Genomic DNA, 52,662 nt, shown 5'->3' with positions numbered 1-52,662 from the left:
CCCCAGCGGGCAAGGTCGAGGGCGAAGGCGGTCAGGTCGGCTTCAAGGATCTCCGGACGCTGGTGCGGGACCAGACCGCGGGTCTGTTCCTCGTCCCACAGGCGGTAGCAGACGCCGGCCTGGGTGCGCCCCGCCCGCCCGCGGCGCTGCTCGGCCGAGGAGCGGCTGACGCGGACGGTGGCCAGCCGGGTCAGGCCGCTGGACGGTTCGAACCGGGGCACGCGCGACAGGCCGCCGTCGATGACCACGCGCACGCCCTCGATGGTCAGGCTGGTCTCGGCGACGGAGGTGGCCAACACCACCTTGCGGCGGCCGGTGGCCGCCGGGTCGAGGGCGCGGTCCTGCACCGCCTTGTCGAGCGCGCCGTAGAGGGGAACGACGTCGACGGCGGGGTCGCGCAGGCGTTCGGCCAGCCGCTGGGCGACGCGGTGGATCTCGCCCTGACCCGGCAGAAAGGCCAGCACCGAGCCGGTTTCCTCGCCGAGCGCCTGCAGGACGGCGCGGGCCATGGCGTCCTCGAAACGTTCGGCCGGGTTGCGGCCGAGGTAGCGGGTCTCGACGGGGAACATCCGGCCTTCGGCCTCGATCACCGGCGCCTCGTGCAGCAGCTTCGAGACCCCGGCGATGTCCAGCGTGGCGGACATGACCAGCAGGCGCAGGTCTTCGCGGAGCAGGGACTGGCTTTCGCGCGCCAGGGCCAGGCCGAGGTCGGCGTCGAGGCTGCGTTCGTGAAATTCGTCGAACAGCACCGCGCCGACGCCGTCGAGGCCGGGATCGTCGAGGATCATGCGGGTGAAGACGCCCTCGGTGATCACCTCGATTCGGGTTTTCGGGCCGATACGGCTCTGCAGGCGGGTGCGGTAGCCGACCGTCTCGCCCGTGCTTTCGCCGAGCGTCGCCGCCATCCGCTCGGCCGCCGCCCGCGCGGCCAGCCGGCGCGGCTCCAGCACGAGAATCCGGCCGCCGTCCAGCCACGGCTGGTCCAGCAGGGCCAGCGGGACCACGGTGGTCTTGCCCGCGCCCGGCGGGGCCGCGAGCACGACCGCGGGGGCCGCGGCGAGCGCGGCTTTCAGCGGTTCGAGGACGGCGTCGATGGGCAGCATCCCCTGCGCTCTAGCCGCAACGGACGGGTTCACGAAAGCGTCGTCCGTCCTTCACCCTTCGGAAACCGCGTTGCCAGCGCGGGCATGCGCCGCTAGCGTCCGCGCCAAGCCGCAGAGGGCGGCATGAAGTCGGAGGGGAACTACATGTGGCGCGTTAAGTCGCTCGACGCGATTCTGGCCACGGCCGAGAGAAAATCGCTGCATCGCTCGCTGGGCCCGGTTCAACTGACGCTGCTCGGCGTCGGCGCGATCATCGGCACCGGTATTTTCGTTCTGACCGCCGCCGCCGCCCAGAAGGCCGGCCCCGGCATGATGTGGAGCTTCGTGATCGCCGGCGCCGTCTGCGCCGTCGCCGCGCTCTGCTATTCGGAACTGGCCTCCATGGCCCCGGTGTCGGGCTCCGCCTACACCTACACCTACGCCGTGATGGGCGAACTTCTGGCCTGGATGGTCGGCTGGGCGCTGATCCTCGAATACGCCGTGGCGGCCTCGGCCGTGTCGGTGGGCTGGTCCGGCTATGTGCTCGGCCTGATCGAGAACGCGCTCGGATTCGACTGGCCAGACCTGCTGCAGGCCGGACCGGCATGGACCATGAACGGCTGGATGCCGACGCCTGACTTCTCGGTCGGCATCGTCAACGTGCCCGCCATCATCGTGGCCCTGGCCGTCACCCTGCTGCTGATGATCGGCACCACGGAAAGCGCCCGCGTCAACGCCATCCTGGTGGCCATCAAGGTCGCCGCCCTGACCGCCTTCTGCGTTCTGACCCTGCCGGTGATCCAGGCCTCCAACTTCCAACCGTTCGCACCGAACGGCCTGTTCGGCGAGTCGTCGGGCATGGGCATCATCGGGGCCGCGGCCTCGATCTTCTTCGCCTACGTCGGCTTCGACGCCGTCTCGACGGCGGCGGAAGAGACCAAGAACCCGCAACGCAACGTGCCGATCGGCCTGATCGGCTCGCTGGCCATCTGCACCGTCTTCTACCTGCTCGTCGCCGTCGGCGCGGTCGGCGCCCTTGGGGCCCAGCCGGTCCTCGGCGCCGCCGGGGAAGCCGTCCAGCCCGGTTCGGCCGGCTTCATCGCCGCCTGCGCCCTGCCGGAAAACGCCGCCCAGCTGGTCTGCTCGAACGAGGCCCTCGCCCACGTCCTGCGCCAGATCGACTATCCCGCCGTCGGGAACGCCCTGGGCACCGCCGCCATGCTGGCCCTGCCCTCGGTCATCCTGATGATGATCTACGGCCAGACCCGCATCTTCTTCGTGATGGCGCGCGACGGCCTGCTGCCGGAGGGCCTGGCCAAGGTCCACCCGAAGTGGAAGACTCCGTACATCGTGACGCTGTTCACCGGTGTCGCGGTCGCCATCGCGGGAGCCCTGTTCCCGGTCGGCCAACTGGCGGACATCTCCAACTCGGGCACCCTGTTCGCCTTCTTCATGGTGTCGATCGCCGTGATGATGCTGCGGGTGAAGGAGCCGAACCGCCGCCGTCCGTTCCGGACGCCGCTGGTCTGGATCATCGCGCCGCTCTCGGCGGCGGGCTGCGCCTTCCTGTTCTGGAACCTGCCGCACGACGCCAAGATGGTGCTGCCGATCTGGGGCGGCATCGGCCTGGTGATCTATCTGCTCTACGGCATCCGCAAGAGCCACCTCGGCCGCGGTCTGTTCCAGGTGCCGGAACTGGACCCCGACGCGCCTCCCGGACCGGTTCCGCCGATGCCGGGCGCGCCGTCGCCCACCGACGACCACAGGAACTGATCACCGCATCGGTTCGAGCAGAGGCCCGGGAGCAATCCCGGGCCTTTCGCTTTTGTCCCGCCTCGCCTACAGGCTTGGGCAGAACCTGGGCGGATGTGGCGGAACTGGTAGACGCACTGGATTTAGGTTCCGGTGACGACCTTTGTTTTCTTTCGTCTTTTCTGCGCCTCAGGCGGTTTTGTGCCATAGGTGTGACGCAGAGCCTCGTGCACGTCGTCGTCGTCGGCGTGGGCGTAGCGCATCGTAGAGGCGATGTCCTCGTGCCCGAGGAGCCGCTTCACCGCGGCGAGATTCCCGGTCTGTCGCAGGACGGTTGTAGCCGCATGGTGGCGCAAATCGTGAGCCGGACGAGCTCCGGTGATCCCCGCCCGGTCCAGCGCCTTGCGGGAGGCTGATTGGAACCCCCGCCAGCGGATCGGGGCGAGTCCGCCCTTCGTCTCCTTGAACCATACCGTATCGAGATCGGCGGCCACGGCCCGCCCATAGCGAGCGGTCATGTCGGCGGCATCGTCGGGCAAGAGGCGGATGGCGTGTGGCTTGCCGTTTTTCCGCAGGCGCAGGAACACTGTCCCGGTTGCCGCATCGTAACAGTCGGGCGGAAAGAACGCCTCGCGCAACCGGACACCGTAGCGGGCGGCAAAGTCGAAAACGGCCCGGTGCCATTCAGGAAGGGCCGCGCGCCATGAAGTCAGCTCGGCCTGGGTGAAAGCCCGGTCCCGCTCGGGCGGCTCCTTCAGCCGCAGGGCTTTCCAGGGAATGTCATTGACGGGCGCCTTCATGATCTCCTTGGCGTAGGTCAAAATAGGCCGCAGGGTCGTGTCGATCAGATCCCTGTTGACGGTCGCGTTGGCGGGCGCCCGGCCCTGCCGGGTCGTCTCTACCCGGCGTGTGGCGATTGCCTCCGCGATCTCTGGCGCGTCGATCCGGTTTACCGGCGTGTCAGTCCCGATCAGCCGCAGCATGATATTCAATCGCTGGGCCGTCGTGACCTCGGACCGGCTTCCCGCGCGGTTGGCGGCAAACCACGCGTCCGCCGCCTGTTCTATCGTGGGGATCGGACGATCAGATGATCCCAGGATCGCGGCTTCCCTGGCGCGGTCCTCTGCGATCTGGGCCGCAGCCTTACGATGGAGCTTTGTCGAGGCCCGGTATCGGCGGTCATTGACGGTGAAGTCGTAGTGCCAGAATTCGCCGCGCTTGTAGAGCATAGAGCCTCCAGACAGGCATTCACGTCGTCAGACCGGATGCGCCACTGCCGGCCGATCTTGGCGGCACGGAGCGAACCACTGGCGATGAGGCCGCGCAAGGTGTGTTCCCCGACCTTGAGAAGCGCGGCGGCTTCATCGAATGTCAGAATGTGGTTATCGTTCGCCGCGGTCATCCTCCCCCTCCTGTGTGCGGGAGTGGAGGAGTTCCTGTTCGGCGGGGCTGTCGATCGTCATTGTGTCGCCGCAGCACTTGGGCCAGCCGGAGCGGAGGGCCTGTGAGCTGTCAACGCGGCGTGACGAGCCGCAGGACCGGCACCATACCTGCCCGCGCCGGAGGGAGGGGTGGGAGGCGGCAATGCGGTCGTGAAGCCCCTCTGCCTTCTCCAGACGGTCTATGAGGTCGGGGGAGGTCATTGGCGGGGCTCCTTTGCAGGAGGCGTTGGCACCAAGATCAGGACGGCGGTGTAGGCAAAGAGGCCGACGAACCACTCCCGCAGGCCGGGGCCAGGTATGGCGACCTGCACCGCCGCCATGACGAACGCCGCACCGATCAGCTTCCGGAGGTAGCTCATCCCCTCTCCTCCAGCTTGGCGAGGAAGGCGCGGGCTTCCCGTAGGTCGGCCACGAACACACGGCTCATGGGGTGATCGCCCGCCGCTATCCCGTCGTCATATCCGCTGTGGAGTTTGTCGGACGCCTTTGCGAACGGCCTGAGCAACTTCACCGCCTCGTCTCTCTCCCCACGGAGGCGGTGTATTTCGGCTATGGCGGAGAGGGCGAAGGCAGGGTTGTTGAAGGCGATGTGGCGCGTATCTGCATCTACGTCGCGCTCTGTCGTCGCCGACTGCATGTCGTAGGCGGTCTGCGCGACATAGAGGCCGTCCGCCGTGACGATCTCAGGGTCATCATAGCCGTCATAGGGCAGGCCAACCGGCTCCCAGGGCCCCGGTGTCGCCGCCTTCGCCAGAGATTCCCACTCTGCCAGCTTCTCGTCTGTCAGCTTGTCGGTCATGACTTGGGGTCCGGGGATTTGGTGCACTCCGCGCTGTCGCGCTCCGTACCCACCGAGTGAGCGTCGGCAGGGGTGGTAGCTTGCCAGTATCGGTTCAGCGCGTTCGCCACAGCCAACTGCGTTTTCAGCGCCTCGACAGTCTCCATGAGACACGCTTTGTCAGCCCCACCAGCCACCAACACGCCGTGCGAATACCCCTTGCTGTAGGCGTCAACTGCGTCATCTTCGTGCTGGCGCTCGCACTCGAAGGCGTATTGAATATCGGCCACGTCTTCGGCACTGAGAACCGCGCCCGCCTTGAGCCGGATGACGGTCTGGGTGGCCTCCATCAGCCGATCGAAGTCAATCTCTGTGATACTCACGGACTTCTCCTTCCGGGGTGAAGATCAGGGCCAAAACGGCGTCGGCTTTGGCGAGGGCGGCGTCCACTCCGTCTCGGGACAGCCGCGCAAGATCGGTGAAATACTTGCTGCGGGGTTCCGCCGGGAGGCGCTCGGACGCGTAGGCCAAGCCCTCGAACGAGCGCGGATCAACCACCCGCGCCACCCTCTCCCTAAGCCCCTCAAGGTCGGGGGCGGGGGAAGCTCGCAGCATGGCATACCAAGCAATCCGGGCCTTAAACATTTGCATCTTCGCCGCCGAGTTGCGGGCGGCGTCCTGCATTTCATAGGTCGGCTCCACCGGAACAATCCGCCAAGCCACAGGGGCGGGGGTGGTGGTCATTGGGCTTTCCTTTCGCGGCGTTCGCGAGCGCGGCGGACTTGTCTGCTCTCGGGCTCTCGGGCGGGAGGCGGCGGCGTCTTGCGCTCCTCGTCCGTCATTTCCTCCGCAGACTTTGGCGCGGCGCAAAGGGCCAGACCGGCGACCATTGCGGCTGTGAGGGCGTGGCGGCGCATCACACCCCCTCCTGCTGGGCGGGAGCCTCGGGGAGCGGCATCCAGTGGGTCGGGAACCACTTTCCGACACCGCCATGCCACTTCTCGGCCGGGCGGCTGTAGTGCACCCAGCCGTCCAACCACCACGTCACGTGAGAGACGGGCGAATAGGCCGTGGCGCAGATGGCAAGGACGCCCTGACCGTCCTTTGGAGCCGTCTCAATCGGTTGCCACTCCACCCGCGCTCTCAGTGCTTCGATCTCGGCGGCGGCTTCGGGAGGGCGGGCGTAGAGGGGCGTGACCGTGTAGTGTTCCCGAGCGTAAGCCTCGGGTTCCCTCTCAAATGCGTACCCGGTCGCGCCGGTCGTTTTGTGCGTCATCAGCCACGCCACCGGCTCCAGCCCATCCGCTCCTCCGGGGGAAGGGGGAGCCGTGCAGGACGGGCAGTCCTCGATCTCCGGGCGGCTGGGATAACCCTCGCCTTCGCCGCCTTCATGCTCGACGTAGCCCTTGCCGCCGCACGACAGGCACGCCTCCGACCCTACAGGGGGAGCGAGGGCGGCTTCGACCTTGCCCGTCAAACAGAACACGCCCAACAGGTGCGCCGAGGCACGGGTGACCGACTGATCTTCCTGCGGATAGTCCTCGGCCATCATTTCCCGCGCCCGGCTGACGCGTCGCTTGATTTCCGCGAACGCCTCGCGCGCTGCATCGCCTTCCCCACTCGGCTCTCCGGGGGAGAGGCGGGGGCTGTCGTTCTTCGCTTCATCTGTCATGGGGGGCTCGGTGATGGTGCGGGTCATGCTGCGTCCTTCCGCTGGCGCGCCAGTTCCAGGGCGCGATGCTCGACCTTCGCCATCGTCATCAGAACAGGCTTGATTTCGGGATGCGCGGCATCGAAAGCGAGACGCTTCTTGTGCCGACCGCCATTCAGACGAGCGAGGACGCCACGCGGGATGAGTTCCCAATTCGAGGGGTCGGTGTTGGCCTTGTCGCCGTCGAGGCACTTCAAACAGTAGCCGTCCGGGACAGGGCCGTGCGCCTTCTCCCACAGGTAGCGGTGCTTATGGACCGGGCGCGTCGCGGCACCGGTGTGAGGGTTCGTCTCGGCCACGATCATGATGACGTAGCCGTCTTTCGGGTCGATCATCTCGTGTCCCGGCCCTTTGTATGTGTGAGGCCGCGCGCCCTTCTTGAACTGCGTCCGCTGGGCGTTCGGGTGGCGACCGCCCTTCCCCGGCGGGCACGGCTTGCCCTTGTTCGGCGGCTCCTGGCCCTTGACGAAACAGCCCGTGCGGCCGGTTTTCCAGCCTCGGCGCTTCCGCAGGGCGTGAAGGTTCTGCGCCGACACCTCGCGCCGGAACTCAGCAACGAAAGCCCGGTGATAGTCGCTGATCGGCAAAAGACGGTTGGCTTCCAGCCACGCCATTTCCGCCGCGCTGTATGCGATGGCCCTGCCCTTCATTCTGGTGCCTTCAGCATCGACAGCTGGGGCCGGAACCGCTCGCCGTGGGTGGCGATGATCGTGACGGCCTTGAGCTGGAGGTCCGCGTTGCGAACGATCTGTTCAGCCACGCTCACAATAGCGTCGGTTCGTCCGACCTCTGTCGTGATCTGCTCGGCGGTCAGGTCCTCATCTGACAGCCGCTCAAGCTGGGCGAATAGGTGATCGTTCAGGTCGGTCAGCTTGTTCTTCATGCGTCTCTCCGATCGTCATTGGCGGCGCGGGTCTGGAATGGTCTGGACGCCAGCTTGCGGCCCTTCGGCCACGGGTCCGGGCGCTGGGGGATGGGCTTGCGCTCACGGCGGGTTCCGGTTTCGCGGGCCTCTATCCGTTTGGCCTTGGCGATGGCCGGCAGGTCGGTTCCGTAGGTCTTTGCGTCGGAGCAGGGCTTGCGCCAGATCGAGCGGTTGGCCAGGTCGTTCGTCCCGGTAAGCCCGAGCGGATTCAGATGCTCGTCAACGGTCCCCTCCCCCGCGTGGTCCAGCTTTCCGCCGCAGCCGCACCCGCACCGGCCGCCTTGGGCCAGCGCAAGCTCTGCCCGCTGCTTCGCAGTCAGAGGCTTCCGCGCCTCAGTGGAGCGGTCGGGCTCGGGGATGATCGACAGCTCAGGCCGCACGGGAAGCCCCCTGCCCTGTCGTGTCGTTGGCAGCTTCGTGCTCGGGACCGAAGTGCTGAACCGTCAGGCCCTCCTTGGCGCACCACCACAGGATATATTCGATCAGCTCGGAGAAGCGGGCCTTCGACAGGGCGCTCGTCCGCAGCCCCAGCGGGAAGACGCCGTCGCCTTCCAGTGTCGGCGTGAACCGCACCTCTTCGCCAAGCGCGTGCAGGAAAGTCGCCTTCCACAGCGCCATGTCCATTTTCACCCCGTTCAGGTGCGTGCGCTGTTTCATGATCTGGCCTATCAGGCCGTGCAGGGCCGCGTTCTGCTCGTCCGATCGCTTGGCCTCGCGAAGCTCCATCACCCAGGCTGAACCGGGCTGCCAGAGCGACAGGGCGCGGTCGAGCCACTGATGGGCCTGCTGGCGGGCACCGGGCGTCAGGCGGAGGGTGTGGCGGTCGGTCAATACCGTTCCTCCCGGAAAGCCACGCCCTTGCCCTCGGCCGCACGGCGGTTCTGCCGCGCGTCCGTGTCGGCCAGCGACTGGACCAGTTCGGCGAAGGCTTCCCGGTTCTCGGCCCAATAGAAGCGCACGGCGTCGTTCAGATCGGTGATCTCGGCCACGACGCGGGTGCGGAGACCCTGTGCCCGTCCCCCGCCATGAGCGTGGGCCTTCTCCTTCTCGGCGGCCCTAGCGGCAGCAGCGGCGGCCTCTGCCCGCTCGATCATGATCTCCACTTCCTCGCGGGCGCCGAGATCGTTGGCGGCGGCCTTTTGTGCGGCCTCGGCGGCAGCGAGCGCGGCGGCTTCGGCTTCTTCCCGCGCCTTCTGGCGGGCCGCCTCAAGCTCCGCCTCTCGCGCCAACAGGAAGGGCCGCTTGGCCGCGTTCAGGGCGTCGAGAGCGGTCGGAACCTTGCCCGGCTTCTTGTTCTTGAGCGGCGCGAGATAGACGTTGTAGCGGTCCTGAATGGCCGCGATCTGGTCGTCCAGCGGCCTCTTCTCCCGGACCCGTTCATCCTCCAGAGCCGCCGCGCTGGCCTTGAGGGCGTCGATCAGGCGGGCGATCTCATCGACCTGCTCCTGGGTCTCGGCCGCCTCGCCGTCGCACCAGTTCTTGGCCTCGAGCAGCAGGTCGCCCAGATCTTCCACGATCAGATCGAAGGGCGTAGCGTTGGGGATGGGCGGCGGGTCCGCCGGCATGGTGATGGGCTGCGTGGTCATGCCGCTTCATCCATCGGAATGTCGCCGGGGAAGCCGTCGTCGGCGGGCGTCAGCCGGGCCTTCTCGTCGTCCTTGGCCTTCTCGACCCGAGCGAAGTCAGCGGCGCTCAGGTCGGCCTTCAGCCCCTTGGCATTCTTCGCCCAGAACTCGGCCAGTTCGGCGAGGCTGGCGCACGTCCGCAGAGTGCCGATGGCGAAGTCGGCGGCTGCGCTGCCAACATCCTCTTTCGGCTTCTCCGCCTCTGCCTCTTCGGCAGCGTGCAGGTCGCCTTTGTGCCAGAGGTCCAGTGCGGCGCCGAAGCGCATGGCGGCATTCCGCAGGGCGTCCCCGATGACTTCCTTCTCGCGCGCGCCGGGGTCCATCTGCGGCTTGGCGGCGGCATGGCCGTAGCCCAGCCGGGACACACCGCAGACCGTCAGCTTGATCCAGAGGCCGCCGCTGGCGTCGAACGCCGGCAGTCCGTCTCGCAGCGCGGCGGGCTCCCATGACCATTCCGGGTCAACGTCCAGCAGCCGGTCCGTCAGGGCCGCATGGCCGACGTAATCCAGGTGCACCGCGTTCTTGTGGTGCCAGCCGCCGCAGACCTTGCAGGACACGCCAGCGGACCGATTGGCTTTGCGTTCGTCGATCTGCGCCTTGGTCTCCTTCGGGAGCTTGCTGATCTGGTGCGCCGGAAACGGCTGACGCAACAGGGCGAGGCCCGTCACCGGGGCGGCTTCATCGTTGGCAGGAGCTTTGGTCACGGCTCTCTCCGGTTCGTGCTCGAAAGGATGATCAGCAGCGCGATGGCCATGATCAGGATGGCGAAGGCGGGCTCCACGTCAGGCGGCCTGCGGGATGGGCGGGATGGCGAAGTCACGGGCGCGGCTGATCACGCGGGGCCGGTATTCGCGGTGCGCGATGATCTCGACCCGTTCCAGGATCAGGCCGTCGTGACGGCAGGCGTTGTCCCGGACCCACGCCCTGCCCGCATCACGGTCGCCGAACGTGTAGAGGACGGTCCCGGCGGCGTTGACGGCCTGCCAGTCTTGGCGAACGACGCGGGCCATCAGGCGGCCTCCGCGACCGTCTCAGGCGGAAGGTCGAGGCTCTCCGTCAGAGTCTTGATCGCGACGGCGGGGACGTTGGCTGCATACTCGGGGCGAGACCGCCAGCGCTCAGTGATGAATGCCTCGGCTTCGGGCCACCCAGCGAGGAGGTCGTCGAAGGTGCGGAACTCTTTCAGGGTCGCGTCGAGAGTGCGGCGAAGGTGGTTCCGCTCGTCCTTGGCGGTCTCCAGCCGGTTGGCGTGGTCCTCGATTTGCTCGCCCAGCTTGTCGCCGGACTTCATTTCGAGGATGCGCGAGGACCAGCCGCGATCATGCTGGTAGAACACGCGGGCGGCGCCGGAGAAGGTGACGCCGTAGGACTTGCCGCCGACCGCGACAGTGACCTTCCCGGTCGAGGGGAATGCCCCCTCCGGCGCGTTGTCGATGACGGACAGGAAGTCGCCGTAGGCCCGCGCCCGGACCTTGATCGCGAGGGCGTTTTCCTCCCGGTCCAGATCGGCGAAGATCGGCTTGAACTTGTGGTCGATCAGGGCGGCGCGGATGGCCTCACGATCGGCATTGGTCAGGCGCGTTTTCATCGTTCAGTCTCCCGGTTGAAGTGGATCAGCACAGCCATGCCGCCTGCGAACCAGACGCCCGCGATCAGCAGGCCTGTGAGGATGGTGATCAGCGGGGGCATCAGGCGGCCCGCGCGATGTTCGCCGGCGGCGTCGGGTCGTTCCGCTCCGCCGCCCGGATCGCTCTGACGAGGTCCGCCATCCGCAGAATGTCGGAGTCGACCAGATCGTCCTGGTTGGTGGCGAGGATGCCCTCGACCATGAAGAACAGGGCCTCACGGGCCTTGGGAGGAGACTGGCGCCGCCCGGTGTGGACGGTGACGATCTCCCTCCCCTCGGCGCGGTAGCGGGGCTCCCGGTTGTCGTTCTCCACCACGGAGGCCAGACGGGAGACGATGGCCTCCACAGGCTCAGCGACTAGGCGAAGGCTGGTGCAGCTGAAGGGCGGCTCGACCGGTCCGCGGGCGTGGGTCCGGTTCATTGCGCTTGCTCCGAAGGCTTGCGGGCGGCTTTCAGACGGGCGGCAAACTGCCGGTTCGTCTCGCCGGGGAGATTGGTCGGCGCTGGCTCAGGCTTGGGTTCGGGCGGCGCAGGCGTGTCGCGCTTCTTCGATTCCTCTGTGGGGCGCGGCGTGGCGCAGACCGCCAGCGCTGCGGCGAAGGTCGTGGCGATCCTCGCGTTCGGGTGCATCCGCATCACGCGTCTCCTGTGTTCGGGGTGGAGGGGGTGGGGTCTGAGCCGCGTTTCACCGCCCGCCGGATGTGTTCGACGTACGCGCCCGTGGCCTTCCAGTAGGCGGCCATGGGGCCCTTGTTTTTGACCCACGACTGCTGGGCACGGGCGCGCGCGTCGTCCCTCATGCTGGTCAACAGGTCGCATAGGGCGAGACGGTCGGCTTCCGGCAGGGCCAGCACCGCCTTGAGGCCCGGCAGCGCTAACACTGGATTGCGGACTTCCCGCCGATTGGAGCGCAGCTCGTCGCCCATCCCTCAGCCCTCCCCGTTCGAGGTGGGGGATTGGGTGCACTCCGGCTTCGCCTTCGTACCCACCGAGCCGGTTTCGAGGGCTGCTCTCGCCTTCATGGCAAGGCGCGCGTAGGTCAGGTAGGCCCGCCACAGAGGCAGCGCGGGGCAACCGACAATCCGCTCTGGATCATCGTCCGCCGCCACACACAGGGCGCGTGACCACGCCTCCTCGGCCTCCGTCACCGGCTCCGGCACATACGGCTCGAACGCCTCGCCAGCGATCAGGCGTTCTTTCCAGCCCTTCGGCGGCGGCCAGTCGATGCCCCACCCGGCGAGCGTCGCCTTTGTGTAGCCCCCGGCGGGGGTCATCGCGGCCTCGATCTGCTCTGCCGTCAGGACCAGAACCGGCTTTTCCGCCTGCTCGGTGGGTACGGAGACGCCCTCGGCGTCGGAGTGAACCAAGCTTTCCACCTCACCCCTCCTTCTCAATAGAGGGCTGGGTGTCTGCTGCCGTGGCTTTGGCTATGGCGGCGCTCTCACGCTCGATCATGTCTTTGACCCGCAGAATCAGTTCCGCCTTGGGGTCGCCCTCTTCGATAGCCCGCAGGAGAAACCGGAGGTCGCTCAGCTCACACCCGTGCTGGTCCAACAGACACGGGGCGGCGGCTATCAGGCGGGCGCGGGCAGTGTCGTCGTCGCCCTCAGCGCCGATGGCGAATGCGACCGGCAAATACCGACCGTCCTCGTAAATGGTGTAGTAGGAGCCGCTGCGGTCGAACTCGACATGGCAGTCAGACCACTCGTGATCACCCTTGAGTGACCAGCCAGCCGTATGCTTCCCCCCACTCATGCCGCCGCCCTCCGAGGCTTGAGGATGTCCGCGAAGATCGGGTGCAGGGTGTTCGCGGGGGCCATCGCCCGGGCAGCACACCGCCGATACCGCGCGGCGATCTCCCGGTTCTCTTCGGCCTGGTGGGCCTTGCCGTTCGCTTCGTGCTCGGCGGCGATGCGCTCCAGCCAGTCGGCCGTCTTGAGCATCTTTCCCGGGTCGGTTTCCTCGACCTCATCGGCGGCGGCGAGGACCCGGCGCAGTTCAGACTTGCGGGCTTCGGTCCCGACGTCGGTGCAGCCGCGCAGCCAGTTCAGCTGGTCGCGGGCTTCGGTCGGGGTGATGGTCGGTGAAGGCATGGGTGTCTCCCGTTCGTTGGGAGTAGCTTACCGCCAGTAATCCGCATTGCAAGCGAAAACTTACGCACTGTAAGCCGTTCCGCCACTTTTGGACGCGCGCCGGCGCCGGGGACTCGACTCGGCGCGGCCTCGGCGTGCATCTGGCGCTAAGGATTGGAGTGGTTCGCGTGACCGAGTTCTACAGCGTAGAGGCGACATGGCGGCGGGGCGCGCAATCGGTCCTGACCCACGTTCAGCAGTTCGATGATCGAGGTGCGGCCCTACGCGCCGGGCGCCGGTTAGCCGTGCGCAGGCGTCGCGTCAGGGTCGTTCGGGTCGTGGGCGATCAGACCGCTGGATGGGCGCCACACCTGGTCAAGGTGTTCGCGCCGGCCGATCACCAATCGTCGGACGACGGCCCGCTGGAGGTGATGCAGGCCGCCAGCGAGCGGGAGGTTTCCTGAAGCGCAGCCTCGGCCTTCTGCCAGCCGGAACCCCGCCATTTGCCGACCGGCGCCCACGGGGAGGCGCCAAGCACCTGCGCGCCGAACGACTGATCGTCGTGCCGCTCTATCGCCGAGTGGCGAATCCTGAACCGACCGTCGCGGGCCTCTATGGTGATCCGGCTGCGCATCCGCCACGGCAGCAGGCCATCTCGGTATTCGAGGGAGTTGCGGGCCACCACGACACCAGAGGCCGGGTCGCTAGAAAGGATCACGGGCCCCTCGTCAGCGCCAGCGTTCAGTGTCTGCGCCGCGCACGCCTCGGCTCGCGTGGCGATCTCCGCCGTCGTGCCAGTCGTGGTGATCGGCTCTCCGACAACCTCCGTCAGGTAGTCCGGCGCGACAAGCGCCAGAACCAGGACCGCGATCATCATCCGTTAGTACCCGTCCTGAGTAGGGCCTCAACCGCCTTGGCGATCCGCTCCTGTTCTTCCTCGGGCGCGTCCGACATAGCTGTCATGACCCGCTCTTGATAGGTAGTCTGGACCCCGCTGAAGGGCGAGCCGATGCCAAGCAGAAGCCACTCCCAACTCACCTTGAACTTCCGCCCGAACTGGATTGCGCGCTGGTGGTCCAGGCCGGTCACCTTCGACTTCCCCGGCTCGCGCTCATAGGCGGAGTAGGTGTCCTTCTTCATTCCGAGGGACTCGGAGGCGGCCTTGGCCGTGGCGTAGCCCGCGCGAAGCCGGGCCCACCTAAGCCGTTCGTGCGCTTCCGCCAGATATTCCCAGCCCGTGTCCATGGTTAGGAAGCTTACCGGGAGAAAGCTTACCGAGTGTGCGCTAGGGGGTTGCATTCTAGCTTACTCGCGGTAAGCTACTCGGCATGACCGATGCGAAACAGTTTGTCCGAGACCACGGGGGCCCGAAAGCCGTCGCCCTGGCGACCGACCGCAAGCCCGGCGCTGTCTCGCTCTGGGTGAACCGGAACAAGCTTCCCCGGGATGCGTGGCCGGAGATCATGAAGGCGTTTCCGGCGATGACGCTGGACGTCCTGCTGGCGATGGAGGCCGCCAACGACGCCGCTCCCGCCACGGCCAACGCCGCATGACCTACCCGGTCGGCTCTCCTCTGGTCAGCGGACAACCCCCGCACCGCGCGTTGCAGTATGCCACGGCTGACGCGATCAGCTGGCCCCGCGCCGCCCGCTCGTCGGCGCGGCCCAGCAGGGCCACGTTGTCGGGCAAAGCCTCGGCCATCACGGCCTTGAGCAGCTTCCCGCGGCGGCACTTCTCCCAATACGGCTTCGCCATCAACGCCACTCCCGACCTTCGGGCCCCCCGGCTTAAGTCGGTTACACGACGTTACATTCTGACGTTCTGCAACCCTAAATGTTCGCGTTTCGCGCGGAATGAGGGTGAACGATTCGTTAGCCTTGTGACGGAAACCCGGCAGCGTCGCCGTTCCGTCGCCCCATCCTGTCGCCGCACGAGCGGGCCCCAACCCGGTGGCGACAGGGGCCGCGCGCCGTTCCCTCCAGCCCAGCGGCCGGCCACCCCCTCTGATCGGAGCCTCACCCATGGCTGACAAGGCGCAAGTGGCTTCGACCGCGCACCGGCTCCACTCGTTCGGGGCCCGGCGCGGAGCCTTCCTCATCCTCTGCAATGCAGCCGCCCAGCGTGAGGCCGCAGAGTCGGGTGATCTCTCTCAGCGCCCAGCCTTCGGACGATGCGGAAAGCCCGCTGAACAGCCTGACGCCGCAAATGACCAAGACCCTCTCCCTGAACAACCCGCCGCCCCTATCGCCTGAACGACCCCAGCCCGTCACCAAAACGATCACCCGGAACGGTTTGCGAACATGAGCGTCCACGTCATCAAGGCCATCACCCGCCGCATCAGGCTCCGCATGGGGTCGACCGCCAACGCCGCGATGGCGGCCGGCGTCTCACCGGGCGTCTTCAGCCACTACGAGAACGACGATCACCCCGACACGACGATCCCGCTCCATCGCTTCCTGATGGCGGCGAACGCCGAGGAGCGGGAGGCCCTCATCGAGCTGCTGAAGGGCGACACCGGAGCGCCTCGCGCCGACCTCGGCACGGAGGCCAGCGAAACCATCGAGAGCGCCGTCGACATGGGCCGCATGATCCGGCTCGCCACCGCCGACGGGAAGGTGACGGAGACTGAAGCCCGCCCGATCCGCGCCAAGGCGCTGGAGACCATCGCCCAGGCTGGCGACGTGCTGAAGGCGCTGGGATGAAATGCCCCACGCCCGCTGCCGTAACTGCGGATGCTTCAGGGAACCGGTCCGGGACCGCGACCTCTTCGACGCGCCTCTTCCGGTACCTGCCATGAGCGCCTTCTCCGCCTTTCACCGGGAGAGCCAGCGCAGGGAGGCCGATGCTCGTCGCCGGGGCGTCTGTCGCCAGATCGGAGCGGAGCGGCGGGCCCGATACGACTTCACCCATGCCAGCCTGAAGGGGGCAAGCCAATGAGCGTCCATGACTTCAACTGGAAAGCCCCCGGCGTCGTCGACCAGCTGGAGCAACTCTGGCGCAGCGGCCACTCGGCTAGCCAGATCGCCGCGAAGATGGGCCTCAGCCGAAACGCGGTCATCGGCAAATGCCAGAGGCTCGGCCTTACCGCCGCCAGTCGGCTGGACGGGGTGAAGCTGATACGCAAGACCTACACCTTCGTCCGCAAAGGCGTGTTGGTCCAGGATACCATGCCGCCCCGGGCGCGGGCCATGAAAGCCCCTCCGGTTCGGTCTGGCCCGGCCAGCCCTCGGGGAGCCAAGCGGACCCCGCCAAGACAAGGCCCCCACCTGAAGCCCGGAGCCGTGTTCGGCCCCGTCGCCACACTTGACCCTGCTGAGGCCCTGAAACGGTCCAGCGCCGCCGCCGAGGCCGGGAAGAAGCTGGTCGACGCCTTCGCGGCCCCGGCCAATGACGACGCGATCCTGCTGCTCGAGCGGCGGTTCGGGCAGTGCTCCTGGCCCGTCGGAGAACCCGACCGCCCGGCCAACCAGATGTGCTGCGGTCAGCCTGTCGACCTGTTCGCGAACCGGGGCATCCCCACCTACTGCGCCGCGCATGGGACGAGGGCCGTCAGCCGGACCCGTCTCGGCGGCGCCCCAGACGCCAAGGCCTATGAGCGGTCTCTGCGGAGGGTCGCCTAGATGGCCATCGACGCAGCGATCACCGCCATGCGTGAGCGGGCCGACGTCATCCAGATCGAGCGGTCCCGGCTGGGTAGCGCCATGCGCCGCATTCACGCGATCTCCGGCATGGCGGGCCTCAAGGCCTGTCTGGAAAGCGAACTGGAGCGGCTTCAGGCGGCCAATGACCATAATCGGAATTGGATCGGATGACTCGTCTCACCCTCACCGACTGGGCCGATATGGTCGTGCTCTACCGCGACGGCTTCCCGCTGAGGGCGATAGCCGAGGCCGTGGGGTGCTCGCACGAAATGGTGCGCCTCGTTCTTGCCGAGAGGCTGGTCCCGATGCGCGCGAGAGGGGCTCGCGGCGCCCTCCCGTCCCTGTCGGTCGAGATACTGGAGGACTTGCAAGGGCATTTCAGCGGCAGCGCCACAGAGGCCGAGCTGAAGGAGTGGCTGGGGTGTTCAGACCGGTCCCTGACATGCGCGCTCATCACGCTGCGCTCCCGTCATCGGGTGGACTGGGTTGACGGGAAGGTGACAATCGGCCGCCAGCGCTGCAGCCGGCGCCGATCCATGCCGGACCGCGACGACCGCATCGTGTCCTTGGCGAATGACGGCCACACCTTCTCAGAAGTAGCGAGTGCCGTCGGCGTCAGCCGCGCTGTCGTCGCTGGCGTCGTCTGGCGCATGCGGCGGAGCCTCGCCGCATGACTGCCCGCGAACAGTATCTCATCGAGCGCATCGACCGTTCCAAGGAAGCCCCAGCCTCCAAAGCCGCCCGCTCCGCCCGGGCCATGTTCCTGCGCATGACCGCCCGCCAGACTGTGAAGGCCATGCTCACCGAGCTGGACCCCCAGGAACGCGCCGCCATCCTCTGCGACACCCTCGATATGGTGGCGGAGAACCTTCACCCGATCATCGGACGGGTCGAGGCCATGACGGCTTTCAACAGCCGGGCAGCTGACATTGGCGGGCCGCTGAAGCTGAACCGGGCTGTTGCCGCGGCGAGGGCGGAGCAGCTGTTCGCCAAGCCCGCGAATGAGAACCGGCCGGATGACGGGGGTGAAGGATGACGCCCTATCACGACCTGATCGCTGCGAAGCGCATCCAGTTCGAGGCGCGCGGGCTCGGCAACGTGCCGACGCTGAACTCGGCCATGAACCCCCACCAGGCGCATGTAACCGACTTCGCCCTGCGGACCGGCTGCTCGGCCATGTTCCTCGACACCGGCCTCGGCAAGACGCTCTGCGCCCTCGAATGGGGCCGGGTGGTGGTCGAGTTCTCGAACAAGCCCGTCCTGATGCTGGCCCCCCTCGCCGTGGCCGCTCAGCACGAGCGCGAGGCGGTCAAGTTCGGCATCGACGCGAAAGCCGTCCGTGAGCCGGACCAAATCACCGGCGCCCGCGTCTACATCACCAACTACGAGCGCCTCGGCAAGTTCGACGTGGCGCAGTTCGCCGGCGTCGTGCTGGACGAAAGCAGCATCCTCAAGAGCTTCAACGGCAAGACGACGCGCGCCCTGATTGACGGCTTCGCCAAGACGCCCTTCCGGCTGGCCTGCACCGCCACCCCGGCGCCGAACGATCACGCCGAACTCGGCCAGCACAGCCAGTTCCTCGGCGCCATGTCGCAATCGCAGATGTTGACCCGCTGGTTCCTTCACGACAGCGCCGACACCGGCAACTGGCGCATGAAGGGCCACGCCGTTCAGGACTTCTGGAACTGGGTGGCGTCGTGGGCGCGTTGCGTTTCCAAGCCGTCAGATCTTGGCTTCTCCGATGACGGCTTCGACCTGCCTCCGCTCAACCTGGAACGTCACAAGGTAGCGGCCGACCGGTCGATCGACACCGGCCACGAGAAAGACGGGCAGGCGCGGTTGTTCCGTATGCCGGACACTTCGGCAACGGCCATTCACGGCGAGAAGCGCAAGACCATCGACGCCCGCGCGGACCTGATCGCGGAAGTGGTGGCGCGCGAGCCGGGCGAGCCGTGGGTCATCTGGTGTGACACCGACTATGAAGCAGACGCCCTGACGGCCCGCATCCCGGAGGCCGTCGAGGTTCGCGGGTCGATGACACCGGAGCAGAAAGAGGAACGCCTGACCGCGTTCTCGACCGGCGCCGTGCGCATCATCATCACCAAGCCGTCCGTCGCGGGGTTCGGTCTGAACTGGCAGCACTGCGCCCGCGTGGCGTTCGTCGGCCTCAGCTTCTCCTACGAAAGCTTCTATCAGGCCATCCGCCGTTGTTGGCGCTTCGGCCAGGTTCGCCCGGTCGATGTGCATATCGCCTGCGCCGACACTGAGGAAAGCATCTGGAACGTCGTGAGCCGCAAGGCGGGCGACCACGAGGGCATGAAGCGCGAGATGACCGCCGCCATGGCTCGCGCGGCCCGCATCGTTCACGAGCAAGCGCCCTATGCGCCGACCGTCCCCCTTCAACTTCCCGAATGGATCGCCGCATGACCGAGGTTCTCGACGCCGCTCAGGGCGAACGCTTCTACGCCGTCAACGCCGATTGTGTGGAGTTCGCCGCCAGCTTGCCGGGCGCCTCGATCGGCTTCTCCGTCTACAGCCCGCCCTTCGCTCACCTGTTCGTCTACAGCGACAGCGAGCGGGACATGGGCAATGTGGCCAATGAGGCCGAGTTCAAGGAACTCTACCGCCATCTCGTGCGCGAGAAGTTCCGCATCACCAAGCCCGGCCGGCTGACGGCGGTTCACTGCTCCGACCTGCCCCGGACCAAGGGCACGCACGGCACCGTTGGTCTCTACGACTTCCCCGCCGATATTCGGGAAGTCCATGAAGCCGAAGGCTGGACCTATCATAGTCGCATCACCGTCTGGAAAGACCCGGTAATCGAGATGCAGCGGACGAAGGCGCTGGGCCTGCTCTACAAACAGATTCAGACCGACGCGACGCGCAACCGACAGGGGATGCCCGACTACGTCCTGATCTTCCGCAAGACGCCGGAAGACGAGGGCCAGGCCGACAAGGTCGGGCAGGACAAGAACCTGTTCCCGGTGTCGATGTGGCAGCAATGGGCCTCTCCGGTCTGGATGGATATCAACCAGACCGACGTCCTGAACGTGAAGGTCGCCCGTGAGGACAAGGACGAGCGCCACCTTTGCCCGCTGCAACTTGACCTGATCGAGCGGTGCATCCGGCTCTGGACGAACCCCGGCGACACGGTGTTCTCGCCCTTCATGGGCATCGGCTCCGAAGGCTGGGCGGCCCTCAAGGCTGACCGCCGGTTCATCGGGTCCGAACTGAAGCCCGCCTACTACCGGCAAGCCGTCAAAAACCTGATGCAGATGGAGGCCGAGTCGTCGGCTCCCAACCTGCTCGCTCTCGCAGGGGCCGCCTGATGTTCGACGGCGATCCGCGCGAGGCCGCTATGCCGGCGGGAGGGGCGAGATGAGCGCGCCCTTCATGCAACTCTATGTCGCCGACTACCTGGGCGACACGCGGCACCTGACCACGGAACAGCACGGGGCGTATTTGCTCCTGCTGATGGCAATGTGGCGCGCCGACGGCCGCCTGCCCAACGACCCGAAGAAACTGGCCCGCATCGTCTGCTGCACCCCCTCACGATGGGCCAAGATCGGCGGGGACGTGCTTGAATTCTTCGATGTCGATGGGGACGACCTCACAAACGCTCGCCTCGGCCTTGAGCTCGAAATCGCGCAAGAAAAGTCGATCAAACGTGCCCGGTCTGGCAGACTCGGCGCGAGGGCTAATGCGTTGAAAAGGCTGAAAGGGACGCCAGCAAACGATGACGTTTTGCTGCAGCATTCTTCAGAAGCCAGAAGCCAGAGTTCCGAAGATAAATCTTCGGGCGCTGACGGCGCCGTGCAAGTCGATCACGATGCCGAGGCGTGGAGGAAGGCCGTCAGCCTCCTGACCAGCCAAGGGCGCATGACCGAAGCCAAGGCGCGCCCGTTCTTCGGTCGCCTGATCTCGGCCAACAAGCTCGAACCGCGGGACCTCCTGCCCTCTCTCGCCAAGGCGACCGTGAGCGGCACCCAGGACCCGCAGAGCTACCTCACCAAGGCCGCCGAAGCTGTCGCCCGGCGGCGGAAAGAGGACGCGCAGCTGAAGCGCGTTGGGTGGGTCTGATGGCGACCCGCATCGACAAGGCCCGAGCCGCCGGAATCAACCCCGGCCGGGGAGCCGACTACCGGACCACCTGCCCGAAATGCTCGGCCCACCGGAAGAAGAAACGCGACCCCTGTTTGCACGTCACCGAAACCGCCGACGCGGTTCTCGTGAAGTGCTGGCACTGTCCCTACGAGGAAGGATTTTTCGATGACCGTGATGGATCAACTCGACCAGCGGGGTTTGGACATCGAGCTGGCCAGCCGGCTCGGGCTCGGGAGCGTCCGCAAAGGTGGTGGTGATGCGCTGGTTATCCCGTTCGTCAGGGGCGGAGAGATCGTCCGCCGCAAATACCGCTTCCTCGGCGAGGTGCCCGAAGGCCAGCAGAAATACTGGCAGGACAAGGGCGGGGTCCGCTGTGCCTGGAATGAGGATGCGGTGAAGGACGACGCGCTGCTGGATCAGCCGCTGATCATCACCGAGGGCGAACTCGACGCCCTGGCGGCCATCCAGTGCGGCCTGCTGCGGACGATCAGCGTTCCGGACGGCGCCCCGCCGCCGGGCGAACGGACGGCGGAAGATCTGGAAGGCGGGACCAAGTACGACTGGCTCAAGGACATTAAGCCGTTCCTGACGAAAGACCGGGCTCCGGTGATCATCATCGCCTCGGATGGCGACGAGAACGGCGCTGCGCTGCTGCACGACCTGTCCGTGATCCTCGGACGGTTCCGGTGCAAGTTCCTGACCTACCCGAAGGCCAAGAACCCTGGGCGCCGTGGCAGGGAGCGCCTGAAAGACCTGAACGAGGTGCTGGAGGACTACGGCGCCAAGGGCGTGGTCGAGACGGTCAACCGGGCGCAGTGGATCAAGGTCGACGGGGTCCACCGGATGAGCGACCTCCCGCCCCTGCCGGCACAGGTGCTCTACGAGCCGCGCCCGCGCCAGTTCGGGCTCTTCCGCGAGAACTTCAAAGTCCGGCTGGGCGACTTCTCGGTGTTCACCGGAACGCCGGGCTTCGGCAAGACCAGCTTCGCCAACGACCTGTTCTGCGGTGTGGCTCAGGACAACGCCCTGACCATCGCGTGGGCCTCGTTCGAGCAGGAGCCCCAGCGCGACCACAGACGGAACCTTCGGGCCTGGTACTGCAGCACGGCGCACTGGAAACTTGAAGCGGATCAAATCGCGGCGGCCGACCGGTGGATCAACGAGCACCACGTTTTCCTCGTCCCGGGCGAGGATGACGACGCCTCGCTCGAATGGCTACTCGACAGGATGGAAGCAGCTGTCGTCCGGTTCGCGGCGTCGATCATCATCATCGACCCGTGGAACGAACTCGAGCACAGCCGCAGGCCCGGAGAGACGGAGACGGAATACACTGGCCGGGCCATCCGGGCGCTGAAGCGGTTCGCCAAGGCCTTTCGGGTCCACATCGCGGTCATCGCGCACCCGACCAAGTCGGTGAAGGACGCCGACGGCAAGTACAAGATGCCGACCCTCTACGACATCGCCGGCTCGGCCAATTGGTACAACAAGGCCGACCTGGGGGTGATCGTGCATCGGGAGAACGAAGACGACACCCTGATCAAGGTTCAGAAGAGCCGATACCACGAGGTCATCGGCAAGCCCGGCGAGGTGCGGATGCAGTTCGGGACCGAGGACCGGCACTTCCGGGAAACGGAGCGCGCGGCATGAGAGCGGCGAACGATACAACCCTCCGGGTCATCGCAGACGGCCTGATCCACAAGGCGGAAACCCGACCGAAGGGCTCTGCCAGCGCCCGGCAGTTACGGGACGCAGCCGCATCGTTGCTCGACGCTGACATGGCGATCCAGCGCGAGGACGCGGCCTTCACCATCGCCCTGATGTCGGACAACGACCCCTCCCCTCTCACCAAGGAAGACGCAGCATGACCCTCGCCGCCAAAGCCGAAGCCCGCATCGCCCTTGAGTGGCGCAAGCTGATCGAGCGGGCCGCCCTTGTCCGCGGCCGGGTCGAGGCCATGCCGGAAGCCCACATGGAAGGGCCGATGCGTACAGCCGAGAACAGGATCGCCCTGCGCCAGATGGACAAGGCCATTGAGGCGTTGGACCGCGTGGACGACGGACTGGAGGATCACCGTCGCGCCAAGGCCGAACGGGAGTCGCGGGAGGCGGCAGCGGAGCAGGATGCCGGCCTTGCCGCCAAGGGCGTCGACACGCTCCGCACCGCCACCGGAGTCGGCAAGCGCCACGGGATGCTGTGGCTGATCGACAAGAAGCGCCTCACCGGACATCGGAAGCGGGCGGCCGAGGCGTGGTCGGCGGACTACACCCTGGTGCGGACCTACAGCCTGCGATCCTGCCTGAACGACAACACCCCCCACGGCGCCGCGAACGACGACCTCGACACCACGACGGCCAAGAAGGCCGCGGACGCCCGGAACCGGCAGGCCAATGCGCGGGCCCACATCGTCTCGGCCACAGGATCGGCAAGGCTGGCCGACCTGATCGACGCCGTATGTGGGCGGGGCGAGTATGTCAGGGCTCTGGCCGGCAACGACCAGACCAGGGCCCTGGCCATGGAGGCGGAGCTGGGCGTGGCTCTCGATTTGGCGGCGGTCGGTTACGACATCCTGCGCCCGGCAGCGTGACCGAACACCACCCCTTGCGGTTCTAAATAAAATCAGGGCATAAAAGCGTATCGGCGCTTCGCGCGTCCGGACACCGGCCCCGCCTTCCCGGCGTGGGCCGTTCTCGTTCCCCCGCCTGTGTTCTGAGCTACGGCAACGGCCAGCCCGGGGAAGCGACACCATCACCACAGCACCGAGACGCCATGCCCGAGAACGTCGGAGGCATCATCGCTGCGGCCCACGCCAAGCGCGCGGGCTGTCCTGTCTGTGACCGCACCTGCTGCGAGCCGGTCATCATCGACCGAACGGTGAGGAACGGCGACTACTACGAGCGCCTCCGCTGCGCCGGGGACGAGACGGCCACCTTCCGGCGGGTCTGGATAGGCGGCTACCCCAAGAGGGAGTCGGCCCTGATCGACCCGAAGACCAAGCGGGCCATGCACGTCACGGCCTGACACCCACGACATCGGAGGCGAGGATGGCTGACGCTGAGATCGTCGAGATCGCCCGCGCCGAAACACCGGATGGTGGCGTCGTCCGCCTGAGCCAATGGCCCGAGGGCTTTGTGCTCTGGTATCACGGCGAGATCGTCTGGCGTTCATGGCGCGAGGCCGAGACCGTCAGCAAGCTGGTCCTGAAGATCGACGCCTCCGAAGTTCAGGCTATGGTCCACGCCGAGATGGCCAAGCTGGAGCAGCGAGCCCGGCGACACGGAACCCGCCAGCGCCGCCCAGCCTAACCCATGACCCGCAGGGACAACCGGAGCCCGGAGGCTGAGGCTTGGCGCCCGTGGTACAAGCTGGCCCGCTGGTGCGGTCCTCACGGCCGCCGCGCTCAGCAACTGAGGGCCGAGCCCCTGTGCCGCATGTGCCTGGCCAAGGGCATACTCAACGACGGAAGCCTCACCTCGACCGGTGAGAGGCAGGCTAACCCGAGGCGGCGCTTCCTCGTCGCCGACCATGTCATCGAGCACAAGGGCAGCGAGACCCTGTTCTGGTGCGGCGAGCTGCAAACCCTCTGCCCTGACCATCACGACATCACCAAGCAGCAGCAAGAGAGCCGAGGCTTCGTGGCAGGGTGTGACCTCAAGGGGCGACCCATCGACGCCGCCCATCCCTGGAACCAGCCCAGACCATAGGGGGCGGGGGTCGAAAGTCTGGAAGTCGTTGCCTTACGGACCGGCGGGGGCCCTGCATTTTCACTGAGAGCGGTTTCAGAACGAAAAGTTGAGGGCACCCCGTAGGGGTGAGGGCGCATGAACGTGGTTCAAGGGACGGGCGAGATCGTACCGGAGCCGCACTGGCGGATGCTCCTGACGGACGACCTGGAGATCGAGGCGGCCGGCGAATACTGGCGCCTGGTGACGACGGAGATGCGGGAGCGGAACACGCTCTCTCCTACGAACCGTCACGCGATCCAGCGGCTGGTGCTGGCCTACATCAACTTTGACCGGTCGAGCCGGGAGGTCGCCGAGAACGGGGCGGTGACCAAGCCGCGCCGGGGGAACGCGAAGGCCATCGCGCGGATCAGTCCGCACTTCATGGCGATGCGCGAGGCCGGATCGGACGCGGCGCAGCTGGAGGCGGAGCTGGGCCTGTCGCCTCGCCGGCGGTCGACGGCGGCGAAGGTTGAGCGGAAAGCGAGGTCTGCCCGTGCCTCCGATGACTATCTCCGGCCCGTCAAAGCCGGCTGACCCGACGACGCAATGGGCGCTGGACGTCGTTGCGGGCCGAATCATCTCGGGAGAGTTTGGGAAGTTCGCGGCTGAGCGCCATCTGCGGGACCTGAAGGAAGGCCCGTCACGCGGACTGTGGTTTGACGAAGCGGCGGCGTCTCGGGCGCTGGGGTTCTTTCCTGCGGTCCTGACCGTGACGGCTGGCGCGATGGAGGGGCAGCCGTTCGTCCCGCTGCCGTGGCATCGGTTCGTGATCGGCAGCCTGTTCGGGTGGAAGAAGGAGAGCGGGCGACTCCGGTTCAGGCAGGCGTGGCTGGAGACTGGCAAGGGGCAGGCCAAGTCACCGCTCATGGCGGCCATCGGCCTCTACATGATGGGCTGGCATGGGGTGGCCAGGTCAGAGGTCTATGCGATCGGTCAGGACCGGGCGACCGCGAACGTGCTGTTCAAGGATGCCGTGGCCATGTGCCGGGCCAACCTGCCGGACACGCCGGAGGATGAGACTGACAGCCTCGTGAGCCGGGGCGAGGTGCTGATCCGGGGCGAAGGCGACAACGCCTGGAAGATCGAGCATCCCGAGACGGGCTCGAGGTTTCAGGCGCTGGCGAATGGGGAGGCGATCTCCGGCCCGCGCCCTACGCTGGTGACGGCGGACGAGATCCACGAGTTCAAGTTCGGGACTTCCATCGAGACGTGGCGCCGGGCCATCGCGAAGATGCCGGGCGATGCGATGATGCTGCTGGGGACGAACACCCCCGCATCGACGCAGCTGGTCGGGACCGCCTACAGCGAGTTCTTCCAGCGGGTCTTGAAGGGCGAAGTTCTCGATGACGAGGCGTTCGCCTTCATCGCCCGGGTCGACAAGGCGGACCGGGAGACGATCTTCGACAACCCGAAGGCGTGGGTGAAGGCCCTGCCGGCGTTGGGGATCACCTTCCCGGAAGAGAACATCCGGGGCGAGGTCAATACGGCCCGGCAGCTGACCTCGACGGCCATGTCCGTGAAGCGGCTGTATTTCGGCATCCCGACCGGGGCGGTGGATTTCTGGATCGCCGAGGAGTCTTGGGCCGCGGTTCAGGGCGAGGTGGACCCGGACGACTTCCGGGGCTGTCCCTGCTGGGCGTCGCTCGACCTGTCGCAGAAGAACGACCTCACCGCTTTGACGGTGAGCTGGCTGAAGGACGGCAAGCTCTACTCGAAGACTTGGTACTGGACCACGAAGGATGGGCTGGACGACCGGGAGCGGGCCGATAGCGCGCCCTACAGCCAGTGGGCTGCGGACGGCTGGCTGGAGGTCGTCCCCGGAGCCGTGATCGACAAGTCGTTCGTGGCCGCCAAGCTGGCGGAGATCGCGGCAGAGCATGATCTGCAGTACCTGGCCTTCGATCCGGCAGGGATCGCGGACTTCATCGCCGCCTGCGACGAGATCGGCTTCCCGGTCTGGCGCTGGAAGGGCCCGGCGGAACCGGAAGGGCAAGGGCTCAAGCTGGTCGCCCATGCCCAAGGGACGCGGGTGGTGTTCGAGGACCGGCAGCTCTGTATGCCCCGGAGCGTCGAGCGGTTCGAGGATGCGATCCTCAACAAGCAGATCGTCATCGATCATTCGCCCGTCACCTACTGGTGCGCCGGCAACGCCCTACTGATCGCGGACGGGCAGAAGAACAGGGCCTTCGACAAGAAGCGGTCCAGGGGCCGGATCGACGGGCTGGTGACCAACGCCATGGCAGCCGGCGCGGCGCTGGCGAATGAGACCGAGGCCGCCGAGCGCCAATACCAGATGCTCATCCTCTAGCCGGACCCCGGCACCCCCAGCCAACCTGAACGGAGGCGACGATGAACCGCGCCTATTCCATGCTCGATGTGAAGGCCGTCAGCGAAGACGAGCGGATCATCACTGGCATCGCGACCACGCCGACGCCCGACCGGATGGGGGACATCCTCGAACCCCTCGGCGCCGAGTTCGCCGCGGAACTCCCCGCCCTCTGGCAGCACAACCCCTATGAGCCTGTCGGCCACGTCCAACTGGGCAAGGCCACCTCGAAGGGCATCCCCTTCACCATCCGCATGGTCAAGACCGACGAGCCCGGCGCCCTGAAGGACCGGCTCGACGAGGCCTGGCAGTCGGTCAAGCTGAAGCTGGTCAAGGCCGTGTCGGTCGGCTTCCGGGCGCTGGAATACGCGCTCATGGAAGGCGGCGGCATCCGGTTCCTGAAGTTCGAAATCCTCGAGCTCAGCCTCGTGACCATCCCGGCCAACGCCGACTGCACCATCACCAGCATCAAGTCGATCGACTCCAACCTGCGGGCCGCGTCCGGCCAGCCGCAGGAGGAAGAGGTCGACCTGTCCGGGGCCACCCTCGTGGCTCCCGCCTCGCCCGGCGCTTCGGGCAAGCCAGCGAAGGCCATCCCGGTCGTCGCTCACTCGAAAGCGCCCAAGGAGGGCACGAAAATGAAGACCATCGCCGAACGCATCGCTGCGTTCCAAACCGCGCGCACCGAGAAGACGGCGCGCATGTCGGCCATCATGGAGGAGGCCGGCGACGAGACGCTGGACGCCGCCCAGGCCGAGGAGCACGACAACCTGGACGCCGAGGTCAAGGCCATCGACGCCCATATCGTGCGCCTGAAGGCGCAGGAGGCCAACTCGGCCGCCACCGCGCAGCCGGTCCAAGGCGTCTCGACCGAGGCCACGGGCTCCCAGGCCCGCGCCGCCTCGACCGTGCAGGTCAAGGCCCAGCCGAAGGCCGAGCCCGGCATCGAGTTCGCTCGCCTCGCCAAGGTGAAGGCCCTCGCCTTCCTCAGCCAGGGCGAGCTCCGCCAAGGCGACGTCGCCAAGTCGCTCTACGGCGAGAACTCGGTCGTCCACCGCATCGTCACCAAGGCGAACGTGGTCGCCGGCGCCTCGACCTCGGGCAACTGGGCCGAGGACCTGGTCGGCGACGAAACGGCGGTCTACGCCGACTTCGCCGAATACCTCCGTCCGATGACCATCGTCGGCAAGTTCGGCCAGAACGGCATCCCGAACCTGCGGCGCGTCCCGTTCCGCACGGCCCTGATCGGCCAGACCGGCGGCGGACAGGCCTACTGGGTCGGTGAGGGCAAGCCCAAGCCGCTGACCGCCTTCGACTTCAGCCGCACGTCCCTGGACGAGCTCAAGGTCGCCACCATCTCGGTCGTGACCGAAGAGCTGCTGCGGAAGTCGTCGCCGGCCGCCGATGCGATCCTTCGGGATGCGCTGGCCGCCGCCGTCGCCGAACGGATCGACATCGACTTCATCGATCCCGACAAGGCGGCCTCGGCCGGTGTCTCGCCCGCGTCGATCACCAACGGCGTGACCGCGGTCAACGCCACCGGCACCGGCGACGCGGACGACATCCGCGCCGATGTGCGGGCCCTGATGGCCACCTTCGTGGCGGCCAACAACCCGCCGACCTCGGGTGTCTGGATCATGTCCTCGGCCACAGCGCTCGCGCTGTCGCTGATGGTCAACCCGCTCGGCCAGCCGGAATTCCCGGGCCTGACCATGCGGGGCGGCACCTTCGTCGGCCTGCCGGTGATCGTGTCGGAATACGTCCCGACCGAGACCTCGGGCTCGCCGGCGGTCACCACGGGCTTCGTCGCCCTGGTCAACGCTTCCGACATCTACTTCGCGGATGAAGGCGGCGTGCAGGTCGACGTGTCGCGCGAGGCCTCGCTGCAGATGCTGGACAACCCGACCAACGACACCGTGACCCCCACGGCCACGTCGCTGGTCTCGATGTTCCAGACGAACAGCGTGGCCTTCCGCGCCGAGCGCATCCTGAACTGGTCCAAGCGCCGCACGTCGGCGGTGGCCCTGCTGGACAGCGTGGCCTGGGGCGGCTGATCGCCTCGATGAGTAAGGCCGGCCGGGGGTTCGCCCCGGCCGGCCCTTTTCGACCACGGGAGACGGGCATGAAGAACAGCCGCTACATGGATCGGGCCGCGGCCTCGCGTGACCCCCGCTTCGCCCGCGTTCTCGGAAAGCTGGGATATGAGCGCCGCGACATGGTCGCCCGCCCCGCGCCCATGCCGGCCGCCGCGCCGAGCGAGATCGAGGTGCTGCGCGAGGCATATCAGAAGGCTCTCGGCAAGCGCCCCTTCAACGGCTGGGACGCCACCACCCTGCGCGAGAAGATCGCCGCCGCGAAGAGCGGGGACTGATCCTTGGCGACGCAGGTTCAGCCGCGCAAGCCGGGCATTGTCGCCCGGGCCGCGATGGCCATCGTGAAGGCGGCGAACCTCGCCTCCGTGGCCGAGAGCCGCGGCTGGTTCCGCGTGTACGAGTCCTATCAGGGCGCCTGGCAGCAGAACGTCACCATCGACCGCAACCTCGTCCTGAGCTTCCACGCCGTCTACGCCTGCATGACGCTGATCGCCTCCGACGTGGCGAAGCTGCGCGTTAAGCTGGTGAAGCAGGACGCGGGGATCTGGACAGAGGCCGACAGCCCGGCCTATTCGCCGGTCCTGCGCAAGCCGAACCCGTGGCAGACCCGCATCCAGTTCTGGGAAGGCTGGATGCTGTCCAAGCTGATGCGGGGGAACGCCTACGTCCTCAAGCGCCGGGACGCCCGCAACGTCGTGGTGGCGCTCTATGTGCTGGACCCGAACCGCGTGACTCCGATGGTCGCCGATGACGGGTCGGTCTTTTACCAACTCCAGACGGACAATCTCGCTGGGATGCCCGCTGATGTCCTCGTTCCGGCGCGGGAGATCATCCACGACCGGATGAACTGCCTGTTCCATCCCCTCGTCGGCACCTCGCCGATCTACGCCTCAGGTCTGGCGGCGATGCAGGGGATGAACATCCTCGACAGTTCCGCTGCCTTCTTCGGCAACCGCTCGCAGCCGGGTGGAGTGCTGACCGCTCCGGGCTCCATCGCCGACGAAACGGCGACCCGGCTCAAGGAGACGTGGGAAACCAACTTCTCAGGCGAGAACGCGGGCCGAGTAGCCGTCCTGGGTGACGGGCTCAAGTATGAGCGCATGGCCATGTCGGCGGAGGAATCGCAGCTGATCGAGCAGCTGAAGTGGTCGGCGGAGGTGGTCTGCTCCACCTTCCACGTCCCGCCCTACAAGATCGGCATCGGCCAGATGCCGACCTACAACAACATCCAGGCGCTGAACGTCGAATACTATTCGCAGTGCCTGCAGAGCCTGATCGAGGCCGCCGAGCTCTGCCTTGATGAAGGGCTGGAGTGCCCGGCCGGCACTGGCACCGAGTTCGACACGGAAAACCTGCTCCGCATGGACAGCGTGACCCAGATGCAGGTGCTCAAGGAGGGCGCCGGCATCCTCAAGATCGACGAGATGCGCGCCAAGCTGGACAAGGGCCCGACCGAGGGTGGCGACGCCGTCTACCTCCAGCAGCAGAACTATTCCCTCGCCGCGCTGGCGCGACGGGATGCGGGGGCCGATCCGTTCGGCACGGAAGAGCCCGCACCGGCGCAGGCGGACCCCGCGAACGACAACGAGGCCGAGCTTCAGGCCGCCCGGGCGATGATCGCTCTCACGAAGGGGCTCTCGCATGTTCGACGGTAAGGCCTTCGGCGAGCAGATGGTGGAGGTGGTCAAGTCCTATGTGGACGAGGCCACTGCGCCCCTGCTGAAGCGGATCGAGGCGCAGGATCAAGAGATTGCCGAGCTGAAGAAGCGAGCGCCCGAGAAGGGCGATCCGGGTCCGGCTGGCCGTGACGGCGTCGATGGACAAGACGGGGAGGCCGGCGCGGCGGGCGCGGACGGCCGTGATGGCGTCGACGGCAAGGACGGAGCGGATGGAGCGCCGGGCGAAGCGGGCGCCCCCGGCGAACGTGGGCTGGACGGCAAGGACGGGCGGGACGGCGTCGGAGTGGCGGGGGCGGTGATCGACCGCGGGGGGAACCTGATCCTGACGCTATCGGACGGCTCAACCCGCGACCTCGGCCGCGTCGAGGGCAAGGATGGCCAGAATGGCGAGCGAGGCCCGGCGGGCTTCTCGCTGCGCGACTTCGACACGGAGTTCCGGCACGAGGACAAGGTGCTGGTGCTGAAGTTCTCCAGCGAGGACACCCTCGAAACCCACGAAATCTTCCTGCCCTACGTCCGCGACATGGGTGTCTGGAAGGAAGGGACCGAGTATCTGGAAGGCGACGGCGTGACCTGGGGCGGTTCGTTCTGGACCGCGCGGAAGACTACGGGCGGCAAGCCCGACGAGGGCGACTGGCGACTGGCCGTCAAGCGCGGCCGGGACGGCAAGGACTTCGCCGGCCCCCAAACCAAAGCGCCCGCGACGGTGAAGATCTGATGGTCGACCTCGTCACGCTCGAGCAGGTCAACCTGGCCCTCCGGCTGGACCTGACCCAGAGCGGCAGCCCGCTGGAGTTCACGGACGAGCGCACGCCCGACATCGAACTGAAGATCGCACAGGCGCAGTCGGCGGTGCTCCGGCACCTGAAGAGTCAAGCCGACGACGACTGGACCGCAGAGACCGCTCCACCTGAAGTGACCGCCGCCATCATTCTCGGCGTCAAGAGCCTGCTGGACGAGGAGAAGTCCGACATGCTGGCCCGACTGGCGACCGGTGTTCCGGGGCCCGACAATCCCATCGGGGCCCTGCTCTACCCCCTGCGAGACCCGGCTATCGCGTGATCGCCCTCGTCCTCGGCGGCGCCCCGACAGTCTGGAAAGACCTCGAGCGGGCCCGACGCCTGACCGCTGGCCTCCACACCATCATCGTGGCCACCAACTTCGCCGGTCGGGACTACGAGGGCCACATCGATGTCTGGGCGACCCTGCACCCCGAACTGTTCGCCGCGTGGCGTGCGGAGAGAGCCGAGAAGGCCCTGAACACAGACTACCGGGCCTTCGTGCACCGCAAGCACGGCGGACTCGCGGACATAGAGGTTCATCCGCTCGGCTGGTCCGGGTCGTCGGGGCTCTACGCCGCGCAGGTTGCGGTTCAGGCGCTGGACGCGTCAGGCGTGATCCTCTGCGGCGTCCCGATGGAGCGCGAGGCCGGGCATTACGTGACCCCCGGCGAGTGGTCGTTGGTCGAGAGATACAGGCCCGCATGGCTGGCGGCCAAGGACGCGGGCCTCCCGATCCGGTCGATGTCCGGCTGGACCGCTGAACAGTTCGGCTACCCCGACGGCTACACCCCCATTGAGGAGACCCCGACCATGCGCGTCAGGTTCACCGCTGATTTCGACTACACCCCCTCGGGCGAGCGCCGCGTGACCATCGCCTATCGGGCAGGGATGGAGCTCACCGTGAAGCGAGAGGCCGGCGAGGCCGCCGTGAGGGCGGGCAAGGCTGAAGAGCTCAGCGATCCCCTCGACCATGACGGCGACGGCAAGAAGGGCGGGGCGAAGAAGGCCGCGAAGGCCTGATGCCGGCCCCCAAGGGCGCGGGCGATCTGCGCCAGCGCGTGAAGTTCCAGCGCCGAGGCGAAGGCGACGACGGGTACGGCAACACCGCGACCGACTGGGCGGATATGGGCATCGCGCGCGCCTGCTCGCTGATGCCGACACGGGGCAATGAGGCGGTGCAGGCGGCGCGGCTGTCGGGGCTGGCGTCCTGGGACATCTGGGTCCGCAGCGACAGCGGAACGCGCAGACTTCAGGTCGGGGACCGCGCCATCAACGAGCGCGACGCCAGCCAGACCTTCAACATCGTGTTCATCGGGGACATGGACGGCCGACGCCAATGGCTGTTGATCCAGGCCACGACCGGCGGCGCCGATGGCTAACGAGGTCCAGGGCCTGAAGCGCCTTCAGGATCGCACGCAGCGCCTCCCCGAGGCCGCGCGCGAGCAGATGCGCCGCGCCAACGAGAAGAACGCGAGCGAGTTCAAGGCGAAGGTCGAGGCCATCGTTCCGCACACCGGGGACGACAAGGGCGGCGATCTGCGGTCGACACTGGTCATGGCGAAGACCGACAACGACACCGGCTACACGGTCTCCATTGGCGGGCCCGAAGCGCCTTATCCGCTGCACCTTGAGGCGGGGCACATGGGCCCGGATGGAAAGCCTGTTCCCGGCAAGCCCTTCTGGAACTCGGCCAAGCGCGTGTTGAAGAAGCGGGCCGCCGCCCGGGCGAGCCGGGCGCTGAACGCGGCGATCAGGCAGGCGAAGGCGGGAGGGTTCGATGATTGACCCTTCGCTGGCCATACAGGCCGCCATCGTCGCGGCCTTGAGGGCCCCCGCATCCGTTAAGGCCCTGATCGGCAACCCGGCGCGGGTCTATGACAGCGTGCCGACGGGAGCGGCCTTTCCTTACGTCTCGCTCGGCGCGTCGCAGGTTCTGAACGACGGCAACGGCTGCGGCGAACAGGCGGAGGTCTACCTCTCGCTGGATTGCTGGTCGCGCGCCGTGGGCTTCCCCGAGGTCCGTCAGATCGCCGCGGCAGTCTCTACCGCCCTTTCCTCTCCCCTGACGGTGACCGGCTACGTCGTGGTCATCCAGGACGTCGAGGACATCAACTACCGGCGCGACGCCGACGGGCTGACCAGCCGCGCGACGGTCGCGCTGCGCCTGTCGCTGGTCGCCTCCGCCTGATCCGCACCCCTGCGGTCAACCAGCCCTTCGTGGGCGCTCCTGCCTACAGAGAAAGGCTACTGCTATGTCCTTCGTTGACGTCGCCAATGGCGAAAACATCCTCGTGCAGATCAGCGACGGAGCCTCTCCCGAGGTCTTCGCCCACGACTGCCTGATCAACGGCGACCGGGGCATCAGCCTCACTGCCTCGACGATCACCAACACCGTGCCGGACTGCACCGACCCGAGCCTTCCGAGCAGGACCATGCGGGCCGTCGATGCGATCGACAGCTCGATCACGGGCGCCGGCAAGATGCACTCCTCGTCGGTGAAGACCTGGATGGACTGGCTGGTCTCCGGCGAGCCGAAGAACATCCGCGTCAAACACAACGTCACCGGCAAGTGGCAGGTCGCCGGCTCCTACCTGCTGACCGCCTTCAGCGTGAACGGCACGCCCAAGACCAACGCCGAGGTCTCGGTGACCCTCGAACAGGCCGACGCGCCGACCGTCTCGGCGGTCTCGTAATGAGCCGGACGGCGAAGGTCAGGCTGGTCTTCGACGAACCGCGCGACTTCCGGCTGGGCATCGCCCAACTGGAGGAACTGCAGGAGCGGACGGACGCCGGGCCGGAGGAAATCTTCAACCGGCTCGGCTCTCCCCGCTGGCGGGTGGCGGACGTTCAGCAGACGCTCCGCCTCGGCCTGATCGGCGCCGGGGAGCAAGTGGGCGTCGCGGCCCTGCTGGTCGAGCGCAATGCCAGCGAGGGACAGCTGATCCAGTGGCGGGATCACTGCCGCGCGATTCTGTTCGCCGCCATGGCTGGGGCTCCTGACGAGGCCGACGACTCGGAAAAGCCGAAGCGGCGGCGGAGGAAGACGGCCTCCCCCGCCGCAAAATCCGGTTCGGCCGGTACTACCAGTTAGGGGCGGCCATTGGGTTCACGCCCCAACAGGTCCGGGAGATGAGCCTCTGGGACCTCAGCCAGTCGTGGGTCGGCGGGAAGCGCGCCAATGGCGTGAAGGACGCGCCCAATGCGCCGTCCGATGAAGACTTCGAGCGAGCGGTAGCACTGGGGCGGTTGGATGGCTGAAGAGATCGCTCGCCTCACTACGGTGTGGGACGCCAACTTCCAGAAGCTCGACGAGAAGCTCAACAAGGTCATCCGCAGCCACTACGGCGCGGCGGCGAAGATCAAGAAGGACGCGGACACCTTCACGCGCCAACTGGAGGCCAAATACGGCCGCGTCGGCAAGGCGATGGGCAACGTCTTCAACGACAGCCGCATGGCCACGATCCAGGCCGGCGCGGGCCATCTTCGCATCTTCGGCTCGGCGCTGGAGCCGCTTGGCGTGGCGGGCCTCGCTGCTGCCGCCGGGGTGGCCGCGCTGGCGGTGGCGACGCAGCAGACCATCGCGGCGATGCGGTTCGCCGATGAGATTGATGACGCGGCGCAGAAGCTGAACGTCGGGACCAGCGCACTTCAAGAGTTCCGCTTCGCCATGACGGAAGTCGGCGGCGAGGCGGCCAACGCGGACGCGGCCATCGAGAAGTTCAACGAGGTGCTCGGTCAGGCGCAATCCGGCCTTTCCCCGCGGGCGCTCAAGGGGTTCAACGCCCTCGGCATAAGCAAGGAAACCCTCGACAGCTGGAGCAGCTTCGAGGACGCGATCCCGGAGGTGTCCCGCAGGATCAGCGAACTCGCCAAGGAGTCAGAGCGCGCGGCGGTCGCGGAGAAGCTGGGCCTCGGCGACATGCTCCCCCTGCTCCGCGAAGGGGCGGACGAGATGGACAACCTGCGCCAGAAGGCGCGGGACATGGGCATCGTCATGGATGCCGAGCTGGTCAAGAAGGGCGCGGACGCCAACCAGCAGTTCGAGACGCTCTCGCAGGTCATCAAGGTCCAGCTGACTTCGGCCTTTATCGAGTTGTCAGACGAGGTGGTCGGCTTCGTCCAGGTCATCGCGGACGCGCTCAATGCCCTGAATGACTTCATGGAGAAGTCGGCGCAGTTCAAGCGCATGACCGGCTCCGGGTTCGTCGAGGCGGCCCGCATGGGCACGGCGGACGGGCTGGTCCGGGGCGCCTTCCGTGCGGGGAACCGGCTGATCAATGGGCCGCGCGGCGCGGCCGGCGACAGCCTCGCGGACCCCTCGCCTGTCACCGCAGCCGACATGCGCGCGATCTTTGCGGACCCCCGCGGCGGGGGCGGCAGGCTCACCCCGCCCGCGGCCCGTGGCGGCGGCCGTGGAAACCGGGAAGCCGAGCAACGCGCCCGACGGCAGGAACAGTTCGAGAAGCAGCTCGACCGCGTGCAGATGGAGTTGCTGCGCGCCTACGATCACGAGTTCGAATCGATCAGCAGCGACGCCGGGAACAAGATCGCGCAGCTGAACGCCGAGCATGAGGCGAACCTGCGCGAGATCGCGGCGGCCGAGCGGGAATACATCGCGTCGAACGGGCTGCGCGGACTGTCCAAGACCGAAGCGGAGCAGCTGCGCGCGAAGCAGGAGGAACTGCGCGGGCTTGAGGAAAGCCGCATCAACTGGCGCGAGCGGCAGGACCTTGAGGAGTATCGCCTCCAGATCGAGGAACAGGCGGCGCAGATCCTCCTTGAGCATCTGGGGATCGAGCGCGACCTGGCCCTCACGGCGAGAGACCGTCACGAGGTCGAGAAGCGCATCCTCGCCCAGACCCTCAAGATGGAGCGGGACCGCCAGAAGGCGGACCTGGAGAACGACCCGAACATCGACGATGAGGAGCGGGCGCGTCGTCTGGCCGAGGGGGACCGGGGACGGCAGTCGCGCTACGGCGCCATGGATGCGGAGTCGCCCGGCGCCCGGGTTGGCCGCGACGTAGCGGAGGGCATCGCGGACGCCGCCTTCGATCCGGCGGAGTACGAAGAGGCGCTCGGCTACGTCGCCGAGCTCGAACAGGAAGGGGTGCTGAACCACCAGCAGGCGATGGAGGCCAAGGCCGAAATCGACGCGATGTATTTCGAGAAGCGCATCGCCCGCGAGCGCGGAATGCTCGACACGCTGGCGGGGCTTCAGAACAGCTCAATCAAGGAGCTGGCCGCCATCGGCAAGGCCGCCGCCCTCACTCAGGCGACCATCGACGGGTTCCTGGCCATTCAGAAGGCATGGGCGAGCGCGCCCTTCCCGCTGAACCTGCCGGCCGTGGCCGTCACGACTGCCGCCACGGCGTCCAATATCGCCGCCATCGCCGGCCTGAAGGACGGCGGCCCCGTCGTCGGTCCCGGCGGGCCGCGCGACGACAAGGTTTTGGTGTGGGGCTCCAACGGCGAGTTCATGGTCAACGCCCGGGGCGCTCGGCCGCAAAACCGGCCGTTCCTTGAGGCGGCCAACCGTGGCGCGGACCTGAGCAAGATGCTCCCGGCCTTCGCCGACGGCGGACTGGTCGGCCGCGTCAATGCGGCGACGGCGAGCGTTCCCGCTCTCGGAGCGCGTGGCGGTGGCTCCTCGGTGACCTTCGCTCCGGTGATCGACGCACGCGGCGCCGACATGGCTGCGGTGAGGCGTCTGGAGCGGGCGCTGGATGAGCAGCGCCGCAACTTCGCCTCGGAGGTCAACGCCGTGCGCGACCGCCGCCACAAGTTCAAGACGGGGAGCCGGCGCAAGTGACGATCACCCTCCCCCGCCTGCCTCGCGGGGCCGGATATGGTCTCCGCTTCGTCAGGGCTTCGGAAACCCAACGGTCCGGCAATGGGTCGCTGACCCCGCTGAACCGCGCCGGCGATCACTTCGCCGTCGAGGTCGATGTAGGGGCGCTGGAGACCGTCTGCGGGCGTGAGCTGCTGGCGGACCTCGCCCGGGGCATGGGCGAGCGCATCCGGGTTCCGATCCCCGAGCCGGGTGTCGACAAGGGCGCGCCGGGCTCCCCGCTGGTCAATGGGGCCGATCAGGCGGGCACGTCGCTGATCCTGGACGGGCTCACGCCGCACTATGTCATCCGCAAGGGCTGGTTCTTCACGGTCGAGACTCCGGACGGGCCGAGCGCGCACATCGTGACGGCGGAAACCATTGCGGACGCGACCGGGGCGGCGACGGTCAGCTTCTGGCCCTCCCTGTGGCTGGCCCCAGACGATGACGACGTGATCGAGCTCGCCGAGCCCTTCATCGAGGGGCTGATCGTCGATGAGGGCGACCAGACCTCTGGCCTTCTGGCGGCGGTCACGACTGACAGCTTCGTGGTCGAGGAAGGCTGATGCACGCCGACCTGATCGCCGCCTTGAGGGCAGGCTGGCCCATCGTCCACCTGGTGACGGTAACCCTGCCGGACCACACAATCCGCTGGATGCTGGAGCGCGGCTTCGTGAAGTGGGGGTCGGACCTCTACAAGTCGCGCGACGCCACCTATGGCGTGCTGGACTCGATCAGCGACATCACGGATGGGGTCGACGACGACGCTTCCCCGGTGTCGATCCGGATCATCCCGCCCGACCTGAGTTCGCTGGCGGCGCTGGCGGCTTCGGATGCGCAGGGCGGCTGGGTCACGATCCATCTGGCGGCGAAGAACCCGGCGACGGGCGCGCTGGTCAATGAGCCTTACCGGCTGTGGCTTGGCGAACTGGATCAGCCCCGCCTCATCACCGGCAAGACCCGCAAGCTGGAATACGACATCATCACCGGGGACGCCCGGGGGCTCCAACCGAACGAGGAACAGCGCCAGACCAATGCCCTCCGCAAGCTGATCTGGCCCGGCGAGCGGGGCGACGAATACGCGACCGAAGGGACCAAGTGGACCTACTGGCGCGAGGACGAGCCGCGGAACGCCATCGGCGTCCTGACCGGCAGAGCCGGCGACGAGGATAACAAGGCAATCCAGTTCAGCTATGAGCCGAACGCGCCGCTGGCCTTCCCCATCGGCCGTTTCGGCTTCGGCGGGACGGTGCGCTATCGCGTCGGCTATGGGCCAACGAACCGGTATCAGTCGCTGGCGGCGACATTCGGCGCCTCAGGGCCGATCAAGAGCGTCCTGGGCGTCTCCTTCGACGACGAGGCGACCACCTTCGACAGCGAGGACAGGGCGACCAATGGCGCCCATGCCGGGGAGATGTGGTTCTCCTACCTGCTGGGGGACCAGCCCTCGGCGGCGCTCACCAGCCCGGTCGGCACGAACGCCGAGGGAAGCCCCGCCCCGGGCTGGACGACGGATCACAAGCTGTCTGGCCGCCCTGCCTTCATGTGGACCGGCAAGGAGAACTCGAAGAAGGGCGAGTATCGCGGCGGCATCCCGAAGGTTGTCATCACCGGCGAGGGCCTGTTCGGCCATGACCCGCGCGACGAAGCGTCGGACCTGTCGGACCCGTCGACCTGGCCGTGGATGGACGAGGGCTGCATCGCCGCCCTGAACTGGACCATCGGGCGCTGGGAGGGGCCAAGCGAGGGCTCGCCTGTCACCTACGGCGTCCCCTACGCCTGCTGGCCTGTTGGGGGCATCGCAGCTCCCTTGGAGACCATCGACGTCGATGCCTTCACCGCCTGCGCCGACATCGCGGACGCAAACGGATGGAAGGCCGGCGGTGTCCCGTTCTCCGACGAGGACAAGAACGACGTGCTCGAAGATCTGCTCAAGGCTTCGGGCGCAGAGCGGGCGCGCAAGTGCGGGATGATCTCATGCATCTCGAACGGGGCCGTGGTGTCGAGCGTGTTGACCGCGACGGGCTCGGACACGGCCAAGCCCCCGGTCTTCTCGCTCGCCCCCTCCCGGCTGGACCGCAAGAACACCGGGATCGCCGACTTCCTGAGCGAGGATCACCGCTGGGAGCAGGCCCCAGTCGAGGCGATCACCAACCCGGACTGGGTTGAGGAAGACGGCGGCCGGCACACGGAGGGTTATTCCTACCGCTTCGTCCCCGACAAGGATCAGGCGGCGCAGCTGGTCTATCTCGAGATGGCCAACGCCCGCGAGAAGATCGCCGCCGACGTTCTCTTCAAGCCGTGGATGATGCAGCTGGAGCCCGGCCACGCCTTCGATTGGGCCGAGCCGGAATACCTGCTCGACGGGGTGAAGGTGCGGGTCCGCAAGCGCACCTGGTCCCCGTCGGACTGCACGGTCAAGATCGAGTTCCGCGAGGAGACGGACGCCAAGGTCGCGGCGGCTCTGGCGCAGACCGGCACAGCGCCGGGAGTCGGAACGCCCTCGACCCCGCCGGTGCGTCATGAGCTCGCCCGCTTCCCGGTCCGCCGCACGACATGGGATGAAACGGCGGACGTCGACTTCCCGACCAGCGCGACCGAGACGGAAATATCGATCCTTGAGCACAAGGCGTTCTTCAACAATGCCCCGCCCGAAGAGTTCAGCGCAGGGACCATCACGGGGCTGACGGGAGGGGTGCTCTACGGGGTCTTCGGCAAGGACGGCTCGACCTATGAGGCTGAGCCGTCACTGGCCCTGACGCATATGCTGGATGACAGCTGGGTGTTCATCGGCTGGCAGGCGACGCCGGACAGCGGGGGAGACTACCCGGAGCCCCCAACGCCCCCCGCTGGCTGGGGTGGAGACGGGCCGACGGTCTCGGACACCCGGGGCGCGGGCGACGCCATTCAGGCGGTGGACGATCTTGTCGAAGGCGTGTCGTCATTCACCACCCTGAAGGTCGGCGCGGCGATCATCGCCGAAAGCGGGGCCCTTGCCGAGGGCATCGTGAAGACCCCGGCACTGGACGACGGCGCGGCCAATCAGGTCGTCTCGCTGACCACGACGGGCGGAACAACGGTCGTGGCCGACACCCCGACTGTGGTCCAGAGCATCACCCTGACGGTCGTGGATGGCGAAGCGGTAGATCTGAACGGCCAGTATAGCTTCAGCCAGCTGACGGACAGCATTCAGCCCTTCATCCTCGGCTACTGGCTGAGGCAGGGCGAGGCGTCGCCGGTCTCGGTAAGCGTCCGGGTCGATGGAGCGGACATCACCGGAGCGGCCGGAGCCCGGCGCTACATTCTGGCCCCGGGCTTCCTCTCCGTGTTCGCCACCGATACGCCAGGCGCAGGCACCTACACCTGGGACCTCTACGCCCAGACGCCAGCCGGCGCGGACGACATCACGATCAGCCAGCGCTACGCCCGCGCGGTGACGGCGACCAAGCCATGAAGTTTGCGCTCTACGACCCCTCGACGGGGCAAATGAAGGCAATCCTGACCTGCTCGGAGCGTGTCGCCGATCTTCAGGCCCGCGAGGGCTTGGCGGTCCTTCCCCTGCCGGCAGACTTCACCGGCGACGACACGACCCACAAGATCATCGACGGCGCCCCCGCGCCGCTCTGACCACCCCGGACAACCCGCCATGAAACAAGCCACGCGAGGGGCCGAATGATCACGCCTGCACGAGTCGATCTCGTCGCCCAGCGGTGGAGCCCGTTCGTCGACATCACGGCCATCGAGGGGTTCGACTTCTCGGCCGCGACATTCGCCATGCACATCCGGCTCTATCGGGATGCGCCGGGTGACCCGCTGGTCGCGCTGGAGAACGCGGCATCTAACGCCGAGGGGATTTCGGTGAGCGTCGCCACGGTCGACGTGGAGGGCGTCGAGACGGTCGTCTCCTCCGTCCAGATCAGGATCAACGAGACGACGCTGGAGACACTCCTCCTCGGCTCCGCCGGGGCCGGCAAGGACGTGGCCCTCGTCTACGACCTCCACATCACCAGCACCGGCCTCGGCAAGGTTCGCTGGATGGAGGGCTCTTTCACCGTCAGGGCGGGCGCAACACAAAATGGCTGATCGTGTTCTCAGGGTTGTCGACAATCAGGTGAGGGTGTCGGTCGCCGGCGGGGCGCTGGTGGCCGCGCTCGCGGCTGCAGCGGCGTTGCCGTTCGCCGAGCGCGCGGAGGCTGCTGCCGACCGGGCAGAACCGGCGGCAGAAGCCGCCGAGGATGCCCGCGACCTCGCCCAGGGCTACGCCGCCGACGCGGCGCAGGTGTCCGGGGTCAACGTCCCGATCTATGCGACCCGCGCCTCAGCCGAGGGGTCCGACATCGCCGAGGCGGTGACCTCGATCACCCTTCAGGGCCATACGGTCGCCGGCGACCACCCCCCCGTCCCCATGACGGAGATCGACTTCGGGGCGGTGGACAAGCCATGGCACATCACCACCAACGTCAACACTCGGCGTTGGAAGCAGGTTACCGACGGCTTGATGGACTGCCGCCCGTTCGGGATTAAGCTCGACACGCTCAGCGCAGCGGCGTCGAACACCGGCAAGCTGCAAGACGTGTTCGATTGCTGCCAGGAAGAGGGCGGCGGCATCGGCGGCCGCATCCCCGGCAACGTCTATTTTGACGGTCAGGTGACGAGCGAGGCCCTGTCGCCGCTGGTGGTGCACGGCGTCATGACGTTCACTGGCGGCGGCGAGGACGCGCTGGTGTTCGGCGAGCCTGGAGCGCGGGTGATCCCGGCTCGGGACATGGTGGTGCCCAGCATCATTAACATCGAGCGGGCCGAACCCGACTATACTGATCAGTTCGCCGGCGTCGTGTTCCGCAACTGCTCGAACCACGTCGCGTGGATTTCGGTCGATAGCTTCTATCTGGGGGTGGACCACTACGCAGCAGGGTCCGCGACCCACTACAACAGTTTCTATCTCAAGCGGATCAACCGGGCCCAGATCGGTGTTCGCATCTGGGCCAAGAACGGCAGCGCGATCAATGAGAGCAATTGGTACGCAGGAGAATGGCAGAGCCCGCTGTCGTCCGCCGACGACGTGATTGGGGTCCAGTTCCGCAAGGACGCGGGCGGCTTCGTCATCAACAGCCACAAGTTCTGGGGCCCGTCGTTCGAGATGAGCAACGCGGGCGCCGGAGACGCCGTGCTCATCAACGGCTACTCGCCCGACGGCGAAACGACCATTGCGCGCAACTGCATGTTCTACGGAATGCGGTGGGAAAACCCTGACAAGCTGATCTCCGGTGACGGCATCACCTCATTCTATTTCGGTCTGTCCTACACCGCGATCGCCGGCGCGACGCTGGCCACGGCCGCGCTCAAGCCTGATAACGGGGCGGCCCGGCTTCGGCTAATGGCCAACACCTTCGACTTCAGTCGCGACGGCCCTTACGGCTGGGGCGAACCCGTCAAGATCGGAGAGGTTGGGCGCCGGCATGTCGTCGGCCAGACGCCTTCGGCGACCCTTCTGACCACCAAGCCTGCCCGGGGCTGCATCTACGTCGCGGAGCCGACTTACAAGCTGGTGTTCCACAACGCCACGGTCAGCCTGAAACACGGCTCTGTCGTCGTTTCGACCGGCCAGAAGGTCATTTTCGGGATGCTCTTCGACCTGCGAACGGCGGGCGAGGACTACAACCGCCGCATCACGGTCAAGGTGCACACGACGACGGCCGGCGGACGCATTGCGGCCGTCTGCTACGACGCCAGCTTCAACCGGCTGGAGGACGCCGAGGATTGCTCCCTCGCGTTTAACGCCTCCAACGGCCTGTTCCGCCAGGGTGCCGACCTGACGGTCATCAGCAATGAGGCCGAGGTGCTGTTCGGCCCTGACGTGGCCTATGTGATCCTGGGCGTCGCTGGCGGGACCGCCGCCGCAGATTTCAAAAAGGTAGAGTTCTTCGCCCCCATCGGGGCGGACATGGGTGTTTGCTACGATCCCGAGGTCGTCACCGGAATCGGCGTGTCGACGGTCAACAGCATCGCGGTAGCCCCGATGATCGACACCGATCAGCCGCTGGCGACACAGCTTCCGACCGAGCCCGCGGATACCACGCCCGGCACCGGCAACTCCTACCCGTTCGGCCTCAAGGTCATGAACGTCGACCCGACCAACGCGGAGGCCCCGGGCTGGATGCGCGGCGCGACGTGGATTCCCGACGGTGAGAGGGGCGGTGTGGTCGCGGATGTGGGCAACTCGGCGGCGACCCTCACCGTCAACTCGTCCAAGGTCACTCAGATCTGGAACACGCCGCTGACCGCGGACCGGGCGGTGACGCTCTCGACTACGGGGGCGGTCGAGGGGGCCAAGTTCGTCATCGTGCGCACGGCAGCGGCGACGGGCGCGTTCAATCTGAACGTCGGGACGGGACCGCTGAAAGCCCTCGCCGCGGGGTCGCGCTGCGAGGTGACGTATAACGGCTCGGCTTGGGTGCTGACTGGCTACTCGACCCTCTGAGCCGCCCGGTGAGGCGCCCTGAGATGCGCTCGATGACAACGGCCAGCAGGAACGCGGCGGCGACCGCCGCTGCTGGGGTTAGGCCCGAGGTCAGCAAGGGATAGTGAACAGCGTAAAGCCCGTAAGATATGGGGGCGATCGCCACGAACGGCGCGAAAAACCACCCGGGCGCGGACCGGCCAATGCGCTGCCATGTCAACGCCGCCGCTGAGAAGAGGAGTGCCGCTCCGAAGTGGCGCAGTTCCAACACCGGGAAGTCGACCGTGCTGGAAACGGGCCGCAGATGCAGCGCGAAGGCGACCGTTGCCCCTGTGGCGCAGACTAGCGCTGCGAGCAGAGGATTGCGGTTCCCCCGCTCAGCCTCCGCGAATCCGACGCCGATCCACCAGACCATGAAATAGGCGAGGAAGCGGAAGCCCTGAAACGGAAGCAGGAGCATAGCCGCGAGACCGACGCTGGACGCGACGAGCGCCACCGCATGAGGCCGTCCTGTTCGCATGGCGGCCGCGTAGGCGACGTAGAAGAACACCTCGTAGGACAGCGACCACAGCGGCGCGTTGCCCATATAGGGGGTGACGATGCCGCCCTCTCTGGCCCGATCCTGGAGCATAAGCAGGTTGCCTGCCAGCGAAGCCAGGTCGGGCGGCAGCAACGCGCCAGCGGACACCGACGCGCAGGCGTAGGATAGGGCCAAGGCGAAGAAGAAGATCGGATAGATGCGGAGCACCCGGGCGATCGCGTACTTCCGGAGCGCTCCGGGCCACGACCGATGGATGACGTAGCCGGACACCAGGAAGAACAAGATCACGGCCTCTTGGCCAAACCGGAACGGCAACGCCACGAAGGGATGGATCGCCTCCAGCGGGAGGGCGTGGTGCAGAAGGACGTAGAGGGCCGCGAAGCCTCGCAAAGCCTCAAGCTCAACGAGCTTCGATTGGACCTGCACTAGACAGCTCTCAGGGCGGCCGGCGGGTGAACCATCGGGCGGGCCGGATTGCCGACGACGGTCGTTCCGGGCGGAACGTCCCTTGTGACAACGGCGCCCATTCCTACGACCGCGCCCTTGCCGATGCGGAGGGGGCGATCGCGGGTGCCGTGACGCAGCACCGCCCCCGTCCCGATATAGACGTCGTCTTCGACGATGGTGTTGCCGTTGATCCCGACGCGGGGCCCAACGGTCACGAAATCCCCGACGACACAGTCGTGGGCGACGTAGGAGTAGATGTTGGCGTGGAAGTGCCGGCCGATCCGAGCGGATGCGGTGACCGTCGTGAACGCACACAGGATGGCGCCCTCCCCGATCTCGACGCCCGGCCCGATGATTGCGGTCGGGCTGATCAGTTGCCCGGTGTTCTGCAGCCGCGCAGCGAGCCTCCTGCGGATTTGGCCGTCGGCTATCGCAATTACGATTGGGCGGTCGCCGACGTCCTGCAAGCGGACAACTCGCACGCCTTCGACTGATGTGCCGATCTCGGCCGGGTCATCGGAAACGAAAAGGGGCTCCGGTCCCGCGAAGGGTAGCAACTCTCGCCCGAAACCGCCGCTGCCGTAGATCGCAACCGTCATGGCCAACCCTCCAGGCCAAGAAGCTAGGCCCCGCTCAATTCGCTGCCAACCGAAAAACTGCCAGTCGATTTCGGCTGCCCCACCCAGTCCAAGGAGCCGCCAGTGTCAGCAGGCGACGAGATCATGATGCCGGTGGCGAAGCCGGAGGCTGTCAGCATGGCCGAAATCCACGCCCTACGGCAGATCAGCGACGCGCTGACGGCGACAAACCAGAGCCTGCAGAACCTGGCCCATGATGTCCGGGAGGTGCGGACGGACGTGAAAGAGGTCCGGGAGAAGGTGATCCGCATGGAGGGGGAAGACCTGAAGGCGCAGCTGCGCGAGACCCGCAAGGAACTTCGCGATCTGGCCAAGGACGTGAACGACCTTCAGACCGTGCGGGACCGACAGGCAGGCGCTCTGAGCGTCGGCGGCTGGATCGCGAAATACGCCCCGTGGCTGGTGGCCATCTTCATGGCCGGGCTGGCGGGGCTCGGGATCAAGACAGGAGCGAGCGGATGAAGGCCTTCCTCGACGCGATCGCCCACTTCATCGGCGAGATCGCCCGACCCTTCGCCATCATGACGACGGCCTATGCCGCGTCCCATGCGACCATCCTCATCGCCGGCAAGGTCGAGAACGGTAACGACGGGGCGATCTTCGCCGGGGCCTACTTCCTCGGCGTCGGGACGCTGTTCCTCGGCAAGGCGGCCGAGATCATCAGTGCGGGCCGACACAGACGGGATGTCGACGTAGCGCAGGCGACCGGCAGCGCTCCTGGCCCTCAAGAGGTGGTGGTGACCAACTCCCCTGCCGACCCGGTGCAGGTCGAGCAGACCCGGCCCTAACCCGATACAGCCGACGAAGGCCCGAACCAGGCCGCGCCCGCGATGGCGAGGATCACCAGGAAGATCAGCAGGCCCGACACTCCGACACATCCCAGCCGGGACAGGGCGGCGCGTACCCGTTCGCTCGGCGTCAGCGGCGGAACGGGGTCGGGCAGGTCGGACCACGGCATAGCTCAGCCTCTCACGGCGAGCAGACCTCGACAATCAGGAGAAGATCCATGCTCGACGCTCGCAAGCTGCAACGAAACCTGGGCGTCGCTGACGACGGGATCATCGGCGCTGGGACGCTGCGAGCCCTGTTCGCCCGCTTCGGCGCCAGTCCGTCCATCGCCGGCGAGCTCGGCATGGCGGCCAATGTCCGCTTTCGGACCTACGGCATCCTCGATACCGGCCTCCGCCTCGCGCACTTCATGGGCCAGTGCGCTCACGAGTCCGGCGGCTTCCGCTACATGGAGGAGATCGCCAGCGGTCAGGCCTACGAAGGCCGGGCGGACCTCGGCAACACCCAGCCGGGCGACGGGAAGCGATACAAGGGCCGCGGGCCAATCCAGCTGACCGGGCGAGCGAACGCGCGCTTCTATGGCCGAAAGTGCGGGATCGACTTCGAGAACCATCCCGAGCTGATGGCCATCCCGTCGATCGGCATCCTCACGGCCTGCATGTATTGGGACCAGAACGGCCTCAATGCCTACGCGGACCGCGACGAAGGCACCGCCATCGGCAACGGCATCAACCGCGGCAACCCCAAGAGCGACAGGCAGCCGAACGGCGCGGCTGACCGCATCGTGCGGACGGCCGTCGCCAAGAGCCTGATCCTGTGACCCCCCGCTTCACTGTCCGCACCATCTGCGGCCTGCTCTTCATCGCCCTGTGTGTCGCTGCGGTGATCGGGGCGGGGTGGATGGCTGACCAATGGAGATTCAGATGACCAATCCTTTCCGGGCCCTGTCTCGAGCCGCGTGGCTGGTGATCGCAGCCTGTGTCGCGGTCCTGCTGCTGCTCGGCTACTGCGCCCTCACGGAGAGCCGCAGGAACGCCGCTGACGCCGAGAAAGCCCGCTCCGGCCAGATTGTAGCCGAAGGGGGCCAAGCCGCTGCCGTGGACGCTCTGGGGGCCTCAGAGAAGGCCGCTGACGCCCGGGCCGCATCCGATCAACTCACTGGAGCCAACCGCGATGAAATCCTCTCTGCGCCCGGCGCTGACGCTTCTGTCGGCAACGTCTCTGATGCTGGCTTGCGGAGCCTGTGTCGGAGGCCCTCGTATGTCGACAGTCCTCGCTGCCGTGCAATGCGGGCCGCTGGTTCCTGACAGCCTGCGCCGAGACGTTCCGGGCGCCGATCTCCCGGCAGACGATACGGCGGGCGCCTGGGTTGCCTTCGCCGACGCTCAGACCGGCCGGCTCGATGTCGCCAATGCGAACAAGCGGGCCGTGGTCGAGATCGTGGACGCCTGCGACCGCCAGCAGGAGAGCATCCGGCAGGCGCTGACGCCCGAGCCGTGGTTCAAGCGCCTCTGGCCCGGCTAGGAACCAGGCCCTACCCTATCCAGTTGAGGCAGCCTCCGGGTTGCTTGACGAGGCCCCACTGGCTTAGGCCGGTGGGGCCTTTTCTATGTCCGCAACCCTGACCCATCGCGCGCCCTCGTAGCTGGCGGCTCCGCCCGCCATTTCGGTGAAGCGGTGGCCGGTGCAGAACCCGCTCGACCAGACTTCAACCGTCGCGGGCTGACCGTCGAACATTCGAAGACGACCAACTGCGATGCGCCCCCGACCGCGGCCCCGCCAGTGCGCGCTTTCAACGGCGGTGAAGAAGGCCGGCACGCCCTCAGGGAGCACGTCACGCAGAGCCGCGTCGATGTAGGCGCCGGCGGTCAACGCTGGCGCTCCGGGTTGTTCGGGTGGCGCGCCCAGAGCTGCTGGCCGAGCCGCTGGAGTCCGGGCTCTAAGGCGTTGGCGATTTTCTTCGCCTCAAGGCGGGGGCTTTCGCCCCCGCACCGGCGGCAGACCCCGTAGGGGCCCGGCTCATACTTGTGGTCGAGGCAGACCATCAGGCGTCACCCGACGCTTTGCGCGAGGCGATCACGAAGGCGTCGCGGAGCTTTTGCGCCAGCTCTTGAACGGTGTGGCCGCCGTCCTTCAGCATCTCTTGCGCCCACTCCCCGAGGGTCGGGCTGACGTAGGCAAGGGTTTCGATGAAATCCACCGAGTCCATGTCGGCGAATATGTCGGTGCGTCCGTTGATGGTGATCATGGCTTGTCTCCGTAAGCGATAACGGATATGTAAGCGATAACGGATACCCCGTCAATAAGAGATATCGCTTTTTATGCAGCCGTTGCCCGACAAAGCGATACCGGCTATCGCGCCCCGCATGGGGAGACCATCGCTAGGTGTGAAGCCGACGCTCGTTCGCCTGCCTACAGGCATGGTGGAGCGGATTGACACGCTCATGGGGCCGAACAAGCGAGCCGTCTTTATACGGGAGGCGGTGGAGGCGGAGCTAGCCCGCCGGGAACGCGCCAAGCCCTAGCGCGCTCGTCCTGCATGAAAGTCGCCCCTCACCGCATCCAATGCCCCACCTGCTCCCGGGTGATCGACATGCGATCACCGGATCAGGTCATGGCTCATGAGGCGGCTTGCCCCTCGGCCAGCCGCCCCTCGCCTCTGGCTGCTCATACCCGACAGCGCCCCACTCCAGCTCCATAGCCCCACCGCAGGCCGGGCCCCGTGGCGTCTTCCGCTCGACGCAGCGCACCCGGCGCTCGATTCGGTTCAGCGGGATGTCGCCGGCGCGTTCGATCATAACCGCCCGGCTCAGGTAGCGATGGCCACCGCAGCCTGGGCGCTGGCATATGGCGAGGATGTACGAGCCCTGGGGGATTTGGCTCGGGGTGATGGAGAAGCGGGCGGGCATGGCCCGGCGGTATAGACCTGAGAGAACGTCTCGTGAACGTATTGTGGGGGAAAATGTGACGCGGCCGTCGCGCGAACCATCGGAAACCGTCGCCTCCCTGCGCCTTGCCGTCCCGCAAATCCCCGTCTAAAGCCCCGCCAGACCTAATGCGGATGTGGCGGAACTGGTAGACGCACTGGATTTAGGTTCCAGCGCCGCGAGGCGTGGAGGTTCGAGTCCTCTCATCCGCACCATTGTTTTTGAAGGCGTAGTCGCGACGCGGCCGCTCGCGGCTTGAGCGCAGGACGCTCGCCTCCCCGGCGGGCTTTTTTATCGCCGCAACTGTTCTTGCTTTGTTCTCTTCGTCTGCTATCGTCGCGTCATGGCTGAAGCGGCGAAGGGACGGGGGGCGCGGTCGAATGCGACCGGGCGGTTCGAACCGGAGACCGTGGAGGCCTTCGACGACGGCTGGACAGGCGACGATGTCGAGGCGGCGCCCCTGCGCACCACCCTGACGCCCGAGCACGCCCGGACGATCATCGCGCGGAACACCAGTCCGGACATCGGTTTCGACCGGTCCATCAACCCCTACAAGGGCTGCGAACATGGCTGCATCTACTGCTACGCCCGTCCGTCCCATGCCTGGATGGGCCTATCCCCGGGCCTGGATTTCGAGAGCCGGATCTTCTTCAAGCCCGAAGGCGCGCGTCTGCTGGAGCAGGAGCTCTGCAAGCCGCGATATGTCTGCAAGCGCATCCACATAGGCGGCAACACGGACCCGTATCAGCCGGTCGAGCGGGAGCTGAGATCGACCCGGTCGATCCTCGAGGTGCTGCAGCGGTTCCGGCATCCGTTCAGCATCATCACCAAGTCGGTGCTGATCGGGCGCGACGTCGACATTCTCGGGCCGTTGGGGCGCGAGGGGCTGGCCTCGGCCTATGTCTCGATCACGACGCTGGACCGGGGACTGGCGCGGGCGATGGAGCCGCGCGCCTCGACGCCGGCGAAGCGGCTGGAGGCGATCAGCCGGCTGGCCGAGGCGGGATGCCCGGTCGGCGTCGGCTTCGCGCCGGTGATCCCGGGCCTGAACGATCACGAACTGGAGGCGGTGCTTGAGGCTGCGGCGAAGGCGGGCGCGACCTCGGCCATGTATGTGACGCTGCGCCTGCCGCTGGAAATCAAGGACCTGTTCCGCGAGTGGCTGGCCGACGCCCGACCCGACCGCGCCGCCCGGGTGATGTCGCTGATCCGCCAGACGCGCGGCGGCCGCGACTACGATCCGGACTGGAACCAGAGGATGAAGGGCGCCGGTCCGGTGGCGGAACTGATCGCCACGCGCTTCAAGGCGGCGGTGAAACGCTATGGGCTGGACGGGCCAAGGCATGCGCTGGACGAGAGCCGGTTCCGCGTCCCCGCCGAGATGAAGAAACAGTTGGATCTGTTCGCCTGAAGCGGCGGCCACGGAGCGGACGGGCCGCCTGTCCGTTGACGTCACGCTTGCGAGGCCCATGTTCGCCCGCTCACGAACGGAGGCCCCGGCGCATGGCGAAACGCACGACCAGCGCGCGAAAGACCCTGAACGCGGCCAACCTGGCGGCGCTGGGACCCGAACGGCTGGCGGCGATGCTGGTCGAGGTGGCCGGCGGCGACCGGATCTGGAAGCGCCGCCTGAAGATGGAGCTGGCCTCCGAACTCGGCGCGGCCGACCTGGCGTTCGAGATCGACCGGCGGCTGACGACGCTGGCGACCAGCCGGACCCGGGTGTCGTGGCGCAAGCGACCCGAGCTGATCCGCGACCTGGAGGCCCTGAGGCTGATGATCGCCGGCCGGCTGATTCCTCTCGATGCACGGCTGGGGCTGGACCGGATGATCGCCTGGTTCGACCTCTATCCGGGGCTGACCGTGAGGGTGAAGGACCCGAAGGACGAACTGGGCCAGGCGTTCGATGCGGCGACGGCCGACCTCGCCGCCTCGGCCGCCGCGGCCAGGGCCGAGGTCGCCGGGCCCGTTCTGGCGGACGCCGTGCTGACGCGACTGTCGGACTGGGGGCGCTGGATGGGCCGCGCGACCGCGGGTCTGGACAGGCCTGTCGCCCGACGCCTGCTGTCCGAACTGACGGCGGGGCGGCCGGCGCCGACGGGGCGATTGGCGCTGGTCGTACGCAAGCTGGCGGATCGCGTGGACGACTTCGAGCTCTGGGCCGGCACCATTCCGGAGGCGGACCGCGCCCGCCCCGAAATCGGCGCCGAAATCGCCCGCCGCCTGGCGACCGCCGGCCGGGCGGCGGAGGCGCGAGCGGCGCTTGAGGCCTCGCGTGCTCCGGCTGCGCCCTCGCGCTGGGGCCGCCCGGCCGGGCTCCCTTCCCCGCCCCCGGACGTCTGGCTGACGGCGGAGATCGCGGTGCTGGACAGCGAGGGTCGATCCGAAGAGGCCGCCGCCGCCCGCTGGGCGCTGTTCGAACGCTCGCTCGACGCCAACCAGCTGCGCGCCCTCATCGCCGCCCTGCCCGACTTCGAGGACGTGGCCGCGCTTGACCGGGCCCATGGGATCGCCGCCGGTTGGCCGGACGCCGACAAGGGCCTGGCCTTCCTGATGAACTGGCCGGCCCATCGCGAGGCGGCGGAGATGATCCTGACGCGGTCGGGGTCGCTGCGCGGAACCGCCGAAGAATTTCCGCTCTGGGCCGGGCGGTTGGCGGGCCGCTATCCGGTCGCGGCCATGCTGCTGCTGAGGGTGCGGATCCGCACGCTGGTGCAGCTCGGCGCCGTGACCGAGGCCGCGGCCCTGATCTCCGAGGCGGCGGTGCTGGCCGACCAGGCCGACCTGCCCCCCGGCGTGCCGGATCACGCGGTCTTCGCCGCCGAACTGGAGACGGACATCCGCCGCTCCCGATGGCGGCGGTGACGGCTAACGCCGGAACACGGCGACCAGCTCGACGTGGGCGGACCACAGGAACTGGTCGACAGGCGTGACCCCCTCCAGCCGGAAGCCCCCGTCGACCAGCACGCGGGCGTCGCGGGCGAAGGTGACCGGATTGCAGGAGACGTAGACGACGGTGTGCGCCTTCGCGCCCCCGAGCTGGGCGGTCTGTTCGCGGGCGCCGGCGCGGGGCGGATCGAGCACGATCGCGTCGCAGCCGCGCAGGTCGTAGGGGGCCAGCGGGCGGCGGAACAGGTCGCGGACCTCGGCCGTGATCGGCTTCAGCCCCTGCGCCGTGCCCATCCCCGCCTTGAGAGCCGTGATCCCCGCCGCCGAGGCGTCGGCGGCGAGCACGGGCGCGACCGTGGCCAGCGGGAAGGTGAAGGTCCCGGCCCCGCAGAACAGGTCGGCGATCTTCTTCGCCCCGCGCACCGCCTCGACGGCGCGCGAGACCATGGCGACCTCGGCTTCGGGGACGGCCTGCAGGAAGCCGCCGGCCGGCAGGGGCACGGTGGCGGGGCCGAAGCCGACGAGCGGCTGGCGCGACATCACCAGCGTGTCGCCGGCCAGGCTGAGGCGGGCGAGATCGGCCGCGGTCGCGGCCTCGATGGCGCGCAGCTGGGCGTCGCGTGAGAGGCCGCCGCTGCGCCGCTCGACTCCGGTGACGTCGACATCCAGACCGGTCAGGGTCCAGGTCACGTGCAGGGTCGGAGCCGACTTCGGATGTTCTAGGAAGGCCTCGGCCACCCGGGTCAGGGCGGGGATGGCCGCGACCAGCCGCGGCTCGGCCAC

General features: G+C 67.3%; 72 protein-coding genes, 1 tRNA gene and 1 pseudogene (2 of these 74 only partly in view). 43 read left to right on the top strand and 31 right to left on the bottom strand.

Annotation, left to right across the window (positions count from 1 at the left end; all coding sequences use genetic code 11):
• Positions 1-1,103: the 5' portion of an ATP-dependent helicase HrpB gene (hrpB, locus tag VEA98_RS00620; RefSeq protein WP_324810073.1), read on the bottom strand. 1,321 nt of this gene lie to the left of the window's left edge; only the first 1,103 of its 2,424 coding nucleotides appear in the window; it begins with the start codon at positions 1,101-1,103; its stop codon lies beyond the left edge, outside the window.
• 144 nt (positions 1,104-1,247) lie between these two features.
• Here hrpB and VEA98_RS00615 point away from each other — a divergent pair, with 144 nt between their 5' ends.
• Entirely contained in the window at positions 1,248-2,855 is a 1,608-nt protein-coding gene (locus VEA98_RS00615; protein WP_324810150.1) for an amino acid permease, read from the top strand.
• Between the two features lie 122 nt (positions 2,856-2,977).
• Here VEA98_RS00615 and VEA98_RS00610 read toward each other — a convergent pair whose 3' ends face one another.
• The 23 genes and pseudogenes from VEA98_RS00610 to VEA98_RS00505 all read right to left on the bottom strand — a co-directional run bounded on the left by VEA98_RS00610 (position 2,978) and on the right by VEA98_RS00505 (position 14,259).
• Positions 2,978-4,063: a site-specific integrase gene (locus VEA98_RS00610; protein ID WP_324810072.1), complete on the bottom strand. Its 1,086-nt coding sequence runs from the start codon at positions 4,061-4,063 to the stop codon at positions 2,978-2,980.
• Between the two features lie 17 nt (positions 4,064-4,080).
• Positions 4,081-4,236: pseudogene (locus tag VEA98_RS15240) on the bottom strand (helix-turn-helix domain-containing protein); the annotation flags it as partial.
• A gap of 237 nt (positions 4,237-4,473) precedes the next feature.
• Positions 4,474-4,635 carry a hypothetical protein gene (locus VEA98_RS00605; protein ID WP_324810070.1) on the bottom strand — a complete coding sequence of 54 codons (162 nt, stop codon included), beginning with the start codon at positions 4,633-4,635 and terminating at the stop codon, positions 4,474-4,476.
• Positions 4,632-5,075, bottom strand: coding sequence for a hypothetical protein (locus VEA98_RS00600; protein ID WP_324810068.1), 444 nt, complete (start codon positions 5,073-5,075; stop codon positions 4,632-4,634). Before VEA98_RS00600 ends, VEA98_RS00605 begins: the two co-directional genes overlap by 4 nt.
• On the bottom strand, positions 5,072-5,437 hold the full coding sequence (locus VEA98_RS00595) for a hypothetical protein (protein ID WP_324810066.1): 366 nt from the start codon (positions 5,435-5,437) through the stop codon (positions 5,072-5,074). The genes VEA98_RS00600 and VEA98_RS00595 overlap by 4 nt, the downstream gene beginning before the upstream one ends.
• On the bottom strand, positions 5,418-5,798 hold the full coding sequence (locus VEA98_RS00590; RefSeq protein ID WP_324810064.1) for a hypothetical protein: 381 nt from the start codon (positions 5,796-5,798) through the stop codon (positions 5,418-5,420). The genes VEA98_RS00595 and VEA98_RS00590 overlap by 20 nt, the downstream gene beginning before the upstream one ends.
• Before the next feature lie 172 nt (positions 5,799-5,970).
• Positions 5,971-6,753: a DUF551 domain-containing protein gene (locus VEA98_RS00585; protein WP_324810062.1), complete on the bottom strand. Its 783-nt coding sequence runs from the start codon at positions 6,751-6,753 to the stop codon at positions 5,971-5,973.
• Positions 6,750-7,415: an HNH endonuclease signature motif containing protein gene (locus VEA98_RS00580; RefSeq protein ID WP_324810060.1), complete on the bottom strand. Its 666-nt coding sequence runs from the start codon at positions 7,413-7,415 to the stop codon at positions 6,750-6,752. The genes VEA98_RS00585 and VEA98_RS00580 overlap by 4 nt, the downstream gene beginning before the upstream one ends.
• A complete protein-coding gene (locus VEA98_RS00575; RefSeq protein WP_324810057.1) occupies positions 7,412-7,648 on the bottom strand; it encodes a hypothetical protein in 237 nt (78 codons plus the stop codon). The genes VEA98_RS00580 and VEA98_RS00575 overlap by 4 nt, the downstream gene beginning before the upstream one ends.
• Positions 7,645-8,070, bottom strand: coding sequence for a hypothetical protein (locus tag VEA98_RS00570; RefSeq protein ID WP_324810055.1), 426 nt, complete (start codon positions 8,068-8,070; stop codon positions 7,645-7,647). The genes VEA98_RS00575 and VEA98_RS00570 overlap by 4 nt, the downstream gene beginning before the upstream one ends.
• Positions 8,060-8,521, bottom strand: a complete 462-nt coding sequence (locus tag VEA98_RS00565) for a recombination protein NinB (RefSeq protein WP_324810052.1) — start codon at positions 8,519-8,521, stop codon at positions 8,060-8,062. Before VEA98_RS00565 ends, VEA98_RS00570 begins: the two co-directional genes overlap by 11 nt.
• Positions 8,518-9,276, bottom strand: coding sequence for a hypothetical protein (locus VEA98_RS00560; protein ID WP_324810050.1), 759 nt, complete (start codon positions 9,274-9,276; stop codon positions 8,518-8,520). The genes VEA98_RS00565 and VEA98_RS00560 overlap by 4 nt, the downstream gene beginning before the upstream one ends.
• Positions 9,273-10,019, bottom strand: coding sequence for a hypothetical protein (locus tag VEA98_RS00555; RefSeq protein WP_324810047.1), 747 nt, complete (start codon positions 10,017-10,019; stop codon positions 9,273-9,275). The genes VEA98_RS00560 and VEA98_RS00555 overlap by 4 nt, the downstream gene beginning before the upstream one ends.
• Before the next feature lie 78 nt (positions 10,020-10,097).
• Positions 10,098-10,325, bottom strand: a complete 228-nt coding sequence (locus VEA98_RS00550; protein WP_324810045.1) for a hypothetical protein — start codon at positions 10,323-10,325, stop codon at positions 10,098-10,100.
• Positions 10,325-10,903, bottom strand: a complete 579-nt coding sequence (locus VEA98_RS00545) for an Nmad5 family putative nucleotide modification protein (RefSeq protein WP_324810044.1) — start codon at positions 10,901-10,903, stop codon at positions 10,325-10,327. Before VEA98_RS00545 ends, VEA98_RS00550 begins: the two co-directional genes overlap by 1 nt.
• Before the next feature lie 100 nt (positions 10,904-11,003).
• A complete protein-coding gene (locus VEA98_RS00540) occupies positions 11,004-11,363 on the bottom strand; it encodes a hypothetical protein (RefSeq protein WP_324810042.1) in 360 nt (119 codons plus the stop codon).
• The gene (locus VEA98_RS00535; RefSeq protein WP_324810039.1) at positions 11,360-11,578 is read right to left on the bottom strand and encodes a hypothetical protein; all 219 of its coding nucleotides are present in this window, start codon (positions 11,576-11,578) and stop codon (positions 11,360-11,362) included. Before VEA98_RS00535 ends, VEA98_RS00540 begins: the two co-directional genes overlap by 4 nt.
• Positions 11,578-11,868 (bottom strand): hypothetical protein, encoded by a 291-nt coding sequence (locus VEA98_RS00530; RefSeq protein ID WP_324810037.1) that lies wholly within the window; start codon positions 11,866-11,868, stop codon positions 11,578-11,580. Before VEA98_RS00530 ends, VEA98_RS00535 begins: the two co-directional genes overlap by 1 nt.
• Before the next feature lie 3 nt (positions 11,869-11,871).
• The gene (locus tag VEA98_RS00525) at positions 11,872-12,318 is read right to left on the bottom strand and encodes a hypothetical protein (RefSeq protein ID WP_324810035.1); all 447 of its coding nucleotides are present in this window, start codon (positions 12,316-12,318) and stop codon (positions 11,872-11,874) included.
• 1 nt (position 12,319) lies between these two features.
• A complete protein-coding gene (locus VEA98_RS00520; RefSeq protein ID WP_324810031.1) occupies positions 12,320-12,697 on the bottom strand; it encodes a hypothetical protein in 378 nt (125 codons plus the stop codon).
• Entirely contained in the window at positions 12,694-13,035 is a 342-nt protein-coding gene (locus VEA98_RS00515; protein ID WP_324810030.1) for a hypothetical protein, read from the bottom strand. The genes VEA98_RS00520 and VEA98_RS00515 overlap by 4 nt, the downstream gene beginning before the upstream one ends.
• 376 nt (positions 13,036-13,411) lie before the next feature.
• Positions 13,412-13,891 carry a hypothetical protein gene (locus VEA98_RS00510; protein ID WP_324810029.1) on the bottom strand — a complete coding sequence of 160 codons (480 nt, stop codon included), beginning with the start codon at positions 13,889-13,891 and terminating at the stop codon, positions 13,412-13,414.
• Complete coding sequence (locus VEA98_RS00505; RefSeq protein WP_324810026.1) at positions 13,888-14,259, bottom strand: helix-turn-helix transcriptional regulator; 372 nt, start codon at positions 14,257-14,259, stop codon at positions 13,888-13,890. Before VEA98_RS00505 ends, VEA98_RS00510 begins: the two co-directional genes overlap by 4 nt.
• A gap of 83 nt (positions 14,260-14,342) precedes the next feature.
• Here VEA98_RS00505 and VEA98_RS00500 point away from each other — a divergent pair, with 83 nt between their 5' ends.
• Positions 14,343-14,567 carry a hypothetical protein gene (locus tag VEA98_RS00500; RefSeq protein WP_324810024.1) on the top strand — a complete coding sequence of 75 codons (225 nt, stop codon included), beginning with the start codon at positions 14,343-14,345 and terminating at the stop codon, positions 14,565-14,567.
• A gap of 1 nt (position 14,568) precedes the next feature.
• Here VEA98_RS00500 and VEA98_RS00495 read toward each other — a convergent pair whose 3' ends face one another.
• A complete protein-coding gene (locus VEA98_RS00495) occupies positions 14,569-14,769 on the bottom strand; it encodes a hypothetical protein (RefSeq protein ID WP_324810022.1) in 201 nt (66 codons plus the stop codon).
• Between the two features lie 545 nt (positions 14,770-15,314).
• Here VEA98_RS00495 and VEA98_RS00490 point away from each other — a divergent pair.
• The 34 genes from VEA98_RS00490 to VEA98_RS00325 all read left to right on the top strand — a co-directional run bounded on the left by VEA98_RS00490 (position 15,315) and on the right by VEA98_RS00325 (position 43,669).
• On the top strand, positions 15,315-15,716 hold the full coding sequence (locus VEA98_RS00490) for a hypothetical protein (protein WP_324810020.1): 402 nt from the start codon (positions 15,315-15,317) through the stop codon (positions 15,714-15,716).
• 231 nt (positions 15,717-15,947) lie between these two features.
• Positions 15,948-16,634 (top strand): GcrA family cell cycle regulator, encoded by a 687-nt coding sequence (locus VEA98_RS00485; protein WP_324810018.1) that lies wholly within the window; start codon positions 15,948-15,950, stop codon positions 16,632-16,634.
• Entirely contained in the window at positions 16,635-16,826 is a 192-nt protein-coding gene (locus tag VEA98_RS00480) for a hypothetical protein (protein ID WP_324810016.1), read from the top strand.
• A complete protein-coding gene (locus VEA98_RS00475) occupies positions 16,823-17,329 on the top strand; it encodes a helix-turn-helix domain-containing protein (protein WP_324810014.1) in 507 nt (168 codons plus the stop codon). Before VEA98_RS00480 ends, VEA98_RS00475 begins: the two co-directional genes overlap by 4 nt.
• On the top strand, positions 17,326-17,691 hold the full coding sequence (locus VEA98_RS00470; protein WP_324810012.1) for a hypothetical protein: 366 nt from the start codon (positions 17,326-17,328) through the stop codon (positions 17,689-17,691). Before VEA98_RS00475 ends, VEA98_RS00470 begins: the two co-directional genes overlap by 4 nt.
• Complete coding sequence (locus VEA98_RS00465; RefSeq protein ID WP_324810010.1) at positions 17,688-19,082, top strand: helicase-related protein; 1,395 nt, start codon at positions 17,688-17,690, stop codon at positions 19,080-19,082. The genes VEA98_RS00470 and VEA98_RS00465 overlap by 4 nt, the downstream gene beginning before the upstream one ends.
• Positions 19,079-19,984, top strand: coding sequence for a site-specific DNA-methyltransferase (locus VEA98_RS00460; RefSeq protein ID WP_324810008.1), 906 nt, complete (start codon positions 19,079-19,081; stop codon positions 19,982-19,984). The genes VEA98_RS00465 and VEA98_RS00460 overlap by 4 nt, the downstream gene beginning before the upstream one ends.
• Before the next feature lie 49 nt (positions 19,985-20,033).
• Positions 20,034-20,735, top strand: coding sequence for a YdaU family protein (locus VEA98_RS00455; RefSeq protein ID WP_324810005.1), 702 nt, complete (start codon positions 20,034-20,036; stop codon positions 20,733-20,735).
• 189 nt (positions 20,736-20,924) lie between these two features.
• A complete protein-coding gene (locus VEA98_RS00450) occupies positions 20,925-22,406 on the top strand; it encodes a bifunctional DNA primase/helicase (protein WP_324810002.1) in 1,482 nt (493 codons plus the stop codon).
• Positions 22,403-22,624, top strand: coding sequence for a hypothetical protein (locus VEA98_RS00445; RefSeq protein ID WP_324810000.1), 222 nt, complete (start codon positions 22,403-22,405; stop codon positions 22,622-22,624). The genes VEA98_RS00450 and VEA98_RS00445 overlap by 4 nt, the downstream gene beginning before the upstream one ends.
• The gene (locus VEA98_RS00440; RefSeq protein WP_324809998.1) at positions 22,621-23,343 is read left to right on the top strand and encodes a hypothetical protein; all 723 of its coding nucleotides are present in this window, start codon (positions 22,621-22,623) and stop codon (positions 23,341-23,343) included. The genes VEA98_RS00445 and VEA98_RS00440 overlap by 4 nt, the downstream gene beginning before the upstream one ends.
• Before the next feature lie 182 nt (positions 23,344-23,525).
• The gene (locus tag VEA98_RS00435) at positions 23,526-23,777 is read left to right on the top strand and encodes a hypothetical protein (RefSeq protein WP_324809996.1); all 252 of its coding nucleotides are present in this window, start codon (positions 23,526-23,528) and stop codon (positions 23,775-23,777) included.
• Between the two features lie 23 nt (positions 23,778-23,800).
• Positions 23,801-24,061: a hypothetical protein gene (locus VEA98_RS00430; protein ID WP_324809994.1), complete on the top strand. Its 261-nt coding sequence runs from the start codon at positions 23,801-23,803 to the stop codon at positions 24,059-24,061.
• A gap of 3 nt (positions 24,062-24,064) precedes the next feature.
• Positions 24,065-24,460: a hypothetical protein gene (locus VEA98_RS00425; protein ID WP_324809992.1), complete on the top strand. Its 396-nt coding sequence runs from the start codon at positions 24,065-24,067 to the stop codon at positions 24,458-24,460.
• Positions 24,461-24,628: 168 nt separating this feature from the next.
• The gene (locus VEA98_RS00420) at positions 24,629-25,015 is read left to right on the top strand and encodes a P27 family phage terminase small subunit (protein WP_324809989.1); all 387 of its coding nucleotides are present in this window, start codon (positions 24,629-24,631) and stop codon (positions 25,013-25,015) included.
• 175 nt (positions 25,016-25,190) lie between these two features.
• Positions 25,191-26,789, top strand: coding sequence for a terminase large subunit (locus VEA98_RS00415; protein WP_324809987.1), 1,599 nt, complete (start codon positions 25,191-25,193; stop codon positions 26,787-26,789).
• Positions 26,790-26,830: 41 nt separating this feature from the next.
• Complete coding sequence (locus tag VEA98_RS00410; RefSeq protein ID WP_324809985.1) at positions 26,831-28,861, top strand: phage major capsid protein; 2,031 nt, start codon at positions 26,831-26,833, stop codon at positions 28,859-28,861.
• A 68-nt stretch (positions 28,862-28,929) separates the two neighbouring features.
• A complete protein-coding gene (locus tag VEA98_RS00405; RefSeq protein WP_324809984.1) occupies positions 28,930-29,178 on the top strand; it encodes a hypothetical protein in 249 nt (82 codons plus the stop codon).
• A 3-nt stretch (positions 29,179-29,181) separates the two neighbouring features.
• Positions 29,182-30,555, top strand: coding sequence for a phage portal protein (locus tag VEA98_RS00400; protein WP_324809983.1), 1,374 nt, complete (start codon positions 29,182-29,184; stop codon positions 30,553-30,555).
• A complete protein-coding gene (locus VEA98_RS00395; protein ID WP_324809981.1) occupies positions 30,542-31,297 on the top strand; it encodes a hypothetical protein in 756 nt (251 codons plus the stop codon). Before VEA98_RS00400 ends, VEA98_RS00395 begins: the two co-directional genes overlap by 14 nt.
• Positions 31,297-31,641, top strand: a complete 345-nt coding sequence (locus VEA98_RS00390; RefSeq protein WP_324809979.1) for a hypothetical protein — start codon at positions 31,297-31,299, stop codon at positions 31,639-31,641. Before VEA98_RS00395 ends, VEA98_RS00390 begins: the two co-directional genes overlap by 1 nt.
• The gene (locus VEA98_RS00385; protein WP_324809978.1) at positions 31,638-32,381 is read left to right on the top strand and encodes a hypothetical protein; all 744 of its coding nucleotides are present in this window, start codon (positions 31,638-31,640) and stop codon (positions 32,379-32,381) included. The genes VEA98_RS00390 and VEA98_RS00385 overlap by 4 nt, the downstream gene beginning before the upstream one ends.
• Positions 32,381-32,740 (top strand): head-tail adaptor protein, encoded by a 360-nt coding sequence (locus tag VEA98_RS00380; protein ID WP_324809976.1) that lies wholly within the window; start codon positions 32,381-32,383, stop codon positions 32,738-32,740. The genes VEA98_RS00385 and VEA98_RS00380 overlap by 1 nt, the downstream gene beginning before the upstream one ends.
• Positions 32,733-33,146, top strand: coding sequence for an HK97 gp10 family phage protein (locus VEA98_RS00375; protein ID WP_324809975.1), 414 nt, complete (start codon positions 32,733-32,735; stop codon positions 33,144-33,146). The genes VEA98_RS00380 and VEA98_RS00375 overlap by 8 nt, the downstream gene beginning before the upstream one ends.
• A complete protein-coding gene (locus VEA98_RS00370; RefSeq protein ID WP_324809974.1) occupies positions 33,139-33,549 on the top strand; it encodes a DUF3168 domain-containing protein in 411 nt (136 codons plus the stop codon). The genes VEA98_RS00375 and VEA98_RS00370 overlap by 8 nt, the downstream gene beginning before the upstream one ends.
• A gap of 64 nt (positions 33,550-33,613) precedes the next feature.
• Complete coding sequence (locus VEA98_RS00365) at positions 33,614-34,054, top strand: phage tail tube protein (protein WP_324809972.1); 441 nt, start codon at positions 33,614-33,616, stop codon at positions 34,052-34,054.
• On the top strand, positions 34,054-34,452 hold the full coding sequence (locus VEA98_RS00360; protein ID WP_324809969.1) for a gene transfer agent family protein: 399 nt from the start codon (positions 34,054-34,056) through the stop codon (positions 34,450-34,452). The genes VEA98_RS00365 and VEA98_RS00360 overlap by 1 nt, the downstream gene beginning before the upstream one ends.
• Positions 34,453-34,490: 38 nt before the next feature.
• A complete protein-coding gene (locus tag VEA98_RS00355; RefSeq protein WP_324809967.1) occupies positions 34,491-34,619 on the top strand; it encodes a hypothetical protein in 129 nt (42 codons plus the stop codon).
• The gene (locus VEA98_RS00350; protein ID WP_324809965.1) at positions 34,612-37,170 is read left to right on the top strand and encodes a hypothetical protein; all 2,559 of its coding nucleotides are present in this window, start codon (positions 34,612-34,614) and stop codon (positions 37,168-37,170) included. The genes VEA98_RS00355 and VEA98_RS00350 overlap by 8 nt, the downstream gene beginning before the upstream one ends.
• Complete coding sequence (locus VEA98_RS00345) at positions 37,167-37,754, top strand: hypothetical protein (protein ID WP_324809962.1); 588 nt, start codon at positions 37,167-37,169, stop codon at positions 37,752-37,754. The genes VEA98_RS00350 and VEA98_RS00345 overlap by 4 nt, the downstream gene beginning before the upstream one ends.
• Positions 37,754-40,642 (top strand): hypothetical protein, encoded by a 2,889-nt coding sequence (locus VEA98_RS00340; protein ID WP_324809960.1) that lies wholly within the window; start codon positions 37,754-37,756, stop codon positions 40,640-40,642. Before VEA98_RS00345 ends, VEA98_RS00340 begins: the two co-directional genes overlap by 1 nt.
• Positions 40,639-40,815 (top strand): hypothetical protein, encoded by a 177-nt coding sequence (locus tag VEA98_RS00335; protein WP_324809958.1) that lies wholly within the window; start codon positions 40,639-40,641, stop codon positions 40,813-40,815. The genes VEA98_RS00340 and VEA98_RS00335 overlap by 4 nt, the downstream gene beginning before the upstream one ends.
• A gap of 45 nt (positions 40,816-40,860) precedes the next feature.
• The gene (locus tag VEA98_RS00330) at positions 40,861-41,271 is read left to right on the top strand and encodes a hypothetical protein (protein ID WP_324809956.1); all 411 of its coding nucleotides are present in this window, start codon (positions 40,861-40,863) and stop codon (positions 41,269-41,271) included.
• Complete coding sequence (locus VEA98_RS00325) at positions 41,264-43,669, top strand: hypothetical protein (protein ID WP_324809955.1); 2,406 nt, start codon at positions 41,264-41,266, stop codon at positions 43,667-43,669. The genes VEA98_RS00330 and VEA98_RS00325 overlap by 8 nt, the downstream gene beginning before the upstream one ends.
• On the opposite strand, the gene VEA98_RS00320 is transcribed toward VEA98_RS00325, so the two are convergent.
• Complete coding sequence (locus VEA98_RS00320; protein ID WP_324809952.1) at positions 43,560-44,615, bottom strand: acyltransferase; 1,056 nt, start codon at positions 44,613-44,615, stop codon at positions 43,560-43,562. The genes VEA98_RS00325 and VEA98_RS00320 overlap by 110 nt on opposite strands.
• Positions 44,615-45,235, bottom strand: a complete 621-nt coding sequence (locus VEA98_RS00315) for an acetyltransferase (protein ID WP_324809950.1) — start codon at positions 45,233-45,235, stop codon at positions 44,615-44,617. The genes VEA98_RS00320 and VEA98_RS00315 overlap by 1 nt, the downstream gene beginning before the upstream one ends.
• 102 nt (positions 45,236-45,337) lie before the next feature.
• Here VEA98_RS00315 and VEA98_RS00310 point away from each other — a divergent pair, with 102 nt between their 5' ends.
• A complete protein-coding gene (locus VEA98_RS00310) occupies positions 45,338-45,736 on the top strand; it encodes a hypothetical protein (protein WP_324809948.1) in 399 nt (132 codons plus the stop codon).
• Complete coding sequence (locus tag VEA98_RS00305; protein ID WP_324809946.1) at positions 45,733-46,062, top strand: hypothetical protein; 330 nt, start codon at positions 45,733-45,735, stop codon at positions 46,060-46,062. The genes VEA98_RS00310 and VEA98_RS00305 overlap by 4 nt, the downstream gene beginning before the upstream one ends.
• On the opposite strand, the gene VEA98_RS00300 is transcribed toward VEA98_RS00305, so the two are convergent.
• Positions 46,059-46,232 carry a hypothetical protein gene (locus tag VEA98_RS00300; RefSeq protein ID WP_324809944.1) on the bottom strand — a complete coding sequence of 58 codons (174 nt, stop codon included), beginning with the start codon at positions 46,230-46,232 and terminating at the stop codon, positions 46,059-46,061. The two genes, VEA98_RS00305 and VEA98_RS00300, sit on opposite strands and share 4 nt — an antisense overlap.
• A 48-nt stretch (positions 46,233-46,280) precedes the next feature.
• On the opposite strand from VEA98_RS00300, the gene VEA98_RS00295 reads away from it, so the two are divergent.
• Together VEA98_RS00295 and VEA98_RS00290 are read left to right on the top strand one after the other, a co-directional pair.
• Positions 46,281-46,883, top strand: coding sequence for a glycoside hydrolase family 19 protein (locus tag VEA98_RS00295; protein ID WP_324809942.1), 603 nt, complete (start codon positions 46,281-46,283; stop codon positions 46,881-46,883).
• 440 nt (positions 46,884-47,323) lie between these two features.
• On the top strand, positions 47,324-47,587 hold the full coding sequence (locus VEA98_RS00290) for a hypothetical protein (protein ID WP_324809939.1): 264 nt from the start codon (positions 47,324-47,326) through the stop codon (positions 47,585-47,587).
• 63 nt (positions 47,588-47,650) lie between these two features.
• On the opposite strand, the gene VEA98_RS00285 is transcribed toward VEA98_RS00290, so the two are convergent.
• Positions 47,651-47,935 (bottom strand): hypothetical protein, encoded by a 285-nt coding sequence (locus VEA98_RS00285; RefSeq protein WP_324809936.1) that lies wholly within the window; start codon positions 47,933-47,935, stop codon positions 47,651-47,653.
• Positions 47,936-48,107: 172 nt separating this feature from the next.
• On the bottom strand, positions 48,108-48,311 hold the full coding sequence (locus tag VEA98_RS00280) for a hypothetical protein (RefSeq protein WP_324809933.1): 204 nt from the start codon (positions 48,309-48,311) through the stop codon (positions 48,108-48,110).
• 809 nt (positions 48,312-49,120) lie between these two features.
• Here VEA98_RS00280 and VEA98_RS00275 point away from each other — a divergent pair.
• The 3 genes from VEA98_RS00275 to VEA98_RS00265 all read left to right on the top strand — a co-directional run bounded on the left by VEA98_RS00275 (position 49,121) and on the right by VEA98_RS00265 (position 51,855).
• Positions 49,121-49,205, top strand: a tRNA-Leu gene (locus tag VEA98_RS00275).
• Between the two features lie 128 nt (positions 49,206-49,333).
• On the top strand, positions 49,334-50,401 hold the full coding sequence (locus VEA98_RS00270) for a PA0069 family radical SAM protein (RefSeq protein WP_324809930.1): 1,068 nt from the start codon (positions 49,334-49,336) through the stop codon (positions 50,399-50,401).
• A gap of 92 nt (positions 50,402-50,493) precedes the next feature.
• Complete coding sequence (locus tag VEA98_RS00265; protein WP_324809928.1) at positions 50,494-51,855, top strand: DUF6880 family protein; 1,362 nt, start codon at positions 50,494-50,496, stop codon at positions 51,853-51,855.
• A gap of 3 nt (positions 51,856-51,858) precedes the next feature.
• Here VEA98_RS00265 and VEA98_RS00260 read toward each other — a convergent pair whose 3' ends face one another.
• A protein-coding gene (locus VEA98_RS00260) for a class I SAM-dependent RNA methyltransferase (RefSeq protein WP_324809924.1) crosses the window boundary here: on the bottom strand, positions 51,859-52,662 show its 3' portion. The gene runs 441 nt beyond the window's last position; 804 of the gene's 1,245 nt are visible here — the last part of the coding sequence; the start codon falls outside the window, past its right edge; the stop codon is at positions 51,859-51,861.

Source organism: Brevundimonas sp. (genome assembly GCF_035627055.1).
Lineage (GTDB): Bacteria > Pseudomonadota > Alphaproteobacteria > Caulobacterales > Caulobacteraceae > Brevundimonas.
This window is presented reverse-complemented; position numbering and strand designations above follow the sequence as displayed.

Coding starts and splice junctions, on each gene's coding strand:
- VEA98_RS00615 (WP_324810150.1), top strand. CDS start 1,248: ATGTGGCGCGTTAAGTCGCTCGACGCGATTCTGGCCACGGCCGAGAGA.
- VEA98_RS00610 (WP_324810072.1), bottom strand. CDS start 4,063: ATGCTCTACAAGCGCGGCGAATTCTGGCACTACGACTTCACCGTCAAT.
- VEA98_RS00605 (WP_324810070.1), bottom strand. CDS start 4,635: ATGAGCTACCTCCGGAAGCTGATCGGTGCGGCGTTCGTCATGGCGGCG.
- VEA98_RS00600 (WP_324810068.1), bottom strand. CDS start 5,075: ATGACCGACAAGCTGACAGACGAGAAGCTGGCAGAGTGGGAATCTCTG.
- VEA98_RS00590 (WP_324810064.1), bottom strand. CDS start 5,798: ATGACCACCACCCCCGCCCCTGTGGCTTGGCGGATTGTTCCGGTGGAG.
- VEA98_RS00585 (WP_324810062.1), bottom strand. CDS start 6,753: ATGACCCGCACCATCACCGAGCCCCCCATGACAGATGAAGCGAAGAAC.
- VEA98_RS00580 (WP_324810060.1), bottom strand. CDS start 7,415: ATGAAGGGCAGGGCCATCGCATACAGCGCGGCGGAAATGGCGTGGCTG.
- VEA98_RS00575 (WP_324810057.1), bottom strand. CDS start 7,648: ATGAAGAACAAGCTGACCGACCTGAACGATCACCTATTCGCCCAGCTT.
- VEA98_RS00560 (WP_324810050.1), bottom strand. CDS start 9,276: ATGACCACGCAGCCCATCACCATGCCGGCGGACCCGCCGCCCATCCCC.
- VEA98_RS00550 (WP_324810045.1), bottom strand. CDS start 10,325: ATGGCCCGCGTCGTTCGCCAAGACTGGCAGGCCGTCAACGCCGCCGGG.
- VEA98_RS00545 (WP_324810044.1), bottom strand. CDS start 10,903: ATGAAAACGCGCCTGACCAATGCCGATCGTGAGGCCATCCGCGCCGCC.
- VEA98_RS00540 (WP_324810042.1), bottom strand. CDS start 11,363: ATGAACCGGACCCACGCCCGCGGACCGGTCGAGCCGCCCTTCAGCTGC.
- VEA98_RS00535 (WP_324810039.1), bottom strand. CDS start 11,578: ATGCGGATGCACCCGAACGCGAGGATCGCCACGACCTTCGCCGCAGCG.
- VEA98_RS00530 (WP_324810037.1), bottom strand. CDS start 11,868: ATGGGCGACGAGCTGCGCTCCAATCGGCGGGAAGTCCGCAATCCAGTG.
- VEA98_RS00520 (WP_324810031.1), bottom strand. CDS start 12,697: ATGAGTGGGGGGAAGCATACGGCTGGCTGGTCACTCAAGGGTGATCAC.
- VEA98_RS00515 (WP_324810030.1), bottom strand. CDS start 13,035: ATGCCTTCACCGACCATCACCCCGACCGAAGCCCGCGACCAGCTGAAC.
- VEA98_RS00510 (WP_324810029.1), bottom strand. CDS start 13,891: ATGATGATCGCGGTCCTGGTTCTGGCGCTTGTCGCGCCGGACTACCTG.
- VEA98_RS00505 (WP_324810026.1), bottom strand. CDS start 14,259: ATGGACACGGGCTGGGAATATCTGGCGGAAGCGCACGAACGGCTTAGG.
- VEA98_RS00500 (WP_324810024.1), top strand. CDS start 14,343: ATGACCGATGCGAAACAGTTTGTCCGAGACCACGGGGGCCCGAAAGCC.
- VEA98_RS00495 (WP_324810022.1), bottom strand. CDS start 14,769: ATGGCGAAGCCGTATTGGGAGAAGTGCCGCCGCGGGAAGCTGCTCAAG.
- VEA98_RS00490 (WP_324810020.1), top strand. CDS start 15,315: ATGAGCGTCCACGTCATCAAGGCCATCACCCGCCGCATCAGGCTCCGC.
- VEA98_RS00485 (WP_324810018.1), top strand. CDS start 15,948: ATGAGCGTCCATGACTTCAACTGGAAAGCCCCCGGCGTCGTCGACCAG.
- VEA98_RS00480 (WP_324810016.1), top strand. CDS start 16,635: ATGGCCATCGACGCAGCGATCACCGCCATGCGTGAGCGGGCCGACGTC.
- VEA98_RS00475 (WP_324810014.1), top strand. CDS start 16,823: ATGACTCGTCTCACCCTCACCGACTGGGCCGATATGGTCGTGCTCTAC.
- VEA98_RS00470 (WP_324810012.1), top strand. CDS start 17,326: ATGACTGCCCGCGAACAGTATCTCATCGAGCGCATCGACCGTTCCAAG.
- VEA98_RS00465 (WP_324810010.1), top strand. CDS start 17,688: ATGACGCCCTATCACGACCTGATCGCTGCGAAGCGCATCCAGTTCGAG.
- VEA98_RS00460 (WP_324810008.1), top strand. CDS start 19,079: ATGACCGAGGTTCTCGACGCCGCTCAGGGCGAACGCTTCTACGCCGTC.
- VEA98_RS00455 (WP_324810005.1), top strand. CDS start 20,034: ATGAGCGCGCCCTTCATGCAACTCTATGTCGCCGACTACCTGGGCGAC.
- VEA98_RS00450 (WP_324810002.1), top strand. CDS start 20,925: ATGACCGTGATGGATCAACTCGACCAGCGGGGTTTGGACATCGAGCTG.
- VEA98_RS00445 (WP_324810000.1), top strand. CDS start 22,403: ATGAGAGCGGCGAACGATACAACCCTCCGGGTCATCGCAGACGGCCTG.
- VEA98_RS00440 (WP_324809998.1), top strand. CDS start 22,621: ATGACCCTCGCCGCCAAAGCCGAAGCCCGCATCGCCCTTGAGTGGCGC.
- VEA98_RS00435 (WP_324809996.1), top strand. CDS start 23,526: ATGCCCGAGAACGTCGGAGGCATCATCGCTGCGGCCCACGCCAAGCGC.
- VEA98_RS00430 (WP_324809994.1), top strand. CDS start 23,801: ATGGCTGACGCTGAGATCGTCGAGATCGCCCGCGCCGAAACACCGGAT.
- VEA98_RS00425 (WP_324809992.1), top strand. CDS start 24,065: ATGACCCGCAGGGACAACCGGAGCCCGGAGGCTGAGGCTTGGCGCCCG.
- VEA98_RS00420 (WP_324809989.1), top strand. CDS start 24,629: ATGCTCCTGACGGACGACCTGGAGATCGAGGCGGCCGGCGAATACTGG.
- VEA98_RS00410 (WP_324809985.1), top strand. CDS start 26,831: ATGAACCGCGCCTATTCCATGCTCGATGTGAAGGCCGTCAGCGAAGAC.
- VEA98_RS00405 (WP_324809984.1), top strand. CDS start 28,930: ATGAAGAACAGCCGCTACATGGATCGGGCCGCGGCCTCGCGTGACCCC.
- VEA98_RS00395 (WP_324809981.1), top strand. CDS start 30,542: ATGTTCGACGGTAAGGCCTTCGGCGAGCAGATGGTGGAGGTGGTCAAG.
- VEA98_RS00390 (WP_324809979.1), top strand. CDS start 31,297: ATGGTCGACCTCGTCACGCTCGAGCAGGTCAACCTGGCCCTCCGGCTG.
- VEA98_RS00380 (WP_324809976.1), top strand. CDS start 32,381: ATGCCGGCCCCCAAGGGCGCGGGCGATCTGCGCCAGCGCGTGAAGTTC.
- VEA98_RS00375 (WP_324809975.1), top strand. CDS start 32,733: ATGGCTAACGAGGTCCAGGGCCTGAAGCGCCTTCAGGATCGCACGCAG.
- VEA98_RS00370 (WP_324809974.1), top strand. CDS start 33,139: ATGATTGACCCTTCGCTGGCCATACAGGCCGCCATCGTCGCGGCCTTG.
- VEA98_RS00365 (WP_324809972.1), top strand. CDS start 33,614: ATGTCCTTCGTTGACGTCGCCAATGGCGAAAACATCCTCGTGCAGATC.
- VEA98_RS00360 (WP_324809969.1), top strand. CDS start 34,054: ATGAGCCGGACGGCGAAGGTCAGGCTGGTCTTCGACGAACCGCGCGAC.
- VEA98_RS00355 (WP_324809967.1), top strand. CDS start 34,491: ATGAGCCTCTGGGACCTCAGCCAGTCGTGGGTCGGCGGGAAGCGCGCC.
- VEA98_RS00350 (WP_324809965.1), top strand. CDS start 34,612: ATGGCTGAAGAGATCGCTCGCCTCACTACGGTGTGGGACGCCAACTTC.
- VEA98_RS00340 (WP_324809960.1), top strand. CDS start 37,754: ATGCACGCCGACCTGATCGCCGCCTTGAGGGCAGGCTGGCCCATCGTC.
- VEA98_RS00335 (WP_324809958.1), top strand. CDS start 40,639: ATGAAGTTTGCGCTCTACGACCCCTCGACGGGGCAAATGAAGGCAATC.
- VEA98_RS00330 (WP_324809956.1), top strand. CDS start 40,861: ATGATCACGCCTGCACGAGTCGATCTCGTCGCCCAGCGGTGGAGCCCG.
- VEA98_RS00325 (WP_324809955.1), top strand. CDS start 41,264: ATGGCTGATCGTGTTCTCAGGGTTGTCGACAATCAGGTGAGGGTGTCG.
- VEA98_RS00315 (WP_324809950.1), bottom strand. CDS start 45,235: ATGACGGTTGCGATCTACGGCAGCGGCGGTTTCGGGCGAGAGTTGCTA.
- VEA98_RS00305 (WP_324809946.1), top strand. CDS start 45,733: ATGAAGGCCTTCCTCGACGCGATCGCCCACTTCATCGGCGAGATCGCC.
- VEA98_RS00300 (WP_324809944.1), bottom strand. CDS start 46,232: ATGCCGTGGTCCGACCTGCCCGACCCCGTTCCGCCGCTGACGCCGAGC.
- VEA98_RS00295 (WP_324809942.1), top strand. CDS start 46,281: ATGCTCGACGCTCGCAAGCTGCAACGAAACCTGGGCGTCGCTGACGAC.
- VEA98_RS00290 (WP_324809939.1), top strand. CDS start 47,324: ATGTCGACAGTCCTCGCTGCCGTGCAATGCGGGCCGCTGGTTCCTGAC.
- VEA98_RS00280 (WP_324809933.1), bottom strand. CDS start 48,311: ATGATCACCATCAACGGACGCACCGACATATTCGCCGACATGGACTCG.
- VEA98_RS00270 (WP_324809930.1), top strand. CDS start 49,334: ATGGCTGAAGCGGCGAAGGGACGGGGGGCGCGGTCGAATGCGACCGGG.
- VEA98_RS00265 (WP_324809928.1), top strand. CDS start 50,494: ATGGCGAAACGCACGACCAGCGCGCGAAAGACCCTGAACGCGGCCAAC.